Below are 45205 nucleotides of genomic sequence, written 5' to 3' on the forward strand. Positions count from 1 at the left end.
CGGCCGTCTGGAAATGTCTCGTCAGCGCCTGCGTCCATCGCTAGGCGAAAGCAGCGGCATCGTCTGCCCGCGTTGCAACGGCACCGGCATCATCCGTGACGTTGAATCGCTGTCGCTGGCGATCCTGCGCCTGATCGAAGAAGAAGCCCTGAAAGACCGCACCGCCGAAGTTCGCGCACAAGTGCCGATTCCGGTCGCAGCTTTCCTGCTCAACGAAAAACGCAACTCGATCACCAAGATCGAACTGCGCACCCGTGCCCGCATCGTCATTCTGCCGAACGATCACCTCGAAACGCCGCACTTCGAAGTTCAGCGCCTGCGCGATGACAGCCCGGAAGCCGCGGTCGGCCAGTCCAGCTACGAAATCGCCGCTGCCGCTGCCGAGGTCGAAGAAGTCCAGCCAGCCGCCGCGACCCGCACCCTGGTTCGCCAGGAAGCCGCGGTCAAGACGGCTCCGGCCCGCGCCAACGCTCCGGTTCCGACCGAAGTCGTCGCGGCTCCGGTGGCTGCACCGGCCGTTGCCCCAGAGCCAAGCCTGTTCAAAGGCCTGGTGAAGTCGCTGGTCAGCCTGTTCGCCACCAAGGAAGAGCCTGCTGCGCCGGTTGTGGTTGAAAAGCCAGCCACCGAACGCCCTGCTCGCAACGAAGAGCGCCGTAACGGCCGTCAGCAGAGCCGCAACCGTAACGGTCGCCGCGATGAAGAGCGCAAGCCTCGTGAGGAACGTGCACCGCGTGAAGAACGCGCACCACGTGAGCCACGTGAAGCCCGCGAAGAAGCTCCAGCAGTTGCCCAGGAACGCGCTCCGCGCGAAGAGCGCGCACCACGCGCCCCTCGTGAAGAACGTGCACCGCGCGCCCCGCGTGAAGATCGCAAGCCACGTGGCGAGCGTGAAGAACGTCCGGTTCGTGAACTGCGCGAGCCTCTGGATGCCGCTCCGGCCGCCGCTGCCAACGCTGAAGAGCGTCCAGCCCGTCAGCCACGTGAAGAACGCGCTCCACGCCCTCCGCGTGAAGAACGTCAGCCACGTACCGAGCAAGCCGTTGCTGCCGTTGCTGAAGAAGAGTTGACCACCAACGAAGAGCAACTGCAGGAAGACGGTCAGGAAGGCGCCGAAGGCGATCGTCCGCGCCGCCGCTCCCGTGGCCAGCGTCGTCGCAGCAACCGTCGTGAGCGTCAACGCGATGCCAACGGCAATGTGATCGAAGGTTCGGAAGAGTCCGAATCGGCTGAAAACGCCGAAACGCCAAGCGCTGCCGATCTGGCCGCCGGCCTGGCTGTTACCGCAGCCGTTGCCAGCTCCGTGATCAGCGCGCCTGCTGAAGCACAAGCCAACGAGCAAGCTGAACGCGCCACTGCCGCCACGCTGGAAACTGCTCCGGTTGAAGCGCCAGTTGTTGAAGCAACCACACCAGTAGAAGTCACCGCTGCTCCGGAAATCGAAGTAGCACCGGTTCGTGAAGCCCAGCCTGAAGTTGAAGCTGCCGCTGAGCCGGCCGTCGTCGCTGAACCAGTGGCTGCTACCGAGCCTGTGGTTGAAGCGCCGGCCGAACCGGTACGTGAAGTTCGCGAAGAGCAAACCACGTTCAACTGGGTTGCCGAGCCACCTGTAGCGGTCGAAGCGCCAGCGCCAGTCGCTGAAGCTCCGGTTGCCGAAGCCATGGTCTCCGAGCCAGTGGTTGCTGCTGCCGAGCCTGCTCCAGCGGTTGTTGAAGCGCCCGTTGTTGCCGAAGAGGCTGTACCGGTGGCTGAAGCCGCCCCTGTCAGCGCTCTGACCCCAAGTGGCCGTGCGCCGAACGACCCGCGTGAAGTACGTCGTCGCAAGCGTGAAGCCGAGCGTCTGCAGAAGGAAGCCGAACTGGCTGCCGCTGCTGCTCCGGCCGCTGCCGAGCCAGCCCCGGTTGTTGCTGAAGTTGTCGAGGCAGCCCCTGCCCCGGCCGCTGAAGTCCCTGCCGAACCGGTTGAATCCGCGTTCGACGAAGCACCGCGCTCCGTTCAGGAAGCGGTGGAGCAACACGAGCAAGCCCAGGAAAAAGAGCACGAGCCTAAACCCCTCGCCTGATTCCATCGGCCATTAAAAAGCCCCGCCTGGTGATCCCAGGCGGGGCTTTTTTTATGCCCGAAAACAACACACATACCCTGTGGGAGCGGGCTTGCTCGCGAAAGCGGTTTAACATTCAACATCTATGCAAGCAGGCCCACCGCTTTCGCGAGCAAGCCCGCTCCCACATTAGATCTGCGCCAAAGCTACTTAAAGGTCAATGCAGCAGGCACATCCACATCCCACAACACCCCGGGGTCCTCCACCGCCACCTCGACCACCCTCGCCTGTGCGAACAGCGACCTGGCCCCGTGATCACCGGTCAATGCCATCAACCCTGGACCAAAGCTTCGCCCGAATCCCACCGGATGCCCATATTGCCCCTCATGGACCGGCACGCTGATGGCATCATCGGCAATATTCGCGACAACCCGCTCAATGCTGGACGGCAGGATAAACGGCATATCCCCCAGCACGATCAGCCAGCCACCGAGTTGTGAGCACGCCGCCACACCCGCCGCAATGCTGTCGCCCAGACCGGTCGACTCGATCCGCACAATTTCACAACCATAAGCCTGAGCCATGCGAATCACTTGCGGGCGATCCGCCGTGGTCACTAGCACGCGCTTCTCAAGCGTGGCCGGCAGATTTACCAGCACCTGCTCGATCATCGAATGCACGGTGACGCCGTCACGAGCGGTGCAATCCACCAGCAGCTTGTCCTTCTCGTCGCCCGCCACCTGTCGAAACCGACTGCCCTGCCCTGCGGCCAGAACGATAACGCCAATGGAGTCGCTCATACGCCCTCCTGCAACGGCCTCTTCTGTTTCAGCTCGACGCCGTTCTTGATCGCCACAATTTCGGCCAGCAGCGACAAGGCGATTTCCGCCGGTGTATGGCTGCCGATGTGCAAACCGATCGGGCCGTGCAAGCGCTCGATGGCCTGTTGTGACAAGCCTAGCTGAGCCAGATTGTCCCGGCGCTTCTGACTGTTGACCCGTGAACCCAGCGCACCAACATAAAATGCCTTGGAATCCAGCGCCGTGAGCAGCGCCATGTCATCCAGGCGCGGATCGTGGGTCAGCGCAATAATGGCTGTGCGCTCGTCGGTCTGGATGGTCAGCACCGCTTCGTCGGGCATGCCCGGGACGAAGCGACCGTGTTGCTCTTCCCAGCCATAGACGAACTCGGTGCGCGGATCGCAGATCAGCACTTCGAAATCCAGCAGCCGCGCCATCTCGGCAACGTAGCGCGACAGTTGTCCGGCGCCGATCAGCAACAGCCGCCAGCGCGGACCATAAATGGCGCGTAAGGTCTGCCCGTCAAACACCAGCGCATCGGTCTTGCTCGCTGGCTGCAGGATCACTTCACCGCTCGCCAGGTTCAGCTCACGCGCAACGATTTCATGGGCCTCGCAGCGCGTCAGCAATTCGGCAACCCACGCCGGATCACCGACTCGCTCCTCGGTCAGGCGCAACGTGCCGCCGCATGGCAAACCAAACCGCGCGGCCTCCTCCCGAGTGACGCCATAGGTAATCAACTGCACCGGCGGCCCCTCGGCCGGGATACGGCCATCGTGCAGCCGGGCAATCAGGTCATCCTCGACACAGCCACCGGACACCGAGCCAATCACCACGCCGTCTTCACGCAAGGCCAGCATGGCGCCAGGTGCCCGGGGTGCGGTGCCCCAGGTCTGGACCACGCTGTACAACATCACCCGCTGACCGGCGCGGCGCCATTCCAGCACGCTGCGCAGGACGTTCAGATCGACGCTGTCCATCAGGCTTGCGCCTTCTGCCAACCTTGCAACTGATAGCGTACCGGCAGATTACGGATGCGCTTGCCGGTGGCGGCGAAGATCGCGTTGCACAGCGCTGGCGCAATCGGCGGTACGCCCGGCTCACCGACTCCGCCCAACGGCACATTGCCCGGTGGCGTGACCAGGTGCACGGCGACTTCCTTCGGCGCCAGGGACATGCGCGCCACTTCGTACATGTGGAAATTGTCCTGCTGAACCTTTCCGTCCTTGAAGCTGATCTCCCCCAGCACCGCGTTGCCCAGCCCCATGACACAGGCGCCTTCGAACTGCGAGCGAATCCGCTCGGGGTTGATCTGCGGGCCGCAATCCACGGCGATGTCGGCCTTGTGCACGATCAGCGTGCCATCGTCTTTGACTTCCACCTCGATCACCGCCGCCACATAAGTGACAAAACTATAGTGCACCGCCAAGCCCAAGCCTCGGCCCTTGGGCAACTCACGCCCCCAACCGGCCGCTTTGGCGGCGGTTTCCAGCACGGTGCGCATCCGTGCAGTGTCGATTGGATAACGCTCAGGAGATTCGCCGTAGTTCCACTCTTCACTCAAGGTGCGCGGATCGATCTGACGGTCCGGCCCGAGCAATTTGACCTGGTACTTGAGTGGATCCTGGCCAGCCTTATGCGCCAGTTCATCGACAAAACTCTGAATCGCAAAGCCGTGGGGAATGTTCGACACCGAGCGATACCAGCCGACCCGGGTGTGGACTGTCGCTTCGGGGTTTTCCAGGCGCACGTTGGGAATCGCATAAGCCATGTTGGTAAAGCCCATGCCCAGCTCGAAAGCCGCCTCATGGTTCATGCCCGGCGCGAACAACGCGGTGATGCTTGGCGCCACCGTGCGGTGCAACCAGCCGGACGGCAGGCCGTCCTTGTTCAGGCTGGCCTTCAGGTATTCGGCCGATACGGTGTGGAAATAGGAGTTGTGGATGTCGTCTTCACGGGTCCATTGCACCCGCACCGCCTTGCCCGGGAACTCCTTGGCCAGGATCGCCGCTTCAACGACGAAGTCCGGCTTGGACTTGCGACCGAAACCGCCGCCGAGCAAGGTGACGTTGAACGTGACGTTATCGAATGGAATGCCGAGGCGTTCGCCGATCCGTTCGCGGGTGACTTGCGGCGCCTGGCTTGGAGCCCAGGCTTCGCACACGCCGTCCTTGAAACGGGCGATGGCGACCATCGGTTCCATTGGCGATTGCGCCAGGTGCGGCAGGTAGTAAGAGGCTTCGAGGGTGCTGTCGGCACTGCTCATGGCCTGGTCGATGCTGCCGGTATTGCGCACCACTTTGCCGGGTTTGAGGGACGCTGCTTCGAGTTCCTTGCGGTAGGCGATCGAGTCATAACTGGCGTTGGGGCCGTCATCCCATTCGATTTTCAGCGCTTCGCGGCCCTTGATCGCCGCCCAGGTATTGCTGGCCACCACGGCCACACCACCCAAAGGCTGAAACTCAGACGGCAATGGACGGCTTTCGACTTGCAGGACCTTGATCACACCCGGGACTTTCATCGCGGCGCTGGCATCGAAGGATTTGACCTTGCCGCCATAGACCGCTGGACGCGCGATGGTGGCGAAAAGCATTCCGTCGACATGCACATCGGCGCCGTAGACCGCCCGACCGTTGACGATGTCCGCACCGTCGATGGCCTTGGAGCCTTCCTTGCCGATGTAACGGAATTCCGATGGTTGCTTGAGCCGCAGGCTGTCGCGGGCCGGTACCGCCAGTGCCCCGGCAGCAGCGGCCAATGCGCCGTAGCCCAGTTCACGACCGGTCGGTTGGTGAATGACTTTATGCAGTTGCGCATGGCACTCGCTGACCGGCACTTTCCACTGCGCGGCGGCGGCTTGCTCAAGCATGGTCCGCGCGGCAGCCCCGCAACGGCGCATCGGCTCGTACCAATGACGCATGCTGCGCGAACCGTCGGTGTCCTGGTTGCCGAAACGCACTTCGTCGCCCGGCGCCTGTTGCACTTTGACCAGCGCCCAGTCGGCGTCCAGTTCATCAGCTACTACCATGGTCAGGCTGGTGCGTACGCCCTGACCCATTTCCGAGCGGTTGCAGACCACGGTCACGCTGCCATCGGCGGCGATGCTGACGTAAACCTTTGGATCATCGATCCAGCCGTTGGGCATGCCGTCGGCGCCGAACTTCTTGTCTTTTTCGGCGGCAAGCGCGTCCTGCCAACCCCAACTGGCAGCCAGCACCAGGGCACTGGTGGCGCCCACGCCTTTGAGGAAGCCACGGCGGCTGAGGTTACTCAGCGCAAAATCATTGGGAAGCTGACTCATGCCTTGGCCTCCTTCAGGTGAGTGGATGCCTGGCGGACGGCGGTCTTGATCCGGTTGTAGGTGCCGCAACGGCAAATGTTACCGACCATCGCCTCTTCAATCTGCTCGTCGCTGGGGTTCGGATTGGTTTTCAGCAACGCTGTGGCCGACATGATCTGCCCGCCCTGGCAGTAACCGCACTGGGCCACGGCGCTGTCGAGCCAGGCTTGCTGGACGACTTTGCCAACCGGGTCGGCGTGCAGGTTATCGATGGTGGTGACGTTCTGGCCGACTACCGAGCCAATCGGCGTGATGCAACTGCGCGCAGGCGCGCCGTCGATATGAATGGTACAGGCGCCACACAGGCCCATGCCGCAGCCAAATTTGGTGCCGTTGTAACCGGCCACGTCACGGATCGCCCAAAGTAGCGGCATGTCCTCGGTGACATCGAGTTGATGATCTTGATCATTGAGTTTCAGGGTAATCATGGGCACGCCCGCATAGTTATAGAGGTTATGGGGTCGAGCAATCTGCCGCGTGGGTTCCTTCACGCAGATCGACTCAGGCTAATGGGCTCTCTTATGCGGACGGCAACGTCTGCACCGGGCCTTTGGTGGAGCAAATGCTTGCATCGTTAGGTAGCTAAGTTAACCCAGCATTAACAAAAAAGCCCTGCACATTTGAAGATGTACAGGGCTTTGAAATCAGCCGTGAAAGCGTAGCCTCAATACCGATTGGGCTCCATTTCCAGGTCGACGTGAAAACGTTCTGAAATGTCTTTTTGAATACGCTGCGCCAGACTCAACAATTGCAGGCCCGTTGCGGTGCCGTAGTTGACCAGCACCAGCGCCTGGAATTTATGCACCCCGGCATCACCGTCGCGAAAGCCTTTCCAGCCGGCCCGTTCGATCAGCCATCCCGCCGCCAGTTTCATTTGCCCGTCGGGTTGCGCGTAGGCCACCAGCTCCGGGTATTGCTCCTTGAGTTGCGCGACCAATGTCGCCGGTACCAAGGGGTTCTTGAAGAAGCTGCCGGCATTGCCGAGCACCGCCGGATCCGGGAGCTTTTCGTTGCGAATGCTGCAAATGGCCTGGCTGACATCGGTAGGCGTCGGGTGATCGATGCCCAGCGATGTGAGACGCTGGCGAACCGGACCGTATTCCAGGTGCAGGTGCGCGGTGCGCGTGAGGGTGAAACGCACCCGCAGGATCAACCAACGCCCCGGCTCCTGTTTGAACAGGCTGTCGCGGTAGGCGAAGTTGCACTCGGCCAGCGTGAAGTCCCGTAGCTCGCCGGTCTGGCGATCGAGGGCCGTCAGGCCGGCAAAAACGTCTTTGATCTCGACACCGTAAGCGCCGATGTTCTGCATCGGTGCCGCGCCCACGGTGCCGGGAATCAGACTGAGGTTTTCCAGTCCCGCCAACCCTTGCGCCAGGGTATGTTGCACAAACGGATGCCACGGCTCGCCCGCCTCGGCTTCGATCACCACTTGGTTACCGTCATCGCTCAGCAGGCGAATCCCTCGTGTGGCCATGCGCAGCACCAGCGCCTGCACATCGGCGGTCAGCAACAAGTTGCTGCCGCCACCGATCACCAGCACCGGCACATCATGTTCCAACCCATAGGCCAGCGCTTCGCGCACGTCGGCATCGCTATGGGCTTCGGCGAACAGCCGGGCCTGAACATCCACGCCAAAGCTGTTGAACGGCTTGAGCGATACCTGAGCTTGTATCTGCAAACTCATAACCGGCCCTTCAATTCGATGACCAGCAGATCGCTGGCGCGCTCGATCAGGTCCAGTACCTGTTCGAAACCCTGGTCGCTGTCGTGATAAGGATCCGGCACTTCATCGATTTCCGACTGGTAGCGACGCAGGAACAGGTCCAGCTCGGCCTTGCCCTTGGCCGGTTGCAAGGCCTTGAGGTGGCGCAGGTTGCTGTTGTCCATCGCCAGAATCAGGTCGTAGGTGGCGAAATCGGCACGGCTGACTTGCCGCGCGCGTTGGGCGGACAGGTCGTAGCCACGCAGTTTCGCCGCGGCCTGGCTACGCTTGTCCGGGGCCTTGCCGACGTGCCAGTCACCGGTGCCGGCGGAAGCCACTTCGACTTGATCGGCCAGCCCCGCCTCACGCAGTTTGTGCCGCAACACGCCTTCGGCCGTAGGGGAACGGCAGATATTGCCCAGGCAGACGAACAGAACCCGCATCAGGCCTCCAGCAAGCGACGAACGCGCTCGAGGTCTTCAATGGTATCGACGCCGGTAGGCGGGGCGATCAGCGCATCGGCCACGTGAATCCGCACGCCGTGCCAGAGCGCCCGCAGTTGCTCCAGAGACTCGGTGTTTTCCAGCCAGCACGGGCCCCAGGTGACGAAGTCATGCAGAAAACCGGCGCGATAGGCATAAATGCCGATGTGGCGGCGATACGGCACGCCTTCCGGCAATTGCTCGCGGCTCTTGGCGAAGGCGTCGCGAGCCCACGGCAAGGTGGCACGACTGAACGTCAGCGCCAGGCCATTGAGGTCGCTGACCACCTTGACCACGTTGGGATTGAACAGGGTTTCCACGTCTTCGATCGGCTCGGCCAGGGTGGCCATGCGCGCTTCGGTGTGGGCGCCCAGGTTGGCGGCAACCTGATCGATCACGCTCGGCGGAATCAACGGCTCGTCGCCCTGAACGTTGACCACGATGGCGTCCGGTGCCAGGCCCAGTTTCGCTGCGACTTCGGCCAGACGGTCGGTGCCGGAATTATGGTCTTCGCGCGTCAGCACCACTTCGGCACCAAAGCTTTTGCAGGCCTCGACAATGCGCGCATCGTCAGTGGCAACGACCACGCGCTGGGCACTGCTTTTGCTCGCTTGTTCCCAAACATGCTGGATCATCGGCTTGCCGGCGATCAGCAGCAGGGGTTTGCCCGGCAGACGGGTGGAGGCATAGCGCGATGGAATGACAACGGTAAAGGCTGTGGTCATTTATCCAGACGCTCGTCGGTGGTCAGGGTGCGCGCTTCGCTTTCGAGCATCACCGGGATGCCGTCGCGAATCGGGTATGCGAGGCCGGCGCCTTTGCTGATCAGCTCGGTTTTGTCGGCACTGAGCTTGAGCGGGCCTTTGCAGACCGGGCAAGCGAGGATATCGAGCAATTTGGTGTCCATGAACATTCCCTGGATAGAAACGGATTTAAGGCAAAAGACGAGCCGGCAACAGGCGCATCAGCTGCGTATCGAACCAGGCCACGAAGGCCGGCGATGGCGCAGCATCGACCGCCAGGTACCACCAATCGGCGGCGGCGAAGGCACGGCACTTCACCGCGTCTTTTTCCGTCATCACCACTGGCAATGACGGTGTGAAATTCAAGGCCTGCACGCTGTACTCGGCGTGGTCGGCAAAGGCATGCGGCACTGGCCGCCAGTGTAGCGTTTCGAGGGTCGTGAAGAAACGCTGGGGATTGCCGATCCCGGCCACGGCGTGAATGGCCTGGCCTGGGGGGAAGTGGTCAAGGGGCCGGCGTTCGCCGCTTTGCAGATTGACCAGTGCCGTGGGTTGCAGCTGGAAGGCAAAACCGTCGATGCGGTCGGCCGTGGCACCGTTATAAAGCACCGCATCGACGCTTTGCAGACGCTCGATCGGTTCACGCAACGGCCCGGCCGGCAGGCAGCGCTGGTTGCCCAGCCCCCGGGCGGCATCGATCAGCACCAGTTCCAGGTGCCGGGCCAGCCGGTAATGCTGCATGCCGTCGTCGGAAAGGATCAGGTCCAGCGGCTCGCTCGCCAGCAAGGCTTTGACTGCGCGGCTGCGGTCCGGGTCGATCATCAGCGGCACGCCAGTGCGCTGGACGATCAACAATGGCTCATCGCCCGCCACGTCCGCACCTTGATCCGCCTCGACCCGCCACGGCAATTGCGCAGGTTTGGCGCCGTAACCACGGCTGACGACGCCAACTCGCAAACCGCTGCGCTGGCAATGCTGGATCATCCATAGAATCAGCGGCGTCTTGCCGGTGCCGCCCACCGTGATGTTGCCGACCACGATCAGCGGCACCGGCGGCTGATAGATCTCGCCCTCACCCGCCAGAAAGCGCTCGCGCTTGCCGATGACCACACGCCGATACAGCCATTCCAGGGGCTGCAACAGCTTCAGCGCCGGATGGCCTTCGTACCACGCAGCGAGCAATCGATCGGACATGGCCATCAGGATGCCGGCGCCGCCTCGACAGTGGTCATGCGCAAATGACTGAAACCGAGTTTGCCGGCAGCGTCCATTGCAGTGATGACGGACTGATGGGGGGTCTTGCCATCAGCGCTGATGGACAACGGCAGGTTGGTATCGCCGTTGGATTCTTTCTGTAGCGCTTCCATCAGGCTGGTCAGGTCATTCTTGGGCAACAATTGGTTGTTGACCGAGAACACCCCTTCGGCGCTGATGGCGATGTCCAGTTGCTTGGCCTGTTGGTCTTCGGCCGGGGAACCGCTGACCGCTTCCGGCAGGTCGACGCGCAACTGGGTTTCACGGGTAAATGTGGTGGTCACAACGAAAAACAGCAGCAGGATAAACACCACGTCGATCAACGACGCGAGGTTGATGTCTATCGTTTCCCGTGGTTTACGACGGAATTTCACGCTTTGCCCTCAGCCAGATCCACGTCGCGGTCACCCTGCACCACCTCGACCAGCTTGATCGCTTCCTGCTCCATGCCTACCACCAGCTCATCTATGCGGCGTTGCAGGAAGCGGTGGAAGAACACGGCCGGAATACCGACCATCAGGCCTGCAGCGGTGGTGATCAGCGCCTTGGAAATACCACCGGCCAGTACCGAGGCGTTGGTACCCATGCCCGTGCCCATGAATGCACTGAAAATATCGATCATGCCCAGCACCGTACCCAGCAGCCCCAGCAACGGGGCCATGGCGGCGATGGTGCCGAGGGCATTGATGTAGCGTTCGAGCTCGTGAATCACCCGCGCAGCGGCTTCTTCGATGCACTCTTTCATGATCTCGCGGCCATGCCTGGAATTCGCCAGACCGGCGGCCAGGATCTCGCCCAACGGAGAGTTGGCACGCAGTTCCTTGAGTTTTTCTTTATTGAGTTGTTTGTCCTTGATCCAGACCCAGACCTGCCCGAGCAAATGCTCCGGGGTCACGCGGCTGGCACGCAGGGTCCACAGACGCTCGGCAACGATCGCCATGGCCGCGATGGAACTCAGAATGATCGGCAGCATCATCCAGCCGCCGGATTTGACCAATTCCCACACAGTGACAGTCCCCTCGAAAAGTGCGCCACTCTAACATAGGGGGTGGACGCACCGAAGACCGCGATGTCGTATCCGGTCGGGCTTCGACAGTTCGGGTTACTGGCTGGATGGTGGCAGATCACGCCAGAAGCGCCGTTCTTGAAGCATCGTCCACGGCGGCTTAAAGTGCCCCAGTTGCAGACGAATGGCACCTTGCTCGGCGCTGTCGTAGATCGCCACCCCGCGCTTTTGATACCGCGCCACGACCGTGGGATGGGGATGACCGAAAGAATTGCCATTGCCACGGGAGATCAGCACCGCTTTGGGTTGCAATACGCTGAGCAACGCCATCGAAGACGAACTGCGACTGCCATGGTGCGGAGCCTGCAACCAATCCGTCGGCACCGCCAATGGACCGTCGAGCAGCGCCCGCTCGGCCGAGCTATCGATATCACCGGTCAGCAGCAACCGCTCGCCATTGGCCTCGATCTGCAGCACGCAGGATTTCTGATTGCTGTCGCTGGCCAATGACCACTGCCAGAGTTGAAACTTCACGCCGTCCCAGGTCCATTGCTGACCGCTCTCGCAGCCCTCGGCCTGCAATTCGTCTGGCAGGGCCAGGTGATCGCCACTCAGGACTTGCTTCACGGATATTGCGTTGGCAATGGCTCGCGCACCGCCGGCGTGATCGGCGTCGGCGTGGCTGATCAGCATCAGATCGAGGCCGTTCACGCCTAGTTTGCGCAATGATGGCAGTACCACCCGCTCACCCAGGTCGATATCGCCGAACCTCGGCCCGGCGTCATACAGCAAGGTGTGATGGCGGGTACGCACCAGGATTGCCAAACCCTGACCGACATCCAGCTGCCAGACCTCGGCCATGCCTTCAGGCAACGTGTGCCGGGGCGAAAAAACCAGTAACAGCAACATCGGCCAGCCCAACGGGCGCAACGGCACGCCTCGCGGCAATAACAGCAGAAAAGCCCCCAGAGTGCCGAGCGCCCATACCCACAATGGGACCGCCACCGGTACCCACGCGGGCAATTGCCCGGCGATCAACGCCAACCCCTTGAACAAAAGATCGATCAGACCGCCGGCCAACCACAGCAATCCTTCGCCCACATAAGGAACGGGCAACAACATCGTCCCAAGCAAAGCCGGCGGCAGGACCACCAGGCTGACCCAGGGCACCGCCAGTAAATTGGCCAGCGGCCCGCTGAGACTGATCGGCAACCCCAGCACCAACAGCAGTGGGCACAGACCGATCGCGATCAGCCATTGAGCGCGAGTCCAGGTTTGCCACCAGCGCCACGCCCCCAATCGGCCGCCAAAAGTGAAAATAAGCACCGCGACCGCCGCAAAGGACAACCAGAAACCCGGTTTCAGACTCGCCAGCGGGTCCAGCAGCAAAACACCGTCAAGCGCCAACAGCAGCGGCCACCATGCGCCGAGGTGACGAAACCGTAGTCGCCACAACAGCACCAGACCGATCATCAGGCAGGCCCGCCGCACCGGCACCTCGAAGCCGGCCAGCAGCCCATAACCGAGCGCCGCCGCGAACGCCAGTCCGCATGCCCATGGCAGCCACGGCAAGCGCTTGGGCCATAAGCCATAACGCGCCAACCCGGCAATCAGCAGATACACCACTCCCGCCAGCAAACCAATGTGCTGCCCGGAAATCACCAACAGATGCACGGTGCCGGTGTCTTGCAGCACCTGCCAGTCCTCACGACTCAGCCCGGCGCCATCCCCGAGCACCAACGCCGTCAGCGCACCCGTTCGTCCCTGGGCATCCACGGTCTGCAAACGCTGACGGATGCCGTCGCGCCAGGCCCATTGCGCGTCCATCAGTCGCTGGCCATCCTTGACGGTCCCGGTGGCGCCGATATGCCGGGCCAGTAACCAGGCGTCGTAGTCGAACGCATGCGGGTTGAGCAACCCGGCAGGACGCTTCAATTTGACCGCCAGCCGCCAATGCTCGCCGCTGTTGACGGGCGGCCCGCCATACCAGGCCAGCCGCAGGTGCCGAGGCAGTCTGGTGCGACGCGACTGACTGTCCGTCAGTTCGAAACGCACTACGCCCTCGGCCTGCTGCGGCAACCCGGTCACACGACCTTCGAGCCAGCGAGTCTCGCCATCAAGCGTCGCTGCCAGGCGATCATTCAGCGCCCACTGTGCATTCGCGCCCGCCCAACTGAAACCGAACAGCAAAAATGCCAGGGGGAAGGTGCGAAACGGCAGCAACATCAAACCCGCTACCGGCAACAACAGCCACAACCCCGCCGGCGGTAATACCGGTAAAAAACGCAGGGCCAACAGACCCAACGCCAGCGCCATCATCCCTGTGCGCATAAGCCCGTCCTTGAGAGTTCCAGCCCTAGGCTTAGCCGATGCGCCGCACGTCTGTCGTTATCAATTGTCACAAAGTCTGAATGGGCGGTTCGTAGAATCAAGACATACTTGCCGTCTTAACCGACCGAGAAGCCTTATGCCCCGGCGCTTGTTCAAACGTTACATGCCAGACCCGACCAGCATCAGGGAACACAAATCCTTACGCTTTCTCGGCACCCTGCTGCATGACCCGAACCTCTGGCACCTCAATCGCCACTCCGTCGCGCGGGCCATGGCGGTCGGTCTGTTTGCGGCATTCCTGCCCATCCCGTTGCAGATGCTGTTGGCGGCCATCCTTGCCATTGTGGTACGCGGCAACATGCCGATTGCCGTCAGCCTGGTCTGGCTGACCAACCCGATCACCATGCCGGCGGTGTTCTTCTGTACTTATCAGACTGGTGCCTGGCTGATGGACGTCCCCGCCCGCAGCCTGCCGGATGAGCTGACCTGGGAATGGATCAGCGGCGAACTCTCGAGCCTGTGGCAACCGTTCTTGCTTGGCTCGGTGGTGACGGGGTTAGTGCTGGGTGCCCTCGCTTATTGCCTGGTGATGATGTACTGGCGCTGGTGGGTGAGTCGGCAGTGGAAGCGGCGTAAGCGTAGCCGGATGTAAGAATGCAAAACGGCCTCCAATGTGGAGGCCGTTTTTTTGCAGTGTTTGTGCTGACGCCTTCGCGAGCAAGCCCGCTCCCACATGGGTTCGGTGTTAATCACAAAATATGTGGGCAACACCAATCCTGTGGGAGCGGGCTTGCTCGCGAAGCAGGCGACGCGGTGTTCCTTAGGTACGCATCCCACGCCCACTCACCAGCAACCGCGCACAACCGATATACAGCACAACGGTCGCTATCAGCATGAAGGTGATCGCCACGCTGATCTTGATGTCCGACACACCAAGGATGCCGTAACGGAAGGCGTTGACCATGTGCAGCACCGGGTTGGCCAGCGACACGGTCTGCCAGAATGGTGGCAGCAAGCTGATCGAGTAGAACACCCCGCCCAGGTAGGTCAACGGCGTCAGCACGAATGTCGGGATGATCGAGATATCGTCGAAGTTGCGCGCAAATACCGCGTTGATGAAACCCAGCAGCGAGAAGATCGTCGCCGTCAGCACCACCACCAGAACGGTCACGCCCAAGTGATGCACCTGCAATTGAGTGAAGAACAACGACAGCAGGGTCACGATGATCCCGACCATCAACCCGCGCAGCACGCCGCCCAGGGTGTAGCCGATCAGAATCGTATGGGGCGACACCGGCGACACCATCAATTCTTCGATGGAACGCTGGAACTTGCTGCCAAAGAAACTCGACACCACGTTGCCGTAGGAGTTGGTGATCACCGACATCATGATCAGCCCCGGCACGATGTACTCCATGTAGGTGAAACCACCCATGTCGCCGATCTGCCGACCGATCAGATTGCCGAAGATCACGAAGTACAGAACCATGGTGATGGCCGGCGGCAGCAGGGTCTGTGGCCAAATCCGGGTGAAGCGTTTGACCTCACGGTAGACGATGGTATTGAGGGCAACGAGGTTGGGTTGCAGCTCGGAACTCATACCGCCACCTTCGACAGATTCTTCTCCACCAGGGACACGAACAACTCCTCGAGGCGATTGGTTTTGTTACGCAGGCTCAACACTTCGATGTTCTGCTGCGCCAATTGGGTGAACAGCGCGGTAATGCCCATGGCCTTGTCGACCTGGACTTCCAGGGTATGACTGTCGATCAGTTTGGCCGGGTAGCCGAGCAACTGCGGGGCCACTTGCAACGTATTCTTCATATCCAGCAGGAAGGTTTCGACATGCAGCTGGCTGAGCAACTGCTTCATGCTGGTGTTCTCGACAATGGTGCCGTGGTCGATGATGCCGATGTTGCGGCACAACTGCTCAGCCTCTTCCAGATAGTGGGTGGTGAGGATGATGGTGATGCCTTTCTTGTTCAGTTCGGTGAGGAAGGTCCACATCGAGCGACGCAATTCGATGTCCACCCCCGCCGTCGGTTCGTCGAGGATCAGCAGGCGCGGTTCGTGAACCAGCGCACGGGCGATCATCAGTCGGCGCTTCATGCCGCCAGACAGGGAACGTGACGGCACATCGCGCTTGTCCCACAGGCCCAGTTGGGTCAGGTACTGCTCGGCGCGTTCCTTGGCGATTTTCGCCGGGATGCCGTAGTAACCGGCCTGGGTCACGACAATGTCGAACGTCTTTTCAAACTGGTTGAAGTTGAATTCCTGGGGCACCACGCCAATGCAGCGCTTGAGCGCCGCCGGTTCCTTGTCCAGGTCATGGCCGAAGATATTCACCGTCCCGCTGGTCTTGTTCACCAAGGTCGAGAGAATGCCGATGGTCGTGGATTTGCCGGCGCCGTTAGGGCCGAGCAAGGCGAAAAAGTCACCTTCGGCGACGTCCAGATCGATACCACTCAAGGCCTGGAAACCGTTGCCGTAGGTTTTGGTTAGCTGCCGGATGGACAGAGCGGAACTCATATCGGATTACGCACCAAGAAGGGAAGAAAGGAATAAATAAGGGCGGGCGGCGAGCAATGCAACCGCGGCGCATGAGCGCAATGGTGCTTGTCGCTGCCGCACAAGTACAGTCAAGCGTGTCGATAGTGAGTATTAAGTCAACGCGGTCATGACCGCCTTCTGATAGGCCGGACGCTGTTTCAACCGCGCATACCAGGCTTGGAGATGAGGCAGCGGCGCGCGCTCGATCGGCATCTCGAACCAGGCATAAATGAAACTGCCCAAGGGAATGTCGCCCATGCCGATCTCATCGCCGGACAGGTACGGCTTGGCCGCCAGCGCTTGATCGGCCATCGACAGCAGAGCGTCACACTCCTTGATCGCGGCCTTGATGGCCGGCCAGTCCTGCTGGTCTTCCGGGGTGCGCAACACGCCCCAGAACACCGTGCGAAACGGGGCGGCAAAACTTGAGGTGGTCCAGTCCATCCACTTTTCGGCAGAGGCTCGGGCTTGCAGGTCTGTCGGATACCAGGCAGTACCGCTGGCATGACGGGCCATCAGGTAACGGACGATGGTGTTGGACTCCCACAGCACAAAACCGTCGTCTTCGATCACCGGCACGCGGCCGTTGGGATTCATCGCGCGGTACTCAGGCGTGTCGACTACACCAAAGGCGCCGCCGGCATCGATGGCTTCATAGGCCAGGCCCAGTTCTTCGGCCGCCCACAACGGCTTCCTGACATTCGACGAATTTTTCCGACCCCAGATCTTCAGCATGACCGCCCCTTTTTGGATGAATGCGCAGGCAGCATACGCCGGATCAGGCGCGACTCAAATCGCTCTGCATGTCCCCCAACAGCACCGACAGCTGCTCGCCAAACAGATGCGGATAGCACTTTTCCAGGTGTTCGAAAAAGAACGCTTCAGGCACATCGGTGAACTGGCCGTGATCGATCAGGTACTCCATCAACTGCGCGCCGTCACGGTTGAAGGGGTGGAACACGCTGTCGTTGATCCCGTCGAACTCCAGCGGCGCGACATTGAACAGTTCGCAGAGTTGTTGATTGAAAGCCGGCGTGGCTTTGACCCAGCGATCGTTCAGATATAACTCGGTGTAGCCGTGCATGGCGAACACATCGCTTTTGAGCAGTTCGAGCAGACGCGGCGTCGACAAATGATTACGCACATCTGCCAGACCGATACGCGCCGGGATCCCGCAATGCCGGGCTGCACCTGCCAACAGCGTGGCTTTGGGCACGCAATAACTCTCCCCCGCCGCCAGCGCATAGCTGCCGCGCAAGGTTTCTGGATCGCGGCTGAAGGTGTAAGGGTTGTAGCGTACGGCCTCACGTACTGCGTAATAAAGATTGATCGCCTGTTCGAGCGGATCGCGCCCGGCGCCACGATGTTTTTCGGCGAACTCCATCACCGAGGGATGGTCACTGTCGATGAAGCGGCCGGGGCTCAGATACGCATGCATGGCAACAATCTCCAGGGGGAAGCCACGAGTCTAGCGACACCTTCAGCACAGAGATAACGACGTTTCGGCCAAATATCAGCGTTTACCGCGCTGTCGATAACAGCACTTAACCGTCCGCCCTCGAAATAACTGACGAATTTCAGCCGTTGCTTCCTACACGCTCAGACTCATGCTCTGGCCCCCCACTTTTATGGATGCCGTCTAAGCTCTGAAAGTGGTTTTGCCCCTGGCTTCATGGAGAATTGAATATGTTGCTGTTGTGGATACTGGTTCTGGTGGTCGGGATTGCCTACCTGGCACATCGCCGCACTGCGCCTCTGCCCGCCTTGGGCATCATTGCGGCCTATCTGCTGGCGATGGGCATCTTCAGCCATGCCCCCGTCTGGCTCATGCTGATTTTCTGGGTGATGCTCGCGGTCGTGACCGCTTTCCTGTTGCTGCCGGATCTGCGCCGAAAACTCTTCACGACGCCAATATTCGGCTGGTTTCAAAAAAACCTGCCGCCGATGTCGCAAACCGAACGTGAAGCCATTGAAGCTGGCACGGTCTGGTGGGACGGCGAGCTGTTCAGCGGGCGCCCGGACTGGAACAAGCTGCTGGCTTATCCAAAAGCGCAACTGAGCGAAGAGGAACAAGCGTTCATCGATGGCCCGACCGAAGAGCTCTGCGCCATGGTCAGCGATTGGCAGATTGGCCAGTTGCTGGATCTGCCGCCCAAGGCTTGGGATCACATCAAACAACATGGCTTTTTTGCCCTGATCATCCCCAAAGAGTACGGTGGCAAAGGCTTCTCGGCCTATGCCCACTCCCAAGTGGCGATGAAACTGGCCACCCGCAGCGGCGACCTGGCGTCGACCGTCATGGTGCCCAATTCCCTGGGACCTGCGGAGCTGCTGCTGCATTACGGCACCGACGAACAACGCAATCATTACCTGCCACGGCTGGCCCGTGGCGACGATATCCCCTGCTTTGCCCTGACAGGCCCGATGGCGGGCTCCAACGTCGGCGGGATGACCGACACCGGGGTCATCTGCAAAGGTGAATGGGAGGGCAAGGAAACCCTCGGCCTGCGTCTGAACTGGGAAAAACGCTACATCACCCTCGGCCCGGTTGCGACCTTGATCGGCCTGGCCTTCAAGGCCTATGACCCGGACCATCTACTGGGCGACAAAGTCGACCTGGGGATCAGCCTCGCCTTGATTCCAACCCAGACCCCCGGTGTAGAAATCGGTCGCCGTCACCTGCCGCTGGGCGCCTCATTCATGAACGGCCCGAACTCCGGCAAGGATGTGTTCGTACCGCTGGAATTCATCATCGGCGGTCAGGAGATGCTCGGCGAGGGCTGGATGATGCTGATGAACTGCCTGTCGGTCGGGCGTTCCATTTCGCTGCCTGCCATCGGTACCGCTGCGGGCAAGTTCACCAGTCTGGTGACGGGCCAATACGCGCAGGTTCGCGAACAATTCAACGCACCGCTGTCAGCCTTCGAAGGGATTCAGGAAGCACTGGCGCGGATCGGCGGCAGTACCTGGCTGATGGACAGCGCACGGATGCTCACCGCCAACGCGGTCGACCTCGGCGAAAAACCGTCGGTACCTTCGGCCATTATCAAATACCACCTCTCTGAACGCGGCCGCGAATGCATCAGCCACGCCATGGATGTTCACGGCGGCAGGGCCATCATCATGGGCCCGAACAACTACCTGGCGCGTGGCTGGCAAGGTGCGCCCATTTCCGTCACGGTCGAAGGTGCAAACATCCTGACACGCAGTTTGATGATCTTCGGCCAGGGCGCTATTCGCTGCCATCCGTTCGTGCTCAAGGAAATGGCCCTCGCCCATCGCGAAGACAAACAACAGGCACTGATCGAGTTCGATGCACTGCTGCTCGACCACATTGGTTTTGCCGTGTGCAACGCCGCCAGCACGCTGGTGCTGAACCTCGGCCTCGGGCATTTCGAACACATGCCCGGGGACAGGCTCAGCCAAGGCTATTTCCGCGCCCTCAACCGTCAGGCCGCGGCCTTTGCCTTGCTTGCAGACCTGAGCATGATGCTGCTGGGCGGTGATTTGAAACGTCGCGAACGGCTGTCCGCACGTCTGGGCGATGTACTCAGCTACCTGTATCTGGCCTCCGGCGCACTCAAGCGTTATCACGATCTCGATTCGCCGGAGCATATGCATCCGCTGTTCGCCTGGGCCATGGAAGAGAGCCTCGGTCAGTCCGAACGTGCGCTGGACGAACTGCTGACCAACTTCCCGAACAAGGTACTTGGATGTCTGCTGCGGGTGATGGTGTTCCCGTTCGGTCGTCGTCACAGAGGCCCGTCGGACAGACTGGCGGCCAATGTCGCAGCCGTCATCGGCCGTCCCAAGGGCGATCCAACGCTTGAGGAGTTACTGGGCGGCTGCTATCGCCCGCAATCACCAGAGGATTCGGTCGGCGCCCTGCAGCACGCTTGCGACTTGTTGAACGCCGCCAAGCCGCTACAGAAAAAACTCAATACGGCACTGAAAAGTCGCCAGGTCAAACCCACTGTCGGAGAGTCTCCCATTGATGCCGCCCTGGAGGCTGGCGTCTTGCAACCGCTTGAAGCCCAGACCTTGCGCGAGGCAGAAGTGGCGCGACGCAAGGTGATTGATGTCGATGATTTCGACCCAAAGGAGCTGGTATTGGCCAAAGGCAAGGTCCGCTGATCCGGCGGACCCTGTGTCTTGCATGGGGCTCTTTAATATGTAAAAAGGGGCGCAGGAGCTTTATACTCCCGCGCCCGTTTTGCTCTTGAGGACTTATCTCGTGTCCAACGTCGTTGCCGATCATCTCGTCTTGCTCGACCACCTGCGCAGCATCCTGGTCGCCGTAGGTGAGGCCGAACAGGTTCCCGAAGAAAGCCATGCCTTGTTCCTGGAGCGCTTCGACGAACTGCGTGCATTGCTGCCGGTCGACCCGATCGAAAGCCAATACCTGGGCCAGGACATTCTGTGTCAGGTGATCACTCGTTATCCGCAAATCGCCCACCTGGTCCCGCGCGACCTGCTGTGGTACTTCGCTGGCGACTGCCTGCATTACATGCCCGATGATGAAATCGACCTGTACCAGGCCCTTGAAGAGCGTCGCTTCGAAGCCGAACAGAACGACGAACCGTTCGACTGGAATCAGGAAAAACAGCTACTGGCGATGTCGAACCAGGACAGCAAGCACTGATTCCACTGTCAGCAAATGCAAAGGCCCGCATGGTTATTCATGCGGGCCTTTTTTTGTGGCATTGCCGAGTGATGTGGTGTTTGGGCTGCCGTCTTCGCGAGCAAGCCCGCTCCCACATTTGATCTTCAGTGGACACAGATTCTGTGTACGACAGAAGTCCACTGTGGGAGCGGGCTTGCTCGCGAAGAGGCCCGTCAAAGCAGCCCATCACTTTCGGGCAACTCATACTCTGCCGCGACCTTGCCCAATGCACCCGGTTTGCCCGGCCTGCTCAAGGTCGGCTCTTTCTCCAGGCATTCCACCAGATAGTCGATAAGCACCCGTAACTTGGGCGGTAGATAGCGGGTGGGCGAATGCAGCAGCCAGGCGCCTCCGTGGTAGGACGCCAGAAAAGTCCAGTCTGGCAGAACCTGAACGATCAGCCCTTGTTCCAGCGCATAACGGGCGGTGAAGTACGGCAGGCTGCCGATTCCGATGTGTTGCAATACCGCGCCCAGCCGCACCCCCGTGTGATTGGCGGCATAACGGCCGCGCACGCCGACGGTCACGGCTTTGCTGCCTTTCTTGAATTTCCAGCGCGCATCGCTCGGGGTTTCGCCCAGATAGATACAGCTGTGGTTGAGTAAGTCGTGGGGATGAGTCGGGGTGCCGTGTTCGGCCAGGTACTGTGGCGTTGCACAGAGTAAATGATCGATGGTCAACAACTGCCGCCCCACCAGCCCCGCGGGCGGGCGGTCGGTAATACGGATCGCCAGATCGACGTTGTCGTCGATCAAATCCACCTGACGGTCCTCGAGCAACAACTCCACATTCACTTTGGGATAGCGCCGCAGGAATTCGGGCATGTGCGGATGAATCACGAATCGCCCGACAGCCTTGGGCACGCTGACACGCACCAGCCCTTCCGCTTCATGGGTGAACTGACCGCTGATTTCCATCACCGACTTCGCCGCGCTGACCATCTCCTGGCAACGCTTGAACACCTCTTCGCCACCGTCACTCAGGCGCAGCTTGCGCGTGGTTCGTTGCAGCAGCCGCGTGGCGAGTGCCTTCTCCAGCCGCGAAATGCTGCGACTTACCGCCGAGGGTGAAGAACCTAATTGGCGTGCTGCTTCGGAGAAACTGCCAGTCTCGACAACCTTGACGAAAATCGCCATTTCACCGAGCAGAGGCAGAGGAAGATTTATGCTCACAGCGCAACAGTCCTTTGATGATTGAACGGATTATCACGCAATTCCACGATTCATATAATAAAAATAGAAACTTTAATAAGAGCATGGAATATGACGCTTCGCCTCTTCTTCCATAGTGATGAGCTCAAGGCCAACGTGGAAGTCCTGGAATGCACACCTCAGGAGAACGAATTCGCTGTGGTGCTGCGGGCCACACTGTTTCATCCTCAAGGCGGCGGGCAACCCTGGGACACCGGCTGGATCGGCGAAAGCCAGGTGATGCGCGTGATTCAGGATCCTGACCGGATCATCCACTTCGTCGACCACCCGGTAAAACTCGGCATGACCCAGATTCGGGTCGACGAGCAACGCCGCCGGTTCAACACGCGCATGCATTCGGCGGGTCACCTGATTGGTCACTTCGTCCAGGCGATGGGCTGGATGCCGATCAAGGCTCATCACTGGCCCGATGAAGGACGCGTTCAGTTCAAACCGAGTGATAGCGCGCAGGAGGTCGATGCCCAGACGATTCAACACGGCATCACGCAATGGATCGCCCATGACCTGCCGCGCCTGACGTCGTTGCGCGAAGGCGCCCGGGAAATCGGTTTCGGTGAACTGCCCGCCTACGGTTGCGGCGGCACCCATGTACGGAGCCTGAAGGATTTGGGCACGGTCACGATCGCTTCCCTTTCACAGAAAAAGGGAACGCTGTCAGTCCACTACAGCGTGGACTGAACATTTGGGCGATGTCGGCCCCGTCATCGCCTGACGCCGGGGGAGCCTGCATTCGCGGGCTCTGTTGACTATCGATAGATGGACCTAAAGACATGATGCTTGACGTCGAGCGTCTCGATGAGACGTGCATACAAAAACTGGCCAACGAAGAAGTCCTCGCCATCCGCGTCAAGGGCTTGTTGCCTGGGCCGCTGGCGATCCAGATCGGCGACAAGATCCTCGCCCCCGGCTTCGAAGGCTACATCAACGCGCCGAGTATCGGCCGCATTGGCATGGCGTTTTATGAAGCGGAAAACCAACCGCTGTTGATCGAAGACTATTTCGAGCGCGCCACCAGCAATATCGCCGAGTTGCGCAGCCGTTGTGCGCCCTACTCCTCTCCTGTCGACACGTTGCGCTGCATGCTCGACGAGTCCTGGCCGGCGGGGGCGCACCTGGAAAATCTCTATGGCCGCAAGATGTATGTGGGCCTGTCCCGGGTCGTGAAACCCGGGGTGTGCTTCCTCGCCCATCACGACATTTTCGCCAAGGACGCCCCGGACAGCTTCCAGGCCAGAAGCCTGGAAGCGCAGTTCGCCTGCAACGTCTACCTGAACATGCCGACCGAGGGCGGCGCGTTGCAGATGTGGGACCACGACATTTCTCCGGACCAGTTCGATGAAATGCGTGGCGACAGTTACGGCATCGACCCGGCCTTGCTTGGCCCTCCGACCCTGGAGATTCGTCCTGAGCCGGGTGATTTCATCATGTTCAATTCGCGCTGCATGCACTCGGTGACCCCGGGGGTGGACGATCCGCGATTGAGCCTTTCGTTCTTTGTCGGCTATCGCGGCAATGCTTCACCCCTGACTTTCTGGAGCTGAGATGTTTTCGAATTACCTGGGCGAGTTTCTGGCGCTGGCAACCATCCACTTTCTGGCCGTGGTCGCCCCCGGACCGGATTTTGCCGTGACCATCCGCCAAAGCGTGCGTTTCGGCCGCTTAGTGGGGATTTGCACGGCCCTGGGCATCGGCGCGGGCATTTCCGTGCATGTGCTTTACACCTTGCTCGGCGTCGGTGCGCTAATGCACACCACACCCTGGTTGTTGACGGTGGCCAAGGTTGTGGGGGGGGCCTACATTTTGTACCTCGGTGTGAGCCTGATACGCAGCAAACCCAAATCAGCGATTGAAGGCGACAAGGGTGCAGAGGCGTCAACTGAACGGCAGACCTTGTTCAAGGCCTTCAGCACGGGGTTTCTAACCAACGCCACCAACCCCAAGGCCACGCTGTTTTTCCTGGCGATCTTCACCACGATCATCAGTGCCACGACACCGCTGCAGATTCAGGCGCTATACGGGCTATGGATGTGTTTCGTGAACGCCTTGTGGTTCGTGATCGTGGCGCTGTTCTTTTCCAGCGCCCGGGTGCGATTGCTGTTCATGCGCATGGGGCACTGGTTCGAACGAACCATGGGTGTGATCCTGATTCTGTTCGCTGGCCGGTTGATTCTGTCGATGTAAAACAAACGGCCCGCCAGTCTGACTGGCGGGCCGTCGATATCATTTCTTGTTCGATAACCCAGACACCTACCAAAGCGCCAGGGTATAGCTGACGATCAAGCGATTCTCATCCAGATCATTGCCAAAGTTCGAACGCACCGACGCGTTGCGCCATTTAAAGCCCAAGCCTTTCAAAGTACCGTCCTGCACCACGTAAGCGATATCGGTGTCGCGCTCCCATTCCTTGCCTTCACCCGCAGCACTGCGCTGCACGTTATCCCCCGAGATATAGCGGGTCATAAAGCTCAACCCCGGCACACCCAATGCGGCGAAGTTATAGTCGTAGCGCGTTTGCCAGGAGTGTTCGTCAACGTTGGCGAAGTCATTGATCTGCACGAAGTTGACCAGGTACGGATCGCTGCGGCCGATGTACGGAAACGGATCGTCGCCGCTCATGCGCTGGTAGCCGAAGCCCAGCGCGTGGCCGTCGCGACTGTAGGTAAACATCGCACCGAGAGCCTGGTTGTCGAGGTCACGAAAGTTGCCATCTTCAATACTGCGCGCATAGCGCACGTCGCTCTTGAGCGACTGACCGGCCCCCAGATCCAGCAGGTGCACCAATCCGAGGTAGTTTTGCTGGTAGATATTTTCCAGGTTGCCGTAGCGGTACTGCGCTGTCAGGTTCGGCAGGAATTGATAGTCAGCCCCGGCGAACTGGAACTTGTCGCTTTGCCCGCCGATGCGATTGGCAGTCATGTCCTGGTAGTCAGTGGAATCGACAAAATTTATCTGCGTGAGTTGACCGGCGGTGAGCTTCAAACGGTCTATTTCCTGCACATTGACCAGGCCGCCTTTGAAAGTTGACGGCAACAGGCGAGTGTCGTTGGAGTTCACCACCGGATCCTTGATCTGCAACGTCCCCAGCTTCAGGGTGCTCTTGGACAAACGCACTTTGGCGGTCAGGCCCAACTCGCCATAGCGATCCTGCGAGCCGCCTGACAAATCCGGCGGCAACAGATTGGTGCCCGCCGTGCCGCCGCCGGAGTCCAGTTTAAAACCGGCCATGCCCAGTGCATCCAGACCAAACCCCAGCGTGCCAGCGGTATACCCGGACTCCATCCTCAACAGAAAACCCTGTGCCCATTCCTCGGCTTTGTCTCGCGAGCCGTCCTGGCGGAAATCGCGATTGAAGTAAAAGTTGCGTGCTTCCAGGCTGCCTTTACTGTCGGTAATGAAATCCGCCTGAGCGGCCGGTGCGCCGAGCAAGCTCAACCCGAGCAATGTGCCGACCGGGAGGTACAACCGTTGGGTGGAAAGCGAATAGTTCATGCCTGCTCCTGTTCCGGACGCGAGCGAGCCCTCTCGGGGGCGTTGCGATCGCGGCCGATGTTTGTCGATTAGCAATGGATCAGCGACGTCTGGGCACAATGGCCCAGACGTGTCGGGGTTCAGGATTCGAGTTGGCGACCGCGGGTTTCCGGCAGGCTTAACGCGGCCAGAATCACCACGCCATAGGCACCGGCAGCGAAGATTCCGATCCCCGTACCAATCGGCAACGTTTCGCTCAGCGCACCGATGAACAATGGAAACAGCGCCGCAATGGAACGCCCGGCGTTATAGCAAAAGCCCTGGCCCGAACCGCGCATGCGGGTCGGAAACAACTCGGTCAGAAAAGCGCCCATGCCGGCAAAAATGCCCGAAGCGAAGAAACCCAACGGAAAGCCCAGCCAGAGCATCCAGGTGTTGTCGATGGGCAGTTGGGTGTAGGCCAGAACGATCGCCATGGAGCCGACGGCAAACAGGATGAAGTTCTTCTTTCGGCCGATGGCATCGGTCAGCAATGCACTGGTCACATAGCCAATGTAGGAACCGACGATCACCATCGCCAGGTAGCCGCCAGTGCCAAGTACGCTCAAGCCGCGCTCGGTTTTCAGGTAAGTCGGCAACCAGGTGGTGATCGCGTAATAACCACCCAGCGCGCCAGTGGTCAGCAACGAAGCGCGCAAGGTGGTACTGAGCATCCGAGGCGCGAAAATTTCGAAGAAGGCCCAACGCGAATCCTTTTCAGGCTTGGCCTTGCGCTCAATACAGGCCTGCTCGAAGGTGTCCGACTCCTTGACCAGTCGGCGGATCACCAATACGAATAGTGCTGGCACCAACCCGATCATGAACAGCGCCCGCCAGGCCTCTTCTGGTGGCAGAAAACTGAATAATCCGGCATAGAGCAATGCCGTCAGCCCCCACCCCAGCGCCCATCCGGCCTGCACCATGCCCACTGCCTTGCCGCGATCCTTGGAGCGAATCACCTCGCCAATCAGCACCGCACCCGCTGTCCATTCACCACCGAAGCCAAAGCCCATCAGGGTCCGGGCCACCAGTAGTTGCTCGTAGTTTTGTGCCAGTCCGCAGAGGAAAGTGAAGAAGGCGAACCACAGCACCGTCAGTTGCAAGGTGCGCACCCGACCGATGCGGTCGGACAGTATTCCGGCGATCCAGCCACCCGCTGCCGAGGCCAGCAGCGTACAAGTGCCAATCATCCCGGCATCGCCCTTGGAGATACCCCAAGTGGCGATCAGGGTCGGAATGACGAAACTGAGCATCTGTGTGTCCATGCCATCCAGGGCATAGCCGATCTTGCAACTCCAGAAGGTACGCTTTTCATTTTTCGACAGGGGGCCGTACCAACTGAACGGGCCGGTGCGGCCCGAACCTGAAAGCACGTGGTCAGTCATGGTCTTTTCCATGGGAGTTCCTGCGGCAGCAAGCGAAGATGACGGACACGCCTCATTATTTTTTTGTGAAGGCGTTGTCGTGGGGGGGCAGACGCAGTGGCTGCGTCGTGGAGCGGATTCTTCGCGCCAAGGCCAAACTGCGTCAAACGGGAAAAAAACGAGGTTATGCATAAGAAAATTTGATACCCCCGGCGACGAACTCTGGAGTAACAATTGCAATGCGACGAACGCTTATCCCTGTGGGAAAACCGCCATGAACCTCAAATTTCTCGAAACCTTCGTCTGGGTCGCACGCCTGCAAAGCTTCAGCCTTACCGCAGAGAAAATGTTCAGCACTCAGGCGGCTATCTCCAGCCGGATTGCCTCGCTGGAAGAAGAGTTGGGCCTGCGTTTGTTCGTGCGCGATTCGCGCGGGGTATCGCTAACGCTGGAAGGCCTCAAGGTGCTCGACTACGCCGAGCAGATGCTCGAGGTTCAGCGAGCGTTGAAACAGTCACTGGATAACACCAACCCGCAACAGGGCCTGGTGCGCATCGGTGTGATGGATACGGTGATCCACACTTGGCTCAGCCCGTTGATGTCAACCTTGATGCAGACCTTCCCCGCCGTGGAAATCGAGATCACGGCCGACGCCGCACGCAATCTGTGCGATCAGCTGCAAAAGGGCTATCTGGACATCGTGTTCCAGACGGACCTGATCCGCCACGAAAGTGTGCGCAACCTCGAACTGGCGCACTATCCCATGCACTGGATCGCCGCCAGTAACTCAATCTATGCCCGCCCCTATGCCTCACTGGCTGAAATGGCCAGCGAGCGCATCATCACCTTCGTCAAAAACTCCCGGCCGCATCAGGATGTACTCAACCTGCTGCACGCCCACGGCATTAGCACGCCACGCGTCAGTTGCGTCAACTCGGTGTCGGCCATGACCCGGCTGATTCGTGACGGCTTCGGTATTGGCGCCTTGCCGGCCGCGCTGGTGGCCAAGCCCTTGGCCAGCGGCGAGCTGATTCAGCTGGAACCAGGTACTCGCTTGCCGCAGCTGGATGTCGTGGCTTCATGGCGCGCCGGCGTCGGCCTGGAGTTGATCGAAAGCATCGTCGACATGAGCCGCCAAGTGGTCTCCCAATACGCAGCGGATGTCGGCCCGCTTCGAATGGTTCCAGCACCCGGTCTCAACAGCCGACGGTCCCTTGAATAACTTTTAGTTGTCGGGGGGTAACAACATTCCTGGTTGGACGGCATCGTCATGGTTTTCTAAAAAGGGTCATCGAACCTGAAGAGATGCCGTGATGAGCCAACCCACCCTGTCGTTCGAACAACTGAAGCACAGCGTTCCACTGGCCCTGCGCCAATGCATCGCTGCCGGACAATATCGGGGCCACACCAGCGGCTTGGCCCAAGGTCGGGTGCAAGCCAATATCGTGATTCTGCCCAATGATTGGGCTAACGAGTTTCTGCGGTATTGCACGCTCAATCGTCAGGCTTGCCCGGTGCTCGACGTTACCGACCCCGGTGATCCGTATTTTCGCAATCTCGGCACAGCCATTGATATCCGCCACGAGGTGTCCCGATACAGGGTCTATCGCCATGGCGAACTGAGCGAAGAACCGGCGGATATCGGACATTTGTGGCAGGACGATCTGGTGGCCTTCGCCATCGGTTGCTCGTTCTCCTTCGAGCAACCGCTGCTGGATGCCGGCATCGCCCTCAGGCACATAGATCTGGGGCTCAATGTTGCCATGTACCGGACGAACATAGACACCCGCCCTACCGCTCGCCTGAGCGGCAAGCTGGTAGTGAGCATGCGCCCGATGAAGGCCGCCGCTGCGATCCAGGCGATCCAGATCACCGCACGCATGCCCAACGTCCACGGCGCACCGGTGCACATCGGTGATCCGGCGCTGATCGGCATCGATTCACTAAGCAGCCCGGACTACGGCGATGCCGTGTCAGTCGAAGCCGACGAAATCCCGGTATTCTGGGCCTGCGGTGTGACCCCGCAATCGGTGGTGCAAACTTCGCGTCCGCCGCTGTGCATCACCCACGCCCCCGGCTGCATGCTGGTAACGGATGTTTTGAATAGCGCTTTGTAAATGAGTGCGGGCTCGCGTGGCATAGTAACGTGAGCCTCGGATAAGGATGTTCTCAACTTGATAGGGATTCGACGGACAAACAATGAACACTGCTCAACTATCGATTCAACAGTACATAAAAGCCAAGGACAGTAATCGCCCACATTTGTTACGCCAGGCCTTTGCGCCAGACGCGATACTGGACATGGTCGTGCACACCGGATCTATCTCGTTTCCACCCCACGTTGAAGGCCTCGGATCTATCGGCGATGTGCTCGTCAGGCGATTCGGCCAGACTTTCGAAAACGTCTATACCTTTTGCCTGGGACTCCCACCAGAACCGCAGGCAAAAACATTCCAGTGCAAATGGCTGGTCGGCATGTCCGACAAGAGCTGCGGCGAAGGCCGAGTCGGTTGCGGTCTGTATGAGTGGCAGTTCAGCCCCGAGTCGAGGCTTGTCGAGAGGCTCACTATCACCATTGAGCACATGAAAACCCTGCCAGCGACTGATCTGCACTGCATCATGGAGTGGGTATCGCATCTGGATTATCCATGGTGCAGTTCGCAAGCCTTAGTGAGCAATGCTCCTGATATAGACACGCTTGAAGAGGTGATCCAGTACCTTACGGCCAATACGCCAACCTGCACTTCGCAGGTGTAGAGCGACACAATCAGTCGTATTCAGCTTCCTTGTCATATCCCGCCAGACGCCATTGTTACGATTGGTCAGCATTCGAAAAGTACAAACCGGCACGCCTGAAAAGACGCCACTCAATGAGTGGCGTTTTTGTGAAATATGCAGCGCAAAACCCAAAGAAAAACTCGCGGGACCGTAAAGCACCCCTTATTCCATCAGCATCCGGCGCAATACCAATGATTGCGTGGCCTAGCCGTGCTTTTCAGAAAAAAAACCAACATCTGTATCGAAAGTTTTCGTTCAAAGCATGGCGCTTTGCCTTGGTTGAACTACCTTTCAAACAAGAAGAAGACATAACGGTTCGAAATGCCACGTTAGGTTCAGCGATCAGATAGCGGATTGGCAAAAGGAGTTACCTCACTATGATCCTGACAAGCGTTTTCCGGCTCAGTGCGTTAATTGCCGGTTGCTTTTTAGGGGAGTCAGGTCGGCGCAAAGTGCCGTCTTTAGCTGCTGCTGTCGAGCCTGCGTATATCGTTCGGGTTGACAGCCCAGGCATCTGGATCACTAAAAACCGTTATAGCGAAGGTCGCTCGCCGTTCAGTCAGAACAGCGTATTGCAGCTGCTTGCATGTAGCACCAAAGAATGTTGCCGGGGCCATTAGTCAGGGGTCTGGCGGGGTAGAGGGCCGACCAAGGCCCCTTGTAGTGATCCGAGGCAACCTGGTTTTGCCTCAAAGATGGCTATTCAGCGAGGATGCACTTAATGAGCTATCGTACCGTGCCCGCTTTCAAGCGAATTATCCATGGTCTGTTCTGGACGGGCCTCAGCGTGAATGCGGCTCAGGCCGCGCCGGCCAATTGTTCGCAACTGGATAATATGCCGACAACGTTTGAGGTCGGTCAGGGGCTTCAGAATGAACTGCGCGTCCCCGTCCCGGTGACACAGCTGGCAGTCGGCGATCCGAAAATCGCCGACGTGCAACCCAGCGGCAACAACCCCAATGCCTTCTTGCTCACCGGTATGGCGCCGGGGACCACCAGCCTGATGGTCTGGACTGCCTGTTCGACAACGCCGCGCCAAAGCATGGTGTTCGTCAAGGGCAAGGCCACCGCGGCGCTCACCAGCGTCTCGACAGTGCCTTCCGAAGACCCGCTGTTGCCGATCCAGGTGCAAACCGACATCCGCTTCGTTGAAGTCAGCCGGACCAAACTCAAGGAAGCCAATGCCTCGATTTTTGGCCGCCAAGGCAACTTCCTGTTCGGCTCACCGAGAACCTTGCCCACCGTCGGCGGCATTGTCACGCCGTCGGTGCCGGTGAACAACGGCATGTTCAACTTCGCTTTTGCGTCAAGCGATACTCTAGTGTCGATCAACGCACTGGAAGGCAGCGGTTTCGCCTACACCCTGGCACGGCCAAGCCTGGTAGCGCTCAGCGGGCAGAGTGCGAGCTTCCTGGCCGGTGGTGAAGTGCCAATTCCAGTGCCCAGTTCCGGCAGCGATAACGTGTCCATCGAGTACAAGGAATTCGGTATTCGCCTGACCCTGACGCCGACCATCATCGGCAAAAACCGTATCGCGCTGAAGGTGGCGCCGGAAGTCAGTGAACTGGACTTCACCAACGCCGTAAGCATCGCCGGCACCATCGTTCCGGCGCTGACCATTCGACGTACCGACACCAGCATCTCCCTGGCCGACGGCGAAAGCTTCGTCATCAGCGGCCTGATCAGCACCCGCAACAGTTCCCAGGTGAACAAGTTTCCAGGGCTGGGCGATATCCCGATTCTGGGCGCGTTCTTCCGCGACAACAGTATCAACCGTGAAGAGCGTGAACTGCTGATGATCGTTACTCCGCATCTGGTCCAGCCACTGGCTGCCAATGCACAACTACCGTCATTGCCTGGCGAACAGCTGCGCAATTACGACCCGAACTTCTACCGTATGTTCTTTCTTGAAAATGGCGATTTCGACAGTCGCTCCGGGCTCTCGCAATGAGCCTGAATCAGACTTGCCTCGACCTCACTCGTAACGGTGATCTTGAACGCTTGCCAAGCCAGCTTTATTGCCATTGGCCAGGCGTTCAACGTGTTGTAGCCAGAGGACACTCGATGAAAGCAGTCATTGCAATAGCGGCGACATTAATGCTCGCAGGTTGTGCCAGCAATGGCCTGCCTTCGCGACCGCCTGAATGTGCCAAGCCCGGTTCGGATCAAGAGTTGGCCCTGAGCCTGGCCGACAACATGGTCAGCGAAGGCCGTTTGTATGCCAGCCTGGCGAATCTTGAAGGTTTGCCCGACAACTTGGTTCAAGTTCGCCTGCGCAAGGCTCGGGTTCTGCGCTTGATGGGGCGTAACGAGGCGGGGCCGTTGTATCAAAGCTTGCTCGGCACCTGTCTGGCCGCCGACGGGGAACATGGCTTGGGCCAGTTGGCCGCGGCCAAAAATGATTACGCCAACGCTACCACTCACCTTGAGCGTGCGGTGAAGATGGCCCCCACCGACGAAAGGATGCGCAATGACCTGGGGGTGGTCTACCTCAATCAGCGACGGATCCCTGAAGCACGCTTTGAATTCATGACCGCCATGGAGCTCAAACAGTCCAATTCACTGGCGGCAATCAATATGGTGACGCTGCTGATCTATCAGGATAACTGGAAGGCAGCTTCCGAACTCGTGACCCGCGCCAGCTTGAGTCCTCAGCAAGTCGCAGAGGCTCAAACCCGCGCGGAAAAACTCAAGGCTTCTGCTAAAAAAGCGGTGGCTTCCGAGGGGAATCGCAGAACTGAGGTAGCCGATGCCTCATCCAGTGCGACCAAGTAAAACGTACGAGGAGTCGAGATGAATACCAAGAGGCTGTTGATCGTGTGCATGGCTTGCCTGTCCACCAGTGCCTGGGCTTTTGAACCAGGCCCCTCTTCGAAGGAGCAAAAAGGCACCGAGCAGTGGATGCAGCTACAGATTCGCGGGATAGTTGCTTCACCCAAACTGCAAACCGCTTCGGCCACCGAACGTGACCTGGCCATGCAGCGCTGGCTGAACAGCTTCAACTACCCGATTCCGGAGTTTTTTGACCAGGATATGGCCGGTGAGATCCCTAGCAGTAACTGAGGCACGTCAATGGATGTCAGCCTCTGGTGTCGTCTAGAGTGGCCTGGCTGCAAAGCCGGGCTAGACGTTGTATGCAGGAAAGCATAGGCATCTACACATTATCCAAGCCTGGCCGGATCACTCTGTAGCTGCCGCAGGTTGCGATTTTTTGCACTTCAGCGATTCCCCTCGGCCATCAACATCAAAAGATCGCAGGCTTCGCCAGCTCCTACGCTTGACCGCGTTGGTGTTCCTGAAAGGGAGGTCTGGCAACCATTGCTTGCGCCTTGACCAGCCTGTCACCGAGCGTATCGCGACAATCAGCGCCCGGTCATTGATGAACAGATATACGCAAATCCCTGTAGGAGCTGCCGCAGGCTGCGATCTTTTGCTCTTCAGCGATTCCTCGCCCATCAAAATCAAAAGATCGCAGGCTTCGCCAGCTCCTACGCCTGACCGCGGTGCTCCTTAAAGGAGTGCCTGGCAATCATTGCTTGCGTCTTGACCAGCCTGTCACCGAGCGTATCGCGACAATCAGCGCCCGGTCGTGATGAACAGACATACGCAAATCCCTGTAGGAGCTGCCGCAGGCTGCGATCTTTTGATTCAGAGGCCTGGACAACGAATTGCCTGCCAGAAAAATCAAAAGATCGCAGCCTACGGCAGCTTCCTACAGGGATGTGGACCTATGGAAGGGAAGTGCAGATCAGGCTCAGTTGGCAAGGCCATCCTGTTCAATAGCAAGGACCTCATTACTTCCCGAATGCCTTGAACACTCCGATCATGGCGGGGCCAATAGCTACCAGAAAGAAACTCGGCCACAAACAGAAAATCAGAGGGAATATCATCTTGGTGCCGATTTTCGCCCCCATCTCTTCGGCGGCCTGCGTACGGCGGTCACGGAACTCGTCGGCATAGATGCGCAAAGTATCGGCCACGCTGGTACCGAAGCGAATACTCTGCGCCAACAGACTGACCAACCCTTGTACGTCATCAAGACCGGTGCGCACGGCCAGTTGCTTGAGCGCCTCGGTACTGGAAATGCCCGCGCGGATTTGCGCATTGACCAGGGCCAGCTCTTCAGCCAGCTCAACCTGACTGACCGACATTTCTTCAGCCACCCGCTCGATGGTCGTGGGCAGGGCCAGGCCCGACTCCACGCAAACCACCATCAGGTCCAGAGCATCCGGAAAGGCGGCACGCAATCTGCCCTGCCTCGCCTGCTTGCGTTTTCCGATATACAGCGCAGGTAGTAACCAGCCGACAGCAGCTGCTGCTAACACCAACAATAACCCTGTAATCAGAGAAAGCCTGGGGATCAGCGGCAACGCCAACAACGCAAGGCCAACCAATATCAGTGGCAACAACAATCGCACCGCCCAGTACATCTGGATTGCCGACGGTGAGCGGTAACCGGCGTGCATCAATAGGGTTTGTGTAACGGATGTCTGACCCGCCTCAGTCGAGGCAAAGCGTTGGCCGACCCGCTCCAGCAATAACTGCAGATTTCCCGGTGCATCCTGCCCGACTGAACTCCCCGAATGACCGCGTTTGATCAGCGCCAGGCGACGCCGCACTGGGTCCTGCAGCCCCAATAGCAGTAGCATCACGGTGATGATCGCGAGCACTGCACTCAGACTCATCGCACCGATAAACAACAGGCGTGCCATCTCCTCATTGCCTGTTACTCGACTGAACAACCCGAGTAAAAAATCCATGACCTGTACCTCCACATGGCGAATAACGCTTAAACCTGAATCCGGATGATTTTGCGTATCCAGAAAATCCCGATCAACATGCCACCAAAAGCGCCGAAGATCAGCTTATGACCGACCGGATCATTGAGGAGCACCGGCAAATAGGTAGGGCTGGTGAACACGATTACTGCCGCCAGCACGAAGGGAATGGCCACCAGTATCCAGGCCGACATCCGGCCTTCTGCCGACAAGGTCTTGACCTTGCGCTGGAAGCGAAAGCGCCCGCGGATCAGGCGACTCAAACGCTCTAGCACCTCGGTCAGATTGCCGCCAGTCTCGCGATGGATAAGGATCGAGGTCACCAGCATCATCACCGTCATGCTCGGCATCCTCTCCAGCAGGCCGAGCATGGCCCGGCGCACATCATTGCCATAGTTGATATCGGAGAAAGTCAGGCCGAACTCATGAGCAACCGCGCCCTTATGCTCCTCGGCAACCAGGCGCAGGGTTTCGTTGAACGGGTGTCCGGCGCGCAGGGCCCGGCACATGGCATCCAGCGCATCCGGCAGGCCTTCCTCAAACTCAGCAAAACGTTTGCCACGGTCACGAGAAATTTTCAGCAGGGGTAACCAGAACACCCCGAAGCCCGCCAGCAGCGCCATCCACCAGACTGACGAGATCACCCAGATCGAGATGCCCACACAGGTGCTCAGTAGCAGCCCGAGCAATATCACCCGATAAGCACGATATTCGTGGCCGCCCTGCTCGATCATCTGGGTCAGGCTCGCCATAAAGGGCAACTGCTCGAGCATGGCCTCCAGTGGCGACAAGCGCGTCAGATATTTCTGCCGCAACACCGTCTGCATGTTGGGCAAATTATTGGCTTTCTCCAGCACATGCAGACGACCGCGGATGCGCTTGCGCATCTTGCCGGCCTCACCGAACACCGGCACCACGACCCCCTGGGACAGAAGGAACACGGCGATAAACACCATGCCGAGGAACATCAGAATGAATTCACCAGGAATATTGTTCATGACTGCCGTGCCTCCATCCATTCAGGCCTGAACATCGTCAGCGGCAACTCGATACCGCGCTTGGCCAGCACATCGCGGAAGGCCGGGATCATGCCGCTGGGGCGATAATCGCCGAGCACCTCACCGTTTTCACCCATGCCTTGACGCGCAAAGGAGAAGATTTCGGTCATGGTGATGATCTCGCCCTCCATGCCGTTGATCTCTTGCACGCTGACCAGGCGGCGCTTGCCGTCCTCCTGACGTTCCAGCTGGATCACCACATCGATGGCCGATGCGATCTGCTGCCGCATGGCCTTGATCGGGAAAGTCGCCCCGGTCATCGACACCATGTTCTCGATTCGGCCCAACGCATCACGCGCGGTGTTGGCGTGAATAGTGGTCAATGAGCCGTCGTGGCCGGTGTTCATCGCCGTCAGCATGTCCAGCGCCTCGGCGCCGCGCACTTCGCCGATCACAATGCGGTCGGGGCGCATCCGCAGACTGTTGCGCACCAACTCCCGCTGACTCACCTCGCCTCGCCCCTCGATATTCGAAGGCCGGGTTTCCAGGCGTACTACGTGGGGTTGCTGCAGTTGCAGTTCAGCCGAGTCTTCGATGGTGACGATCCGCTCGTTTTGCGGAATGAAACTGGACAGCACATTGAGCATGGTGGTCTTGCCGCTGCCGGTACCGCCGGAAATCAACACGTTCAGTCGTCCACGGACAATCGCCTTGAGCAACAGGGCAATGGCCGGGGTCAATGTCCCCACCGAGATCAGGCTGTCGGTATTGAGCAGGTCCACCGCAAAGCGGCGAATCGACATGCTCGGGCCGTCGATGGCCAGCGGCGGAATAATCGCGTTAACCCGCGAACCGTCCTTGAGCCGGGCGTCCACCAACGGTGAGGACTCGTCGATACGACGACCCAGGCTGGAGACGATGCGGTCGATGATGTTCAGCAAATGCTGATCATCGCGAAAGCGCACATCGGTCCGTTGCAGTTTGCCGAAGCGTTCGACATAGACCGAGGCATGGCCGTTGACCAGAATGTCGGACACGCTGTGATCGGCCAGCAACGGTTCCAGGGGACCCAAGCCAAGCACTTCGTCAGTGATTTGCTTGATGATCAACTGGCGGCTGACAGAACTCACCGGCGCAGAATGCTCATCGAGCAAGCGCTGGCAAATATCGCGAATCTGCCGCGTGGCCTCGGCCTGTTCAAGGGAGTCCAGCAAGGACAGGTCCATGACCTTGAGCAACTGCTGGTAGATCTTTTCCCGCCACTCGGCTTCCACCGGGGTGACCTGGCTTCTGGTTTCGTAAAGAACGTCCGGCGCCGCACGTTCCCACGCCATTATTTCCTCTGCCGGGTCCAGCAGGTCGTCGCCCAGCTGAGTAGCCGACGAAGCGGCGGGTTTACCGGACTGTTTGCGCAAGCGGTTACGAAAGTCGCTGATCATGGGTCATCCCCCGAAAAAACGGTTGAAGGCGCGTTTGAGTAAGCCTTTGTTCCCGGCTACTTGTTGACCGACCAGGTCCTCGGTCATGTCGCGCAGAGCAGTAGTAATCGCCGCCCTCGGCGCATGCAGCCCCAACGGCACGCCAGTGTTCTGACTCTGGCTGACCAGGTTGAAGTCGTTGGGTAATTTCGACAGATTCGTGCAGCGCAGCGCTTCGCCGATGTCTTTGAGGCTGACGGTGGCTGCCTTGTCATAGCGGTTGACCACGATCTGCAATTGATCGCCGCGCACACCCAGGTCATCGCGAAGAATTCGCACCAGGGAGCTGGCATCGCGCAGATGACTGACGCTCTGCTGCACCACCACGTACACCCGATCCACCTGTTCCAGCACCGAGCCGGTGAGGTGGTCGATTTGCCGCGGCAGGTCAATCACCACCCAGTCATAGCTGGCGCGGGCCAGTTTCAATAGAGCATCAAGCTGTTCGGGCTGGGCATCTTGCGGCAGGCACAGCTCACCGGCCCGGCCACCCAGCACATGCAAGGTCGGGCTGAAGTGACTGCAAAAACCGCGTAACGCGACGCTGTCCATGCCGTCGATCTGATGCAACACCTCCAGATGGCTGTGCGTCTGCGCCACATCCAGGTAATGCGTCACGCTGCCAAATTGCAGGTCCATATCCAGTAGCAGGGTGCTGCCGCCCTTGGCGCTGAGCTGTTGGGCCAGGTTGCAGGCCAGCAAGGTTCCGCCGGAGCCACCCTTGGCGCTCATCACGGCGATCAATTTGCCTTCTGTTCCACTGCCGGTCCGAACTTCCATGACCAGACGATTCAAGGCGGCAACCAGCTCGGTCTCGGCAATGGGCTCGGGCAGCACGTCACGGGCGCCGGCCTGCATCGCCATACGCATGCCTTCCTGTTCGGTCAGCAGACCGCAGACCAACATCGGCGGACGCTCATGGGCCGGGTGCAGCAACAGCGCCGCCAGCTCTTCGCGCCACAGGTGGCTGACGCGCAACAGCAACAGATCGGGCATCCGGTCCAGGCCGTAGAGCGGGTCGACATGTCCATTACTCACCAGGCGAGTGCTCACCTCCAGGCCGGGCATGCGTTGGCAGACACTCTGCAGATCGCGCAAAGAGGTGGCATCGCGGCTGCTGATCAGCAACCGGAGCCCGGCTTTGCCGGTCGAGGTAGCGACTGGAGTTTCTTTAGTATTCAGCATGGCGTGATCTCCCCGGAATCGGAATGACGCCCGAGGCTTTCGCGTGGCAAGGTTGCCCTGAATGTGGGCAAGGTAATGGGCACGCCGAACCCGGGAATGAACAGATTGAAAACGAAGTTTTGCAGACTCAACTGGACATAGCGGATGGCACGAAAGCCGTTAACTCCACTCGTATCGCCGGGGTTGGCCACCAGAGCGCCATTTACGTCCAGGTAGGTCAGCGTCAGGTTGCTGGTGTTCAAGTTGGTGATCAGTTGGCTCGTACCTGCGTCGGTCGCGGCATTGAAAATGGCCCGCCGCAACACCACCGGATCGCTGATGTTGCACACTGCCGCCAGGCGCGCACCACGGCGAGCGGCTTCATCCAGCGCATTGATCGTGAAGTACAGGCGGCCCATTTCCAACACGGCGAACAACAGCGTGAACACCAGCATGCCAATGATGGCGAACTCCACGACATAGGTGCCGCGCATGCGTTTGCGATTCATCACAGTGCCCTCATGACGGTGGTGGCGACCAGCGGAATGCTCAGCGCAATAGGATTACCGAAGAAACCCGGAATCGAGCCGGTGCAATTACCACTGCCAATCACCGGGCAGAACGTATAGGTGATGGTGACCCGCACATGGTCCAGGCCCACCGCGGCGACCACTACGTTCGCGGTCGTCAACCCCGACACCACCGCGGTCCCGGTATTTGCAGGCACGCCATAGACGGCGACGTTTTTCGTCTGGGTCTGTAGCGTACTGCTCAGAGAGACAGCGCCGAGCGTCGAGTTCCAGGCCTGGCTGGCGACGAAACGGTCGGCATCACGGCTGGCCTGCAGTAACACGTTGTACTGGTAGAGCATGCGGCCGAACTCGCCGAAAGCCAGTAACAGCAGGAGCAACAGTGGCAGCACGAGGGTGAATTCCACCAGGGCCAGGCCTTGCTGGCGCTGCGGCTGTTTAAACGCGTGAAGTCTCATGACGTCCCCTCCTACGAGTCGGTGCTCGGAGTGCCGCTGCCGTTGAGATAGGTTTTGTAGAGCTGAATGATCTGCGGGCCGGAATCGTTCATCGGGTTAGGACCGGACACGTTGTCACCTTCGCACTCCTTCACAAACTGCCCGAAAATCTGCGCCTCCGTGCCGCCGCCGTTCATGGGCTGCACTACGAAATAGCAGCCAAAACCCAGGACAGGGATCGAGGTTGAACCGCCCTGTTTCCCAGTGCATTCACCCACCACGATTTTCAGCATCCGGCGCTCGAACACTCCATTGCTCTCACAGCCACTGCCGGTCCCTGCCACGCACGCGGCCACGCTGGCACGCCAGTCGTTGTAATCCATTATTGCCTCGCCACCTGCCGTAAGGTTGCCATCGCTCGATGTGACAGGCTGCCCCTTGTATTGCGCTTGTGCCGGGGTAACTGAATCGTTGTAAGTAATCTGAGGGTTGCTGGACGCGGTCACCAGGTCTGGCGGATAGTTCGAAGCACTGACCGGACCGTTGTAGATGCCAAAGCGTGTATTCAGGCCTTGAGACGCAGGGCCGACCTTGTTGCCAGGCGCGGTCTGGACATTTTCCCCCACGTTGCGACAGACCGAGCCGCCTCCAGCCAGGTCGTCCCTGACCGTGCTGCCGCCCGAGCCGAAATCGAGCAACTGGAAGTTGCCTGGGCCAATGGGGGACGAATTGCCGGCAGCCGACTTCAATACTTGCAAATCACCAAACTGGAAGCCCCAGAACATGCCAGCGTCAGGGTCGTATTGGGTCGCGTCGCCACAGATCATCAACGGGGCGAGATCACACGGGCTGGTAGGGCTGGGTCCAGCGGTGGCGATCGCCGCCACTCTTTTGTTCCCCAAGCCGCCGGTGCCGAATGTCTGGACGAAGCTCCAGAAAAACTCCGTAAGACTATAGTTCGGTACCGATACCCGAACGTATTTGGCATCCGCCGGCCCGGGAAAGGAGAACGGGCCATAGACGCTGCTGGACAGTTCCACCACCGCAAAGGTGCCTGGGCTGCCGGCGACCGCCGTGGCCAATTCATTGTTGCCCGCAGCATTAGCATTCTGCGCCAGAGTATTGAGCGCCGCAGCCTGCGTCGCGCTGGCAGAATTGATACCCCCCATCACCTGACTCAGGGTTTTGGCACCACTCAAGGCGGCGGCGTCCACCGCATTCTGCAGGCGCGTCTTGTTCAGCAACATGTGTCCGCCGTCCAGAGCCAACGCCGCCATCATCGCCATCGCCGCCAACGCGATCACCATCAATACGCTCACCGAACCTTCCTGGCGCCTTGGCGTCGCAGTGAACGGCTGCTGAATTCGAAGATTCATCATCAAGCCCTCATTTACCGATACTGATCCGGATCGGCTCCGCCAATACCTGGGTGTCCAGGCGCCTGTTGCGTTCTATCAGCGAATGTTGACTACTTTGGTTTCGATCCCGCGGATAATGGTGATAGCTCCGCCACTGCTGCGCTGCACCACGCGTTTTGGCGCCGGGGCAGCGGCCATCGCCATGACCGGTGCCGCAGGTGCAGGCGCAACGGCCGCGATTTTCTTCTGGTCGTTCAGCGGATTGCGCAAGGTCAGTTGCAACTTGCCTTCCGTTTGTGCGGTAACCAGGGTTTCAGCCTCTGCAGTCGTCATTTCCAGCGTCACTGCACGTACCACTACCGGCTGGGTCTTGTCGGTACCTGCGGTCTGGTCCACTGCCAACACCCGCAAGTTCTCGAGGATGGTCTTGGACACGGCGTTGTTGCCGGTGCCATCAGTGCGTTTGGTTGCCAGTACATCGACCCGGTTGCCCGGTAACAGGAACCCGCCCACACCGACCACGTCGTCCACGCGGACCGAGATGGCACGTTTGTCTGTCGCAATCAGAGACGCCAGGGTACTGCCACCCAAGTGCTCGCTCAGGCGCGCGCCGCGCATGATGTCGCCCTTCAGGATGTCGAACGTTGCGATCTTGCCCACTGCCTTCTCGCTGGAGTCGAAAGCATCGTCCGGTATCGTATCTATGGGCATGCGCATGGTCGTGACTTGTTGAGCCTCGACCATCTGCCCGAATGGAATCTCGACCGTGGCGACTACCACGCTTCGAAGGTGGTCATCCGGGCTGGCATTGAGCCGTGCGCTCAGCCAGGAGTCAGCCATCCATGCAGCCCCAAGGCCCATGACCAGAGAAATGCCTATCAGGGAAACAGTACGAGAGCTCATGTCAGTATCTCCGCTTCAAAGAAAGTCGAGCTGGACAAAATAGTTGTGCCAGGCCCATTCCAGCTCCTGGGGCGACAGGGCTCCGGAACCGCCCAGGTAACGCTGACGGTCGAGGGCCATGTTCAGGAGATCGCGGGGATGGCAAGGCACCAGGGGCATGCCTTCACTTGCATAAAGCCTTTGCAATACATAACGCAGCAGCAGCGGGTCAAAAGGAATGCCCAGACGCTCGCTTTCCTGTCGCCAGATCTTTTCGTACTCCTCAGGCTTCAGGTAACCGAACTGCAGCTTGTAGCCAATCCGGCGAAGAAAGGCCTCATCGGCCAGCTCCAGGGGATTGAGGTTGGTGGAGAACACCAGAATAAGATCGAACGGCAACTCGCAATGCCGGCCGCCGCCCAGGTTGAGGAAGTCGCGCTTCTCTTCCATCGGTACGATCCAGCGGTTCAACAGTTCGGCCGGAGCCATGCGCTGGCGTCCCATGTCGTCGATGATGAACAAGCCATTACTGGCCTTGAGCTGCAAGGCGGCCTGGTATTGACGGGTGTAGGGGTCATAGCGAACGTCCAGCTGTTCCATGCTCAGCTCGCCGCCCGTAATGACAATCGGGCGTTTGCAGCACAGCAGACGACGGTCGATCCCTTCGTTGAGCATCAGACTGTTCGGTTGACTGTTGTCATCCAGACGTTGATGCACCTGCGGGTCATAGATCTCGATCACCGACTCGTTGATGACGATGGCATGAGGCACCCAGATCGCTTCAGCGAACAGACGAATCAGCCGACTGCTGACATACGTCTTGCCGGTACCCGCGGGGCCATAAATCATGATCGCGCGCCCGGAGTTCAGCGCCACACCCAACTGATCGAGCATCCCCTCCGTGAGCACTACGCCCGCGAGGGCCCTGTGCATATCGTCGGCGTTGATGCGACCGTGGTGAATGGTCTGGATTTTGATCAGGGAACGGTAAGTACTCACTGGGAAAGGTGCCGCACCGATATAGCCGCTACGTGACAGGGCATCTCGGGCGGCACTGCGACCGCGTTCGGTCAGGCCATAACGCAGCATCTGCCCACTCGTGGTTTGCGGCCCCATCTGGCCAAGCACTTCGACACGGCCATCCTTGCGCAGAAACGCCAGGACCTCCTCTAGTACAGCGCCGGTCAACGCCAGGCGCTCCACCAGCCGCGACATGTCCAGCACACCGGCGTCATGCAAATGCTTGCACACCAGCTCACCGAGAAAACTGTCGGTCAGACCGGTTTCGCGGATGGTGCATGGCTGAGGAGCCAGCCGTTGCACCGCTTCCCTATCGCTGGGGTAGGCATCACTATCGACGATGACGTGCATGACTAACCTCCGAATCCGAATCCACCGACAACGAGTTGCCAGTAGACGCTGTTCAACGTCCCGAGCAGGATCGCTACCGTATAAGGAAAGGGCTTGCCAGCCACCTCGTCCGAGTTCGGTGCCATGTAGGCCCGTGCCCGAAACATCAGCCGATAGCGCCCCAGGGTCTGCAACAATTGACCGCGCGCCAGCACGATCAGAAAACCGCACAAGCCTCCCCATAGCAGACTGAAGAACACAGCCCACAAAGCGAAATGGGGGGGTAGAAAACTGCCAACCATGGCCATCAGCTTGACGTCGCCGGCAGCCATGCCGCCCAGAGCATACATGGGCAAAAACAGCCCAAAACCGATCAGAAGCCCCTGCAGGCCGTCCCCCATCCCGCTGAGCCCACCTGAATAAGTCTGGCCGGCCAATCCCAAGGCCAGACCCACCAGGATCAGCAGGTTAGGAATGCGGTGGCGACGCAAGTCGCTCACCACCGCTACGCCCAGCAGTCCTATCAGCACTACGGTAGCTGCCAGCTGTTCCATGGACATCGCGCATCTCCCTAGCAGAGTTGTTATCAGCAAGAACCAGCAATGATGGCGTTGCAAAGTTGCCGGATTCTGGTGTCCACCACCCCACCAAGAAGGGTGAATGCTACGACAACAGCTGCTGTAATCAGCCCACCCGCCACTGCGTATTCCACAATGGTCAGGCCGTCTTCGTCTTTGGCGAACTTCACTACCGAAGCCTTGATTGTTTGCATGATCATTTTGCCCACCTCACTCGAATGTTGTTTTTCCGGAGGCAGTGCGTTCTGCTCTGCCTGGATGCAACACTAGTCAGGGGCAAGGCATAGGCGTTAGGAAGATTTTGCACATCACTAGGACTTTTTTGCGGGGGCACCAACTACCAGGTAGTTGGCTTTTGAAAGGAACGGCAGGGCAAAAAAAGGAAATGACTTGCGAATGCGATTGCCGTTGATTCACAAGCGACGAGCGGTTGCGGCTCGGGACATCGATCCACGCTGACAAACAACTGGGTGTAACGGCTTTGCAACGAAATATAGAGCGTATAGAACTAAAATATCAGTTCTTTATAAGCATTTAATCTGCAAAGTCAGTGCACGTTGACAATACTACTCAGCGAAGAGCGGCGCTAAGAACCCCAGAGTAGAGACATGACGTCCAATTTGACCAGAAGGCCATCGCTACTGTGGTTCGATCTGACCCACGATCATTCCACGAAGGAACTCATCGCGCAGTTCGAGGGTACCTGCGACTGCAAATTGGCGATAAATTCCGCGTTGCCCATCGGGGAACAGGCGGACATGATCTGCATCCATTTTGATCGCCCCGACACGCCGGGCTTGAGGCTGTTGCTGGAGATCAAACGTACCACCCCCACCATCCCGATCACCATGTTCACTGTGCAGCACTCGGAAGAACTGGCGGTATGGGCCATGCGTTCCAGTGTCTGGGAATACATGGTGTTGCCGTTCTCATCCAACGAGAGAAAGCGTTACCTGACGGCCGTAGTGCAGCTGTGCGAGTTGCGCCGAAATGCCAACGGCCAGGGCCAGACCTCGCTGATCGATCACTCCCCGACCTTGCCGGACAGCATCCGATTGACCTCGGGACACCAAAAACACCAGGCGTTGAGCCACGTCATGCTGTACATCGACCAGCACTTTCGCGACAGCATCGATCAGAGGGAGCTGGCGAAGCGCTGCGGCATGACGACCTTTCGCTTCAGCCGCCTGTTCAAGGAAGCCAATGGCGTCGGTTTTACCGATTACATCCTGAACAAGCGCATGAGCTTCGCCAAACAACTGCTCGACAATAGCCAGATGCCTATTACCAGCATCGGCTATGAAGCCGGCTTCAAGGACCCGTCCTACTTCGCTCGCGCCTTCAAGCAGTTCGTCAACTGCACACCCAGCGAATACCGTTTGACCTGCCAACTCAGAGCAGTGGCAGCGCAACCGGCGCTGGAGGATACAACCGCTGAAGTGCTCGAAAGCCTGGTACAGAGCCTCGGAAGTTGAGGCGTTTTTACCCTCACACAATTTCAGCCACGACGCATTCCTTGTAGCAGCTGCCGAGCCTGCGAGGCTGCGTTCGGCTGCGCAGCAGTCGTGATTCCGGCCGACGCAGACTGTCTGACACACCGCGAATTCTGACTTTACGACTGCTGCGCAGCCGAACGCAGCCTCGCAGGCTCGGCAGCTGCTACGGATTACCCGAAGGTTTTTATTCCAATCAATGAAAATGACAAATAACGCGCATAAAAAAACGCCGCTCAATGAGCGGCGTTTTTTTTGAATTTGGAGCGGGAAACGAGACTCGAACTCGCGACCCCGACCTTGGCAAGGTCGTGCTCTACCAACTGAGCTATTCCCGCAAATGGCGTCCCCTAGGGGACTCGAACCCCTGTTACCGCCGTGAAAGGGCGG

44 protein-coding genes, 1 tRNA gene and 1 pseudogene are annotated in these 45205 nt (G+C 59.3%); 15 read left to right on the forward strand and 31 right to left on the reverse strand.

The window, feature by feature from the left end:
* Positions 1-2059: pseudogene (locus ACIPLA_RS24390) on the forward strand (ribonuclease E); the annotation flags it as partial.
* A 185-nt stretch (positions 2060-2244) separates the two neighbouring features.
* Here the strand turns inward: ACIPLA_RS24390 and ACIPLA_RS24395 are convergent.
* The 12 genes from ACIPLA_RS24395 to ACIPLA_RS24450 form a co-directional block, all read right to left on the reverse strand.
* Positions 2245-2838: a nucleotidyltransferase family protein gene (locus tag ACIPLA_RS24395; protein WP_401176627.1), complete on the reverse strand. Its 594-nt coding sequence runs from the start codon at positions 2836-2838 to the stop codon at positions 2245-2247.
* Positions 2835-3818 (reverse strand): XdhC family protein, encoded by a 984-nt coding sequence (locus tag ACIPLA_RS24400; RefSeq protein WP_401176630.1) that lies wholly within the window; start codon positions 3816-3818, stop codon positions 2835-2837. The genes ACIPLA_RS24395 and ACIPLA_RS24400 overlap by 4 nt, the downstream gene beginning before the upstream one ends.
* Positions 3818-6139, reverse strand: a complete 2322-nt coding sequence (locus ACIPLA_RS24405) for a molybdopterin cofactor-binding domain-containing protein (protein WP_401176633.1) — start codon at positions 6137-6139, stop codon at positions 3818-3820. Before ACIPLA_RS24405 ends, ACIPLA_RS24400 begins: the two co-directional genes overlap by 1 nt.
* Positions 6136-6606: a (2Fe-2S)-binding protein gene (locus ACIPLA_RS24410; RefSeq protein ID WP_401176636.1), complete on the reverse strand. Its 471-nt coding sequence runs from the start codon at positions 6604-6606 to the stop codon at positions 6136-6138. The genes ACIPLA_RS24405 and ACIPLA_RS24410 overlap by 4 nt, the downstream gene beginning before the upstream one ends.
* A 236-nt stretch (positions 6607-6842) precedes the next feature.
* Positions 6843-7862 (reverse strand): UDP-N-acetylmuramate dehydrogenase, encoded by a 1020-nt coding sequence (murB, locus tag ACIPLA_RS24415; RefSeq protein ID WP_192343986.1) that lies wholly within the window; start codon positions 7860-7862, stop codon positions 6843-6845.
* Entirely contained in the window at positions 7859-8323 is a 465-nt protein-coding gene (locus tag ACIPLA_RS24420) for a low molecular weight protein-tyrosine-phosphatase (protein WP_192343985.1), read from the reverse strand. The genes murB and ACIPLA_RS24420 overlap by 4 nt, the downstream gene beginning before the upstream one ends.
* Positions 8323-9087, reverse strand: a complete 765-nt coding sequence (gene kdsB / locus ACIPLA_RS24425) for a 3-deoxy-manno-octulosonate cytidylyltransferase (protein ID WP_218397739.1) — start codon at positions 9085-9087, stop codon at positions 8323-8325. The genes ACIPLA_RS24420 and kdsB overlap by 1 nt, the downstream gene beginning before the upstream one ends.
* Entirely contained in the window at positions 9084-9269 is a 186-nt protein-coding gene (locus ACIPLA_RS24430; RefSeq protein WP_003179363.1) for a Trm112 family protein, read from the reverse strand. The genes kdsB and ACIPLA_RS24430 overlap by 4 nt, the downstream gene beginning before the upstream one ends.
* Before the next feature lie 25 nt (positions 9270-9294).
* On the reverse strand, positions 9295-10305 hold the full coding sequence (lpxK, locus tag ACIPLA_RS24435) for a tetraacyldisaccharide 4'-kinase (RefSeq protein WP_401176642.1): 1011 nt from the start codon (positions 10303-10305) through the stop codon (positions 9295-9297).
* On the reverse strand, positions 10305-10733 hold the full coding sequence (locus ACIPLA_RS24440; RefSeq protein ID WP_007904055.1) for a biopolymer transporter ExbD: 429 nt from the start codon (positions 10731-10733) through the stop codon (positions 10305-10307). Before ACIPLA_RS24440 ends, lpxK begins: the two co-directional genes overlap by 1 nt.
* Positions 10730-11365 carry a MotA/TolQ/ExbB proton channel family protein gene (locus ACIPLA_RS24445; RefSeq protein ID WP_008067747.1) on the reverse strand — a complete coding sequence of 212 codons (636 nt, stop codon included), beginning with the start codon at positions 11363-11365 and terminating at the stop codon, positions 10730-10732. The genes ACIPLA_RS24440 and ACIPLA_RS24445 overlap by 4 nt, the downstream gene beginning before the upstream one ends.
* Positions 11366-11461: 96 nt before the next feature.
* Positions 11462-13696, reverse strand: a complete 2235-nt coding sequence (locus ACIPLA_RS24450; protein ID WP_401176645.1) for a DNA internalization-related competence protein ComEC/Rec2 — start codon at positions 13694-13696, stop codon at positions 11462-11464.
* A 136-nt stretch (positions 13697-13832) separates the two neighbouring features.
* Here ACIPLA_RS24450 and ACIPLA_RS24455 point away from each other — a divergent pair, with 136 nt between their 5' ends.
* Complete coding sequence (locus tag ACIPLA_RS24455; protein WP_192343982.1) at positions 13833-14348, forward strand: DUF2062 domain-containing protein; 516 nt, start codon at positions 13833-13835, stop codon at positions 14346-14348.
* A 168-nt stretch (positions 14349-14516) separates the two neighbouring features.
* Here the strand turns inward: ACIPLA_RS24455 and ACIPLA_RS24460 are convergent, their stop codons facing one another.
* The 4 genes from ACIPLA_RS24460 to ACIPLA_RS24475 all read right to left on the reverse strand — a co-directional run bounded on the left by ACIPLA_RS24460 (position 14517) and on the right by ACIPLA_RS24475 (position 17684).
* Positions 14517-15296: an ABC transporter permease gene (locus ACIPLA_RS24460; RefSeq protein ID WP_007905224.1), complete on the reverse strand. Its 780-nt coding sequence runs from the start codon at positions 15294-15296 to the stop codon at positions 14517-14519.
* On the reverse strand, positions 15293-16225 hold the full coding sequence (locus tag ACIPLA_RS24465) for an ABC transporter ATP-binding protein (protein ID WP_123494600.1): 933 nt from the start codon (positions 16223-16225) through the stop codon (positions 15293-15295). Before ACIPLA_RS24465 ends, ACIPLA_RS24460 begins: the two co-directional genes overlap by 4 nt.
* A 132-nt stretch (positions 16226-16357) precedes the next feature.
* Positions 16358-16981 carry a glutathione S-transferase family protein gene (locus ACIPLA_RS24470; RefSeq protein WP_401176649.1) on the reverse strand — a complete coding sequence of 208 codons (624 nt, stop codon included), beginning with the start codon at positions 16979-16981 and terminating at the stop codon, positions 16358-16360.
* A 43-nt stretch (positions 16982-17024) separates the two neighbouring features.
* The gene (locus tag ACIPLA_RS24475; protein ID WP_401176652.1) at positions 17025-17684 is read right to left on the reverse strand and encodes a transglutaminase family protein; all 660 of its coding nucleotides are present in this window, start codon (positions 17682-17684) and stop codon (positions 17025-17027) included.
* Positions 17685-17932: 248 nt separating this feature from the next.
* On the opposite strand from ACIPLA_RS24475, the gene ACIPLA_RS24480 reads away from it, so the two are divergent.
* Together ACIPLA_RS24480 and ACIPLA_RS24485 are read left to right on the forward strand one after the other, a co-directional pair.
* Positions 17933-20380: an acyl-CoA dehydrogenase gene (locus tag ACIPLA_RS24480; RefSeq protein ID WP_401176655.1), complete on the forward strand. Its 2448-nt coding sequence runs from the start codon at positions 17933-17935 to the stop codon at positions 20378-20380.
* 100 nt (positions 20381-20480) lie between these two features.
* The gene (locus tag ACIPLA_RS24485; protein ID WP_007905217.1) at positions 20481-20888 is read left to right on the forward strand and encodes a PA2817 family protein; all 408 of its coding nucleotides are present in this window, start codon (positions 20481-20483) and stop codon (positions 20886-20888) included.
* Positions 20889-21082: 194 nt separating this feature from the next.
* Here the strand turns inward: ACIPLA_RS24485 and ACIPLA_RS24490 are convergent, their stop codons facing one another.
* A complete protein-coding gene (locus ACIPLA_RS24490; protein WP_123494604.1) occupies positions 21083-22081 on the reverse strand; it encodes a LysR family transcriptional regulator in 999 nt (332 codons plus the stop codon).
* A 90-nt stretch (positions 22082-22171) separates the two neighbouring features.
* Between ACIPLA_RS24490 and ACIPLA_RS24495 the strand changes: the two genes are divergently transcribed.
* From ACIPLA_RS24495 to ACIPLA_RS24505, 3 genes are all read left to right on the forward strand, one after another.
* Positions 22172-22798, forward strand: coding sequence for an alanyl-tRNA editing protein (locus ACIPLA_RS24495; RefSeq protein WP_401176659.1), 627 nt, complete (start codon positions 22172-22174; stop codon positions 22796-22798).
* A 92-nt stretch (positions 22799-22890) separates the two neighbouring features.
* Positions 22891-23661, forward strand: a complete 771-nt coding sequence (locus ACIPLA_RS24500) for a 2OG-Fe(II) oxygenase (RefSeq protein WP_008070203.1) — start codon at positions 22891-22893, stop codon at positions 23659-23661.
* Between the two features lies 1 nt (position 23662).
* A complete protein-coding gene (locus tag ACIPLA_RS24505; RefSeq protein WP_218397755.1) occupies positions 23663-24301 on the forward strand; it encodes a LysE family translocator in 639 nt (212 codons plus the stop codon).
* Positions 24302-24367: 66 nt separating this feature from the next.
* Here ACIPLA_RS24505 and ACIPLA_RS24510 read toward each other — a convergent pair whose 3' ends face one another.
* Together ACIPLA_RS24510 and ACIPLA_RS24515 are read right to left on the reverse strand one after the other, a co-directional pair.
* Entirely contained in the window at positions 24368-25609 is a 1242-nt protein-coding gene (locus ACIPLA_RS24510) for an OprD family porin (RefSeq protein WP_401176663.1), read from the reverse strand.
* Between the two features lie 119 nt (positions 25610-25728).
* Positions 25729-27012: an MFS transporter gene (locus ACIPLA_RS24515; RefSeq protein WP_185022051.1), complete on the reverse strand. Its 1284-nt coding sequence runs from the start codon at positions 27010-27012 to the stop codon at positions 25729-25731.
* 253 nt (positions 27013-27265) lie between these two features.
* Between ACIPLA_RS24515 and ACIPLA_RS24520 the strand changes: the two genes are divergently transcribed.
* The 7 genes from ACIPLA_RS24520 to ACIPLA_RS24550 all read left to right on the forward strand — a co-directional run bounded on the left by ACIPLA_RS24520 (position 27266) and on the right by ACIPLA_RS24550 (position 32832).
* Complete coding sequence (locus ACIPLA_RS24520) at positions 27266-28213, forward strand: LysR family transcriptional regulator (RefSeq protein ID WP_401176666.1); 948 nt, start codon at positions 27266-27268, stop codon at positions 28211-28213.
* 91 nt (positions 28214-28304) lie between these two features.
* On the forward strand, positions 28305-29108 hold the full coding sequence (locus ACIPLA_RS24525; RefSeq protein ID WP_401176669.1) for a putative hydro-lyase: 804 nt from the start codon (positions 28305-28307) through the stop codon (positions 29106-29108).
* A gap of 82 nt (positions 29109-29190) precedes the next feature.
* Positions 29191-29748: a hypothetical protein gene (locus tag ACIPLA_RS24530; RefSeq protein WP_401176671.1), complete on the forward strand. Its 558-nt coding sequence runs from the start codon at positions 29191-29193 to the stop codon at positions 29746-29748.
* Positions 29749-29861: 113 nt separating this feature from the next.
* The gene (locus ACIPLA_RS24535; protein ID WP_401176674.1) at positions 29862-30119 is read left to right on the forward strand and encodes a hypothetical protein; all 258 of its coding nucleotides are present in this window, start codon (positions 29862-29864) and stop codon (positions 30117-30119) included.
* Positions 30120-30490: 371 nt separating this feature from the next.
* The gene (locus ACIPLA_RS24540) at positions 30491-31720 is read left to right on the forward strand and encodes a type II and III secretion system protein family protein (protein WP_218397762.1); all 1230 of its coding nucleotides are present in this window, start codon (positions 30491-30493) and stop codon (positions 31718-31720) included.
* 113 nt (positions 31721-31833) lie between these two features.
* A complete protein-coding gene (locus ACIPLA_RS24545) occupies positions 31834-32544 on the forward strand; it encodes a tetratricopeptide repeat protein (RefSeq protein WP_401176678.1) in 711 nt (236 codons plus the stop codon).
* 18 nt (positions 32545-32562) lie between these two features.
* Positions 32563-32832, forward strand: a complete 270-nt coding sequence (locus ACIPLA_RS24550; RefSeq protein ID WP_218397766.1) for a DUF3613 domain-containing protein — start codon at positions 32563-32565, stop codon at positions 32830-32832.
* A gap of 731 nt (positions 32833-33563) precedes the next feature.
* Here the strand turns inward: ACIPLA_RS24550 and ACIPLA_RS24555 are convergent.
* The 11 genes from ACIPLA_RS24555 to ACIPLA_RS24605 all read right to left on the reverse strand — a co-directional run bounded on the left by ACIPLA_RS24555 (position 33564) and on the right by ACIPLA_RS24605 (position 43522).
* A complete protein-coding gene (locus ACIPLA_RS24555) occupies positions 33564-34529 on the reverse strand; it encodes a type II secretion system F family protein (protein WP_401176681.1) in 966 nt (321 codons plus the stop codon).
* Positions 34530-34558: 29 nt separating this feature from the next.
* Positions 34559-35545 carry a type II secretion system F family protein gene (locus ACIPLA_RS24560; protein ID WP_401176684.1) on the reverse strand — a complete coding sequence of 329 codons (987 nt, stop codon included), beginning with the start codon at positions 35543-35545 and terminating at the stop codon, positions 34559-34561.
* Positions 35542-36984, reverse strand: a complete 1443-nt coding sequence (locus ACIPLA_RS24565) for a CpaF family protein (RefSeq protein ID WP_401176687.1) — start codon at positions 36982-36984, stop codon at positions 35542-35544. The genes ACIPLA_RS24560 and ACIPLA_RS24565 overlap by 4 nt, the downstream gene beginning before the upstream one ends.
* A 3-nt stretch (positions 36985-36987) precedes the next feature.
* Positions 36988-38208 (reverse strand): AAA family ATPase, encoded by a 1221-nt coding sequence (locus ACIPLA_RS24570; RefSeq protein ID WP_401176689.1) that lies wholly within the window; start codon positions 38206-38208, stop codon positions 36988-36990.
* On the reverse strand, positions 38202-38696 hold the full coding sequence (locus ACIPLA_RS24575; RefSeq protein WP_401176692.1) for a TadE/TadG family type IV pilus assembly protein: 495 nt from the start codon (positions 38694-38696) through the stop codon (positions 38202-38204). The genes ACIPLA_RS24570 and ACIPLA_RS24575 overlap by 7 nt, the downstream gene beginning before the upstream one ends.
* Complete coding sequence (locus tag ACIPLA_RS24580; protein ID WP_401176695.1) at positions 38696-39175, reverse strand: TadE/TadG family type IV pilus assembly protein; 480 nt, start codon at positions 39173-39175, stop codon at positions 38696-38698. Before ACIPLA_RS24580 ends, ACIPLA_RS24575 begins: the two co-directional genes overlap by 1 nt.
* Positions 39176-39186: 11 nt before the next feature.
* Positions 39187-40533 (reverse strand): TadE/TadG family type IV pilus assembly protein, encoded by a 1347-nt coding sequence (locus tag ACIPLA_RS24585; RefSeq protein ID WP_401176698.1) that lies wholly within the window; start codon positions 40531-40533, stop codon positions 39187-39189.
* 75 nt (positions 40534-40608) lie between these two features.
* On the reverse strand, positions 40609-41415 hold the full coding sequence (gene cpaB / locus ACIPLA_RS24590) for a Flp pilus assembly protein CpaB (RefSeq protein WP_401176701.1): 807 nt from the start codon (positions 41413-41415) through the stop codon (positions 40609-40611).
* A 15-nt stretch (positions 41416-41430) separates the two neighbouring features.
* Positions 41431-42765 (reverse strand): AAA family ATPase, encoded by a 1335-nt coding sequence (locus ACIPLA_RS24595; RefSeq protein WP_401176703.1) that lies wholly within the window; start codon positions 42763-42765, stop codon positions 41431-41433.
* 2 nt (positions 42766-42767) lie between these two features.
* Positions 42768-43304, reverse strand: a complete 537-nt coding sequence (locus ACIPLA_RS24600) for a prepilin peptidase (protein WP_123494625.1) — start codon at positions 43302-43304, stop codon at positions 42768-42770.
* Between the two features lie 26 nt (positions 43305-43330).
* Positions 43331-43522: a Flp family type IVb pilin gene (locus ACIPLA_RS24605; protein WP_052964891.1), complete on the reverse strand. Its 192-nt coding sequence runs from the start codon at positions 43520-43522 to the stop codon at positions 43331-43333.
* Positions 43523-43930: 408 nt separating this feature from the next.
* On the opposite strand from ACIPLA_RS24605, the gene ACIPLA_RS24610 reads away from it, so the two are divergent.
* A complete protein-coding gene (locus ACIPLA_RS24610; protein ID WP_401176708.1) occupies positions 43931-44797 on the forward strand; it encodes a helix-turn-helix domain-containing protein in 867 nt (288 codons plus the stop codon).
* Between the two features lie 280 nt (positions 44798-45077).
* Here the strand turns inward: ACIPLA_RS24610 and ACIPLA_RS24615 are convergent.
* Positions 45078-45153: transfer RNA gene (locus tag ACIPLA_RS24615), tRNA-Gly, on the reverse strand.
* Between the last annotated feature and the right edge of the window lie 52 nt (positions 45154-45205).

The sequence above is a fragment of the Pseudomonas sp. NPDC086112 genome (assembly GCF_044746425.1).
Taxonomy (GTDB): Bacteria; Pseudomonadota; Gammaproteobacteria; order Pseudomonadales; family Pseudomonadaceae; genus Aquipseudomonas.

Coding starts and splice junctions, on each gene's coding strand:
- ACIPLA_RS24550 (WP_218397766.1), top strand. CDS start 32,563: ATGAATACCAAGAGGCTGTTGATCGTGTGCATGGCTTGCCTGTCCACC.
- kdsB (WP_218397739.1), bottom strand. CDS start 9,087: ATGACCACAGCCTTTACCGTTGTCATTCCATCGCGCTATGCCTCCACC.
- ACIPLA_RS24525 (WP_401176669.1), top strand. CDS start 28,305: ATGAGCCAACCCACCCTGTCGTTCGAACAACTGAAGCACAGCGTTCCA.
- ACIPLA_RS24480 (WP_401176655.1), top strand. CDS start 17,933: ATGTTGCTGTTGTGGATACTGGTTCTGGTGGTCGGGATTGCCTACCTG.
- ACIPLA_RS24470 (WP_401176649.1), bottom strand. CDS start 16,981: ATGCTGAAGATCTGGGGTCGGAAAAATTCGTCGAATGTCAGGAAGCCG.
- ACIPLA_RS24540 (WP_218397762.1), top strand. CDS start 30,491: ATGAGCTATCGTACCGTGCCCGCTTTCAAGCGAATTATCCATGGTCTG.
- ACIPLA_RS24395 (WP_401176627.1), bottom strand. CDS start 2,838: ATGAGCGACTCCATTGGCGTTATCGTTCTGGCCGCAGGGCAGGGCAGT.
- ACIPLA_RS24595 (WP_401176703.1), bottom strand. CDS start 42,765: ATGCACGTCATCGTCGATAGTGATGCCTACCCCAGCGATAGGGAAGCG.
- ACIPLA_RS24400 (WP_401176630.1), bottom strand. CDS start 3,818: ATGGACAGCGTCGATCTGAACGTCCTGCGCAGCGTGCTGGAATGGCGC.
- ACIPLA_RS24580 (WP_401176695.1), bottom strand. CDS start 39,175: ATGAGACTTCACGCGTTTAAACAGCCGCAGCGCCAGCAAGGCCTGGCC.
- ACIPLA_RS24495 (WP_401176659.1), top strand. CDS start 22,172: ATGACGCTTCGCCTCTTCTTCCATAGTGATGAGCTCAAGGCCAACGTG.
- ACIPLA_RS24610 (WP_401176708.1), top strand. CDS start 43,931: ATGACGTCCAATTTGACCAGAAGGCCATCGCTACTGTGGTTCGATCTG.
- cpaB (WP_401176701.1), bottom strand. CDS start 41,415: ATGAGCTCTCGTACTGTTTCCCTGATAGGCATTTCTCTGGTCATGGGC.
- ACIPLA_RS24510 (WP_401176663.1), bottom strand. CDS start 25,609: ATGAACTATTCGCTTTCCACCCAACGGTTGTACCTCCCGGTCGGCACA.
- ACIPLA_RS24570 (WP_401176689.1), bottom strand. CDS start 38,208: ATGCTGAATACTAAAGAAACTCCAGTCGCTACCTCGACCGGCAAAGCC.
- ACIPLA_RS24565 (WP_401176687.1), bottom strand. CDS start 36,984: ATGATCAGCGACTTTCGTAACCGCTTGCGCAAACAGTCCGGTAAACCC.
- ACIPLA_RS24460 (WP_007905224.1), bottom strand. CDS start 15,296: ATGAGTTCCGAGCTGCAACCCAACCTCGTTGCCCTCAATACCATCGTC.
- ACIPLA_RS24575 (WP_401176692.1), bottom strand. CDS start 38,696: ATGAATCGCAAACGCATGCGCGGCACCTATGTCGTGGAGTTCGCCATC.
- ACIPLA_RS24520 (WP_401176666.1), top strand. CDS start 27,266: ATGAACCTCAAATTTCTCGAAACCTTCGTCTGGGTCGCACGCCTGCAA.
- ACIPLA_RS24515 (WP_185022051.1), bottom strand. CDS start 27,012: ATGACTGACCACGTGCTTTCAGGTTCGGGCCGCACCGGCCCGTTCAGT.
- ACIPLA_RS24600 (WP_123494625.1), bottom strand. CDS start 43,304: ATGTCCATGGAACAGCTGGCAGCTACCGTAGTGCTGATAGGACTGCTG.
- ACIPLA_RS24410 (WP_401176636.1), bottom strand. CDS start 6,606: ATGATTACCCTGAAACTCAATGATCAAGATCATCAACTCGATGTCACC.
- ACIPLA_RS24585 (WP_401176698.1), bottom strand. CDS start 40,533: ATGATGAATCTTCGAATTCAGCAGCCGTTCACTGCGACGCCAAGGCGC.
- ACIPLA_RS24560 (WP_401176684.1), bottom strand. CDS start 35,545: ATGAACAATATTCCTGGTGAATTCATTCTGATGTTCCTCGGCATGGTG.
- murB (WP_192343986.1), bottom strand. CDS start 7,862: ATGAGTTTGCAGATACAAGCTCAGGTATCGCTCAAGCCGTTCAACAGC.
- ACIPLA_RS24450 (WP_401176645.1), bottom strand. CDS start 13,696: ATGCGCACAGGGATGATGGCGCTGGCGTTGGGTCTGTTGGCCCTGCGT.
- ACIPLA_RS24530 (WP_401176671.1), top strand. CDS start 29,191: ATGAACACTGCTCAACTATCGATTCAACAGTACATAAAAGCCAAGGAC.
- ACIPLA_RS24555 (WP_401176681.1), bottom strand. CDS start 34,529: ATGGATTTTTTACTCGGGTTGTTCAGTCGAGTAACAGGCAATGAGGAG.
- ACIPLA_RS24420 (WP_192343985.1), bottom strand. CDS start 8,323: ATGCGGGTTCTGTTCGTCTGCCTGGGCAATATCTGCCGTTCCCCTACG.
- ACIPLA_RS24545 (WP_401176678.1), top strand. CDS start 31,834: ATGAAAGCAGTCATTGCAATAGCGGCGACATTAATGCTCGCAGGTTGT.
- lpxK (WP_401176642.1), bottom strand. CDS start 10,305: ATGGCCATGTCCGATCGATTGCTCGCTGCGTGGTACGAAGGCCATCCG.
- ACIPLA_RS24505 (WP_218397755.1), top strand. CDS start 23,663: ATGTTTTCGAATTACCTGGGCGAGTTTCTGGCGCTGGCAACCATCCAC.
- ACIPLA_RS24500 (WP_008070203.1), top strand. CDS start 22,891: ATGATGCTTGACGTCGAGCGTCTCGATGAGACGTGCATACAAAAACTG.
- ACIPLA_RS24405 (WP_401176633.1), bottom strand. CDS start 6,139: ATGAGTCAGCTTCCCAATGATTTTGCGCTGAGTAACCTCAGCCGCCGT.
- ACIPLA_RS24455 (WP_192343982.1), top strand. CDS start 13,833: ATGCCCCGGCGCTTGTTCAAACGTTACATGCCAGACCCGACCAGCATC.
- ACIPLA_RS24465 (WP_123494600.1), bottom strand. CDS start 16,225: ATGAGTTCCGCTCTGTCCATCCGGCAGCTAACCAAAACCTACGGCAAC.
- ACIPLA_RS24475 (WP_401176652.1), bottom strand. CDS start 17,684: ATGCATGCGTATCTGAGCCCCGGCCGCTTCATCGACAGTGACCATCCC.
- ACIPLA_RS24605 (WP_052964891.1), bottom strand. CDS start 43,522: ATGATCATGCAAACAATCAAGGCTTCGGTAGTGAAGTTCGCCAAAGAC.
- ACIPLA_RS24430 (WP_003179363.1), bottom strand. CDS start 9,269: ATGGACACCAAATTGCTCGATATCCTCGCTTGCCCGGTCTGCAAAGGC.
- ACIPLA_RS24535 (WP_401176674.1), top strand. CDS start 29,862: ATGAGTGGCGTTTTTGTGAAATATGCAGCGCAAAACCCAAAGAAAAAC.